This is a genomic window from Nocardia sp. GTS18 (genome assembly GCF_013839555.1).
Taxonomy (GTDB): domain Bacteria; phylum Actinomycetota; class Actinomycetes; order Mycobacteriales; family Mycobacteriaceae; genus Nocardia; species Nocardia rosealba.
On the sequence record NZ_JACBIU010000023.1, the window covers coordinates 1 to 57,671 of the forward strand.

The 57,671-nt window shown below is 69.5% G+C and carries 50 protein-coding genes and 1 riboswitch (1 of these 51 running past the window's edge); of the genes, 27 read left to right on the top strand and 23 right to left on the bottom strand.

Features of this window, described 5'->3' with window-relative positions; translation table 11 throughout:
- The first annotated feature begins 145 nt into the window (after window positions 1-145).
- The 3 genes from HYG95_RS17850 to HYG95_RS17860 all read left to right on the top strand — a co-directional run bounded on the left by HYG95_RS17850 (window position 146) and on the right by HYG95_RS17860 (window position 2,914).
- On the top strand, window positions 146-1,945 hold the full coding sequence (locus tag HYG95_RS17850) for a DEDD exonuclease domain-containing protein (protein WP_220139556.1): 1,800 nt from the start codon (window positions 146-148) through the stop codon (window positions 1,943-1,945).
- 158 nt (window positions 1,946-2,103) lie between these two features.
- Window positions 2,104-2,634 (top strand): hypothetical protein, encoded by a 531-nt coding sequence (locus tag HYG95_RS17855; RefSeq protein WP_181699183.1) that lies wholly within the window; start codon window positions 2,104-2,106, stop codon window positions 2,632-2,634.
- A 4-nt stretch (window positions 2,635-2,638) separates the two neighbouring features.
- Window positions 2,639-2,914, top strand: coding sequence for an Lrp/AsnC family transcriptional regulator (locus HYG95_RS17860; protein ID WP_181699185.1), 276 nt, complete (start codon window positions 2,639-2,641; stop codon window positions 2,912-2,914).
- Window positions 2,915-2,919: 5 nt separating this feature from the next.
- Here HYG95_RS17860 and trpD read toward each other — a convergent pair whose 3' ends face one another.
- Window positions 2,920-3,981 (bottom strand): anthranilate phosphoribosyltransferase, encoded by a 1,062-nt coding sequence (trpD, locus tag HYG95_RS17865; protein ID WP_181699188.1) that lies wholly within the window; start codon window positions 3,979-3,981, stop codon window positions 2,920-2,922.
- 77 nt (window positions 3,982-4,058) lie between these two features.
- The gene (locus HYG95_RS17870) at window positions 4,059-4,478 is read right to left on the bottom strand and encodes a hypothetical protein (RefSeq protein ID WP_181699190.1); all 420 of its coding nucleotides are present in this window, start codon (window positions 4,476-4,478) and stop codon (window positions 4,059-4,061) included.
- A 180-nt stretch (window positions 4,479-4,658) separates the two neighbouring features.
- Here HYG95_RS17870 and HYG95_RS17875 point away from each other — a divergent pair, with 180 nt between their 5' ends.
- From HYG95_RS17875 to HYG95_RS17890, 4 genes are read left to right on the top strand one after another with little or no spacing between them, the layout of a single operon-like run.
- Window positions 4,659-5,270: a heme-copper oxidase subunit III gene (locus HYG95_RS17875; RefSeq protein ID WP_067497399.1), complete on the top strand. Its 612-nt coding sequence runs from the start codon at window positions 4,659-4,661 to the stop codon at window positions 5,268-5,270.
- Between the two features lie 58 nt (window positions 5,271-5,328).
- Window positions 5,329-6,186, top strand: coding sequence for a c-type cytochrome (locus HYG95_RS17880; RefSeq protein WP_084476949.1), 858 nt, complete (start codon window positions 5,329-5,331; stop codon window positions 6,184-6,186).
- Window positions 6,187-6,226: 40 nt separating this feature from the next.
- On the top strand, window positions 6,227-7,366 hold the full coding sequence (locus HYG95_RS17885) for a ubiquinol-cytochrome c reductase iron-sulfur subunit (RefSeq protein WP_181699193.1): 1,140 nt from the start codon (window positions 6,227-6,229) through the stop codon (window positions 7,364-7,366).
- On the top strand, window positions 7,363-8,994 hold the full coding sequence (locus tag HYG95_RS17890; protein ID WP_305082201.1) for a cytochrome bc complex cytochrome b subunit: 1,632 nt from the start codon (window positions 7,363-7,365) through the stop codon (window positions 8,992-8,994). The genes HYG95_RS17885 and HYG95_RS17890 overlap by 4 nt, the downstream gene beginning before the upstream one ends.
- 55 nt (window positions 8,995-9,049) lie before the next feature.
- Here the strand turns inward: HYG95_RS17890 and HYG95_RS17895 are convergent, their stop codons facing one another.
- Window positions 9,050-9,547, bottom strand: a complete 498-nt coding sequence (locus HYG95_RS17895) for a polyadenylate-specific 3'-exoribonuclease AS (RefSeq protein WP_181699283.1) — start codon at window positions 9,545-9,547, stop codon at window positions 9,050-9,052.
- Between the two features lie 193 nt (window positions 9,548-9,740).
- On the opposite strand from HYG95_RS17895, the gene HYG95_RS17900 reads away from it, so the two are divergent.
- Entirely contained in the window at window positions 9,741-11,126 is a 1,386-nt protein-coding gene (locus tag HYG95_RS17900; protein ID WP_067497414.1) for a class II 3-deoxy-7-phosphoheptulonate synthase, read from the top strand.
- A gap of 603 nt (window positions 11,127-11,729) precedes the next feature.
- On the opposite strand, the gene pknB is transcribed toward HYG95_RS17900, so the two are convergent.
- Window positions 11,730-13,649, bottom strand: coding sequence for a Stk1 family PASTA domain-containing Ser/Thr kinase (pknB, locus tag HYG95_RS17905; protein ID WP_181699285.1), 1,920 nt, complete (start codon window positions 13,647-13,649; stop codon window positions 11,730-11,732).
- 127 nt (window positions 13,650-13,776) lie between these two features.
- Between pknB and HYG95_RS17910 the strand changes: the two genes are divergently transcribed.
- Window positions 13,777-14,145 (top strand): Rv2175c family DNA-binding protein, encoded by a 369-nt coding sequence (locus HYG95_RS17910; RefSeq protein WP_356986136.1) that lies wholly within the window; start codon window positions 13,777-13,779, stop codon window positions 14,143-14,145.
- Between the two features lie 101 nt (window positions 14,146-14,246).
- Here the strand turns inward: HYG95_RS17910 and HYG95_RS17915 are convergent, their stop codons facing one another.
- The 4 genes from HYG95_RS17915 to HYG95_RS17930 all read right to left on the bottom strand — a co-directional run bounded on the left by HYG95_RS17915 (window position 14,247) and on the right by HYG95_RS17930 (window position 19,810).
- Window positions 14,247-15,302: a phytoene/squalene synthase family protein gene (locus HYG95_RS17915; protein ID WP_181699197.1), complete on the bottom strand. Its 1,056-nt coding sequence runs from the start codon at window positions 15,300-15,302 to the stop codon at window positions 14,247-14,249.
- Entirely contained in the window at window positions 15,299-16,960 is a 1,662-nt protein-coding gene (locus tag HYG95_RS17920) for an alpha-(1->6)-mannopyranosyltransferase A (RefSeq protein WP_181699199.1), read from the bottom strand. The genes HYG95_RS17915 and HYG95_RS17920 overlap by 4 nt, the downstream gene beginning before the upstream one ends.
- A gap of 101 nt (window positions 16,961-17,061) precedes the next feature.
- On the bottom strand, window positions 17,062-18,648 hold the full coding sequence (gene crtI / locus HYG95_RS17925; RefSeq protein ID WP_181699201.1) for a phytoene desaturase family protein: 1,587 nt from the start codon (window positions 18,646-18,648) through the stop codon (window positions 17,062-17,064).
- Window positions 18,649-18,655: 7 nt separating this feature from the next.
- Window positions 18,656-19,810 (bottom strand): polyprenyl synthetase family protein, encoded by a 1,155-nt coding sequence (locus HYG95_RS17930; protein ID WP_181699203.1) that lies wholly within the window; start codon window positions 19,808-19,810, stop codon window positions 18,656-18,658.
- A 314-nt stretch (window positions 19,811-20,124) separates the two neighbouring features.
- Between HYG95_RS17930 and HYG95_RS17935 the strand changes: the two genes are divergently transcribed.
- Window positions 20,125-21,126: a methylenetetrahydrofolate reductase gene (locus HYG95_RS17935; RefSeq protein WP_370465836.1), complete on the top strand. Its 1,002-nt coding sequence runs from the start codon at window positions 20,125-20,127 to the stop codon at window positions 21,124-21,126.
- A 40-nt stretch (window positions 21,127-21,166) separates the two neighbouring features.
- On the opposite strand, the gene HYG95_RS17940 is transcribed toward HYG95_RS17935, so the two are convergent.
- The 10 genes from HYG95_RS17940 to HYG95_RS17985 all read right to left on the bottom strand — a co-directional run bounded on the left by HYG95_RS17940 (window position 21,167) and on the right by HYG95_RS17985 (window position 32,716).
- Window positions 21,167-21,751, bottom strand: coding sequence for a DUF2867 domain-containing protein (locus HYG95_RS17940; protein ID WP_181699205.1), 585 nt, complete (start codon window positions 21,749-21,751; stop codon window positions 21,167-21,169).
- A gap of 99 nt (window positions 21,752-21,850) precedes the next feature.
- Window positions 21,851-23,002, bottom strand: a complete 1,152-nt coding sequence (locus HYG95_RS17945; RefSeq protein ID WP_181699207.1) for an LLM class flavin-dependent oxidoreductase — start codon at window positions 23,000-23,002, stop codon at window positions 21,851-21,853.
- A complete protein-coding gene (locus HYG95_RS17950; RefSeq protein WP_181699208.1) occupies window positions 22,999-23,808 on the bottom strand; it encodes a DUF1684 domain-containing protein in 810 nt (269 codons plus the stop codon). The genes HYG95_RS17945 and HYG95_RS17950 overlap by 4 nt, the downstream gene beginning before the upstream one ends.
- The gene (locus HYG95_RS17955) at window positions 23,805-25,172 is read right to left on the bottom strand and encodes an NtaA/DmoA family FMN-dependent monooxygenase (protein ID WP_181699211.1); all 1,368 of its coding nucleotides are present in this window, start codon (window positions 25,170-25,172) and stop codon (window positions 23,805-23,807) included. Before HYG95_RS17955 ends, HYG95_RS17950 begins: the two co-directional genes overlap by 4 nt.
- On the bottom strand, window positions 25,169-26,341 hold the full coding sequence (locus HYG95_RS17960; protein ID WP_181699214.1) for an LLM class flavin-dependent oxidoreductase: 1,173 nt from the start codon (window positions 26,339-26,341) through the stop codon (window positions 25,169-25,171). The genes HYG95_RS17955 and HYG95_RS17960 overlap by 4 nt, the downstream gene beginning before the upstream one ends.
- The gene (locus tag HYG95_RS17965) at window positions 26,338-28,011 is read right to left on the bottom strand and encodes an ABC transporter ATP-binding protein (RefSeq protein WP_181699216.1); all 1,674 of its coding nucleotides are present in this window, start codon (window positions 28,009-28,011) and stop codon (window positions 26,338-26,340) included. Before HYG95_RS17965 ends, HYG95_RS17960 begins: the two co-directional genes overlap by 4 nt.
- Window positions 28,008-28,961: an ABC transporter permease gene (locus HYG95_RS17970; RefSeq protein ID WP_181699218.1), complete on the bottom strand. Its 954-nt coding sequence runs from the start codon at window positions 28,959-28,961 to the stop codon at window positions 28,008-28,010. Before HYG95_RS17970 ends, HYG95_RS17965 begins: the two co-directional genes overlap by 4 nt.
- 2 nt (window positions 28,962-28,963) lie before the next feature.
- Window positions 28,964-30,010 carry an ABC transporter permease gene (locus tag HYG95_RS17975; protein ID WP_370465838.1) on the bottom strand — a complete coding sequence of 349 codons (1,047 nt, stop codon included), beginning with the start codon at window positions 30,008-30,010 and terminating at the stop codon, window positions 28,964-28,966.
- A 16-nt stretch (window positions 30,011-30,026) separates the two neighbouring features.
- Window positions 30,027-31,649: an ABC transporter substrate-binding protein gene (locus HYG95_RS17980; RefSeq protein ID WP_181699220.1), complete on the bottom strand. Its 1,623-nt coding sequence runs from the start codon at window positions 31,647-31,649 to the stop codon at window positions 30,027-30,029.
- Window positions 31,646-32,716 (bottom strand): LLM class flavin-dependent oxidoreductase, encoded by a 1,071-nt coding sequence (locus tag HYG95_RS17985; RefSeq protein WP_181699222.1) that lies wholly within the window; start codon window positions 32,714-32,716, stop codon window positions 31,646-31,648. The genes HYG95_RS17980 and HYG95_RS17985 overlap by 4 nt, the downstream gene beginning before the upstream one ends.
- A gap of 6 nt (window positions 32,717-32,722) precedes the next feature.
- Window positions 32,723-32,819, bottom strand: a riboswitch (SAM riboswitch).
- 258 nt (window positions 32,820-33,077) lie between these two features.
- On the opposite strand from HYG95_RS17985, the gene HYG95_RS17990 reads away from it, so the two are divergent.
- The gene (locus tag HYG95_RS17990; protein ID WP_181699224.1) at window positions 33,078-33,785 is read left to right on the top strand and encodes a hypothetical protein; all 708 of its coding nucleotides are present in this window, start codon (window positions 33,078-33,080) and stop codon (window positions 33,783-33,785) included.
- 95 nt (window positions 33,786-33,880) lie between these two features.
- Here the strand turns inward: HYG95_RS17990 and HYG95_RS17995 are convergent, their stop codons facing one another.
- The 5 genes from HYG95_RS17995 to HYG95_RS18015 all read right to left on the bottom strand — a co-directional run bounded on the left by HYG95_RS17995 (window position 33,881) and on the right by HYG95_RS18015 (window position 39,090).
- Window positions 33,881-35,053 carry a glycosyltransferase family 2 protein gene (locus HYG95_RS17995; RefSeq protein ID WP_181699226.1) on the bottom strand — a complete coding sequence of 391 codons (1,173 nt, stop codon included), beginning with the start codon at window positions 35,051-35,053 and terminating at the stop codon, window positions 33,881-33,883.
- A gap of 1 nt (window position 35,054) precedes the next feature.
- On the bottom strand, window positions 35,055-35,798 hold the full coding sequence (locus HYG95_RS18000; protein WP_181699289.1) for a DUF3153 domain-containing protein: 744 nt from the start codon (window positions 35,796-35,798) through the stop codon (window positions 35,055-35,057).
- 97 nt (window positions 35,799-35,895) lie between these two features.
- Window positions 35,896-36,717, bottom strand: a complete 822-nt coding sequence (locus HYG95_RS18005) for a carotenoid biosynthesis protein (protein ID WP_181699228.1) — start codon at window positions 36,715-36,717, stop codon at window positions 35,896-35,898.
- Between the two features lie 163 nt (window positions 36,718-36,880).
- Window positions 36,881-38,458, bottom strand: coding sequence for an NAD(P)/FAD-dependent oxidoreductase (locus HYG95_RS18010; protein ID WP_181699230.1), 1,578 nt, complete (start codon window positions 38,456-38,458; stop codon window positions 36,881-36,883).
- On the bottom strand, window positions 38,455-39,090 hold the full coding sequence (locus HYG95_RS18015) for an N-acetyltransferase (protein WP_181699233.1): 636 nt from the start codon (window positions 39,088-39,090) through the stop codon (window positions 38,455-38,457). The genes HYG95_RS18010 and HYG95_RS18015 overlap by 4 nt, the downstream gene beginning before the upstream one ends.
- A gap of 100 nt (window positions 39,091-39,190) precedes the next feature.
- Between HYG95_RS18015 and HYG95_RS18020 the strand changes: the two genes are divergently transcribed.
- The 16 genes from HYG95_RS18020 to pgeF all read left to right on the top strand — a co-directional run.
- Window positions 39,191-39,640: an SAV_6107 family HEPN domain-containing protein gene (locus tag HYG95_RS18020; protein ID WP_067497449.1), complete on the top strand. Its 450-nt coding sequence runs from the start codon at window positions 39,191-39,193 to the stop codon at window positions 39,638-39,640.
- A gap of 125 nt (window positions 39,641-39,765) precedes the next feature.
- Window positions 39,766-40,188 carry a DUF3040 domain-containing protein gene (locus tag HYG95_RS18025; protein ID WP_181699235.1) on the top strand — a complete coding sequence of 141 codons (423 nt, stop codon included), beginning with the start codon at window positions 39,766-39,768 and terminating at the stop codon, window positions 40,186-40,188.
- Window positions 40,189-40,617: 429 nt separating this feature from the next.
- The gene (gene mraZ, locus HYG95_RS18030) at window positions 40,618-41,049 is read left to right on the top strand and encodes a division/cell wall cluster transcriptional repressor MraZ (RefSeq protein ID WP_067497455.1); all 432 of its coding nucleotides are present in this window, start codon (window positions 40,618-40,620) and stop codon (window positions 41,047-41,049) included.
- 192 nt (window positions 41,050-41,241) lie between these two features.
- The gene (rsmH, locus tag HYG95_RS18035) at window positions 41,242-42,240 is read left to right on the top strand and encodes a 16S rRNA (cytosine(1402)-N(4))-methyltransferase RsmH (protein ID WP_181699237.1); all 999 of its coding nucleotides are present in this window, start codon (window positions 41,242-41,244) and stop codon (window positions 42,238-42,240) included.
- Window positions 42,237-43,166: a hypothetical protein gene (locus HYG95_RS18040; protein WP_255495478.1), complete on the top strand. Its 930-nt coding sequence runs from the start codon at window positions 42,237-42,239 to the stop codon at window positions 43,164-43,166. Before rsmH ends, HYG95_RS18040 begins: the two co-directional genes overlap by 4 nt.
- Window positions 43,163-45,046, top strand: a complete 1,884-nt coding sequence (locus tag HYG95_RS18045) for a peptidoglycan D,D-transpeptidase FtsI family protein (RefSeq protein WP_370465837.1) — start codon at window positions 43,163-43,165, stop codon at window positions 45,044-45,046. The genes HYG95_RS18040 and HYG95_RS18045 overlap by 4 nt, the downstream gene beginning before the upstream one ends.
- A 57-nt stretch (window positions 45,047-45,103) precedes the next feature.
- Window positions 45,104-46,738, top strand: a complete 1,635-nt coding sequence (locus HYG95_RS18050) for a UDP-N-acetylmuramoyl-L-alanyl-D-glutamate--2,6-diaminopimelate ligase (RefSeq protein WP_181699239.1) — start codon at window positions 45,104-45,106, stop codon at window positions 46,736-46,738.
- A complete protein-coding gene (murF, locus tag HYG95_RS18055) occupies window positions 46,735-48,234 on the top strand; it encodes a UDP-N-acetylmuramoyl-tripeptide--D-alanyl-D-alanine ligase (protein WP_181699241.1) in 1,500 nt (499 codons plus the stop codon). The genes HYG95_RS18050 and murF overlap by 4 nt, the downstream gene beginning before the upstream one ends.
- Window positions 48,231-49,307 carry a phospho-N-acetylmuramoyl-pentapeptide-transferase gene (mraY, locus tag HYG95_RS18060; protein WP_067497468.1) on the top strand — a complete coding sequence of 359 codons (1,077 nt, stop codon included), beginning with the start codon at window positions 48,231-48,233 and terminating at the stop codon, window positions 49,305-49,307. The genes murF and mraY overlap by 4 nt, the downstream gene beginning before the upstream one ends.
- Before the next feature lie 50 nt (window positions 49,308-49,357).
- A complete protein-coding gene (murD, locus tag HYG95_RS18065) occupies window positions 49,358-50,794 on the top strand; it encodes a UDP-N-acetylmuramoyl-L-alanine--D-glutamate ligase (RefSeq protein WP_181699293.1) in 1,437 nt (478 codons plus the stop codon).
- A complete protein-coding gene (gene ftsW, locus HYG95_RS18070; protein ID WP_255495480.1) occupies window positions 50,791-52,239 on the top strand; it encodes a putative lipid II flippase FtsW in 1,449 nt (482 codons plus the stop codon). Before murD ends, ftsW begins: the two co-directional genes overlap by 4 nt.
- Entirely contained in the window at window positions 52,236-53,345 is a 1,110-nt protein-coding gene (gene murG, locus HYG95_RS18075; RefSeq protein ID WP_181699243.1) for an undecaprenyldiphospho-muramoylpentapeptide beta-N-acetylglucosaminyltransferase, read from the top strand. Before ftsW ends, murG begins: the two co-directional genes overlap by 4 nt.
- 125 nt (window positions 53,346-53,470) lie before the next feature.
- Entirely contained in the window at window positions 53,471-54,913 is a 1,443-nt protein-coding gene (murC, locus tag HYG95_RS18080; protein WP_220139568.1) for a UDP-N-acetylmuramate--L-alanine ligase, read from the top strand.
- Between the two features lie 8 nt (window positions 54,914-54,921).
- Window positions 54,922-55,599: a cell division protein FtsQ/DivIB gene (locus HYG95_RS18085; protein ID WP_181699298.1), complete on the top strand. Its 678-nt coding sequence runs from the start codon at window positions 54,922-54,924 to the stop codon at window positions 55,597-55,599.
- A 131-nt stretch (window positions 55,600-55,730) separates the two neighbouring features.
- Window positions 55,731-56,990, top strand: coding sequence for a cell division protein FtsZ (gene ftsZ, locus HYG95_RS18090; protein ID WP_067497477.1), 1,260 nt, complete (start codon window positions 55,731-55,733; stop codon window positions 56,988-56,990).
- Window positions 56,991-57,138: 148 nt separating this feature from the next.
- Window positions 57,139-57,671, top strand: partial view of a peptidoglycan editing factor PgeF gene (gene pgeF / locus HYG95_RS18095; RefSeq protein WP_181699245.1) — the 5' portion only. The gene runs 199 nt beyond the window's last position; only the first 533 of its 732 coding nucleotides appear in the window; the start codon lies at window positions 57,139-57,141; its stop codon lies off the right edge, out of view.

Sequence of the window (57,671 nt, forward strand, 5' to 3'; positions counted from 1 at the left end):
ACCCCTCCCCACCTGGCCACAGCACATGCCCCGCTGAACCCGCCACCCTTCACCGAGGCAACCTCCTGGCAAGGCGGAGGGATCGCCGCGCCGCGTCGGGACCGCAGGCGCTCCAACAATCCTGTCGGACCCCTTCCTTACTCTGCTGTCCGTGCCCGACCCTGTACTCCCGGCCGCGCGGCAGCTGGCCTTCGACGAGCTCGATACGCCGTTGTATGCCACCACTTTCGTCGTCGTCGACTTGGAGACCACCGGGACCAGCCCCGACGGTGATGCGATCACCGAGATCGGGGCGGTGAAGGTGCGTGGGGGAGAGGTGTTGGGGGAGTTCGCGACCCTGGTGAATCCGGGGTACGAGATTCCGCCCGCGATCGTGCAGATCACCGGGATCACCACGGCCATGGTGTATGCCGCGCCGCGGATCGAGGCGGTGTTGCCGGGGTTTCTCGAGTTCGCGGCGGGGGCGGTGCTGGTGGCGCACAATGCCAGGTTCGACACGGCTTTTCTGAAAGCCGCTGCCGCGCGCCAGGACATCCCGTGGCCGAACCCGCAGGTGTTGTGCACGGTGAAGCTGGCGCGTCGGGTGCTCACCCGCGACGAGGCGCCGTCGGCGCGGCTGGGGGTGCTGGCACAGATCCTCGGTGCGTCGACCACGCCGACGCACCGAGCTCTCGACGATGCCCGCGCCACCGTCGATGTGTTGCACGCGCTGATCGCCCGGGTCGGTAATCAGGGTGTGCAGAGTCTGACGGAACTGCTCGACTACCTGCCCGGTGTCACCGGAACTCAGCGCGCCAAAAGGACATTCGCCAACGATCTCCCTGCCGCGCCGGGTGTTTATCTGTTCCGCGGCCCGTCCGACGAAGTCCTCTATATAGGGACGGCGGTGAATCTGCGCCGCCGCGTGCGCAACTACTTCACCGGTTCGGAGACGCGTGGCCGCATGAAAGAGATGGTCGCGCTGGCGCAACGGGTCGACCACGTGGTGTGCGCGCACGGACTCGAAGCCGGTGTTCGCGAGCTGCGACTGCTCGCCGCCCATGCCCCGCCTTACAACCGCCGTTCGAAGTTCCCCAAGCGTGGCTGGTGGCTCACTCTCACCGATGAACCCTTCCCACGCCTGGTAGCCGTTCGCACGCCGACCCGAATTGCTCTCGGCCCGTTCAACTCTCGCGCCGACGCCGTAGACGTCGGCCTGACCATCGCCGAGTTCGCGGGTCTGCGCACGTGTGCCACCCGGCTCACCCGCGCCGCGAAACACCTGTGCCAACCAGCGATCGTCGGCGGATGCCCGGCCGCCAGCGCCGACGGCTCGGACGCCGACGCCTACGCACCCGCCGCCCATTCGGTTCGCGATCTGCTCACGGGTCGCTCCGACACGCTCCTGCGCGCCATGCTCGAACGCATCGAAACCTATTCCACGGCAGAGCATTTCGAGGCAGCAGCCCGCCTGCGCGACCGCACCGCCGCTGTGGTCACCAAGCTGGCTCGCACGCAACGACTCGCTGCCTTGGCCCGCCTCGCCGAACTGATCATCGCCCTTCCCGACAGTGCGGGCGGCTGGGAATTCTCCGTCATCCGCCACGGCCGCCTCGCCGCCGCAGGCGTAGCCCGCCGTGGCACCCCACCCATGGCGGTCGTCGATCAAATCGTGGCGGCCGCGGAAACAGTCGTGCCCGACCTCGGCGACGCACCACCGACCGCGGACAGCGCGGATCGGCCGCTCGTGTTCGCCGACGACGTACCCCCACTCCTCGGTGCGCCGCCGGAGGAGGTCGGGGTCATCGCGCGCTGGCTCGCCAAACCGGGCGCCCGGATCGTCCGGACCAGCGACGGGTACTGCGAACCGCTGCACGGCGCCGCCCGCTGGGTCGCCTGGGCGCAGCTGGCCCGGGAGGCGGCGGAAGTGCGGTCCGAGCAGGAGCAGTATCTGGCGGAGCGGTGATCGCCCGCCGGGTCGAGGGGAACCCGCAGCAGGGGAGGGCTGGGGTAAACAGTGGTGTTCGGCCGACCTGTCCGAGACACACCGGTCCCGTCCTGGATCATGGTTGGTGGTGTTGTCGGTGGAAAGGACTGGTGGCGGTGTTCGTGAAGGTGTGTGGGTTGACCACCGAGGAGCAGATCGACTGGGCGGTCGAGCTGGGCTATTCGGCGATCGGTGTCATGGTCACACCCAAGAGCAAGCGGTACCGCAAGCCTGACCAGGCTCGTGCCCTCGCCGACTACGCGCGCGGTCGCATCACCACCTTCGCGGTCGCCCTGGAACACGCGGAAGTCGCCGAGGTCGCCGACGCCTTCGACATCATCCAGCTCTACCGCTGGGCCGACCTGCCGAACCTGGCCTTCTGCTCCTCGACCCCGCCCGCACCCGAGCAGACCAGCGAATACTTCTTCTACGACGCCAGCGCGGGCAGCGGCGTCTTCGAGGAGTTCCCCGACTGGGTGCGCGCCCAGCCGGGACGGGTGGTGCTGGCCGGTGGCCTCGACCCGGACAATGTCGCCGACGTCATCGCCCGCCACCGTCCCTACGGCGTCGACGTGTCGAGTTCGCTGGAAACGGCACCGGGTGTGAAGAGCTACGACCTCATGCGACGGTTCAAAGCGGCCACCGAGCGGCCCGAAGTTCTAGGCTGATCCCATGATTACCGCGATCGTGCTGATCCAGGCCGAGAACTCTCGCATTCCCGAGACCGCACAGGCGCTCGCCGATACCGCAGGAGTCGCCGAGGTGTACTCCTGTGCAGGCGATGTGGACCTGATCGCGATCGTGCGGGTGCGCGATCACGAGCGCATCGCCGAGGTCGTCACCGAGGGCATCGACAAGGTCGAAGGGGTGGTACGCACCACCACCCACATCGCCTTCAAGTCGTATTCCAGTGCCGACGTGGAAGCCGGATTCTCGCTGGGAGAGTAGGGCTTTCAGTTGTCGTCGAGGACCTGGGTGAGTTCGGCCCAGGTCTGCAGCAGCTTCGCCGACGCGCCGCTGTCCACCGCGGCAGCGGCGCGTTCCATCGCTGCCGAGAGCGCGGCATCCAGGTCGAGATCGACATCGCCCACGCCACGTGACAGGTCGTAGGCGACGATCGCCGCGGCCGAATTCAGCAGCACCGCGTCCCGCACCGGGCCGGGCGTCCCGGCGAAGACCTCCCGCGCGATCCGCGCGTTCTCGGCCGCATCGCCGCCACGCAACTCGTCGAGATCGACGCGGGGAATGCCGAGCGCGGTCGGGTCGAGCACCGTCTGCTTGACGCGCCCACCGCTGACCACCCACACATCGGTCAGATCCGAGGTGGTGATCTCGTCGAGCCCGTCGCGCCCGCGCACCACCAGCGCACTGGCCCCACGCTGGGCGAACACGCCCGCGATCGCCGGCACCAGATCAGCGAACGCGCACCCGATCAGCCCCGCGCGCGGCTGCGCCGGATTGGTCAGCGGGCCGAGCACGTTGAACACGGTCGGGATGCCGATCTCCTTGCGCGCCGCACCGGCGAAACGCAGCCCCGAATGGAACAGCGGCGCGAAGCAGAACCCGATGCCCGCCTCCCGCACCGACCGCGCCACCGATTGCGGACCGAGCGCCAGCTTCACCCCGAGCGCCTCGAGCACGTCGGCGCCACCGGCCTTCGACGAAGCGGCCCGGTTGCCGTGCTTGACCACCGGCACACCCGCCGAGGCGACGACCACCGACGACATCGTCGAGATGTTCACCGAGCCCGATCGGTCGCCGCCGGTGCCGACGATGTCGACCGCGTCCCCGTCGACGTGCACCAGCCGCGCGTGCCCGAGCATCCCCGACACCATGCCCGCCAGCTCGCTGGGCGTGGGGCCCTTGATCTTCATGGCGACGCCGAAGGCCGCGATCTGGGCGGCGGTCGCGTTGTCGGTGAAGATCTCGTCGATCACCCAGGTGGTGTCGTCGGCGGCCAGATCGCCCCCGTCGGCGAGGGTCCCGAGCACCTGGGCCCAACTGCGCACGCTCATCTGCTCTGCATCTCCGTTTCGACGACGGGCGCAACGTGGTTGCGCTTGCGCAACCACTGTGCGCTCGATCGGCAAGTTTAGGCGGCCGGACGTGGCGGCTGCAGCGCGTCCCACCCGTCGGCGACCCCGTCGTGGCGTTGCGCGAGGCCCGCCATCCGCGAGCGTTCCTGCGAGATCGTCAGCGGGTCGAGCAGCTGTACCCGCTGCAGCAGCACGGGCACGAGATCGTCGGAGACCCCGCGCACCGCCTCGGCGCGCTCGTATCCGTCGTATCCGGCTATCTCACAGGCCTCGTCGATGCGATCGGCGGGCAGCCGCAGATGGTGCCGCAACACCGCCTGCGCGCCGCGATCGAGATCGACGGCCCGGTCCAGCGCCACCGAGGACGCCTCGGCATCGTCGAAACTCGACGCGACGACGACCAGATCCTCGCGCGTGGGATCGAGCCCACCGGGTTGCCCACCGAAGAGCCGCCGCCACATCCGCACTACGACCATCGTCGCCTCCTCGTCTCAGCCTATCCACATCCAACGCTGTCACAATGGGTTGTCACGCGACGAGTCGCCAACACGCCGACGGTTGCTTCGGACCCCCTCTGTACGTGGGTTTTCCGGTCCGCGCGACAAACTTTCGTACCCGGGTACAGCTGTCGTACTACGAAGAGTCATACTTACCCCGTGACGACCGCAGTAGGCACCCCAGGATCGGCCATTACTCAGCGTGTGCATTCGCTGAACCGGCCCAACATGGTCAGCGTCGGAACCATCATCTGGCTGTCGAGCGAGCTGATGTTCTTCGCCGGCCTCTTCGCCATGTACTTCGTTGCGCGCGCGCAAGCGCACGGCAACTGGCCCCCGGAGCCCACCGAGCTGAACCTCGCGCTGGCTGTTCCGGTGACGGCCGTGCTGATCGCATCGTCGTTCACCTGCCAGATGGGCGTGTTCGCCGCGGAGAAGGGCGACGTGTTCGGCCTGCGCCGCTGGTACACGATCACCCTGCTGATGGGTGCCTTCTTCGTCGCCGGTCAGGCGTACGAGTACTACCACCTGGCGCACGAGGGCACGACCATCGCGGGCAGCTCCTACGGCTCGGTCTTCTACATCACCACCGGCTTCCACGGTCTGCACGTGATCGGCGGTCTGATCGCGTTCGTGTTCCTGCTCATCCGCACCACGCTGAGCAAGTTCACCCCCGCTCAGGCCACCGCCGCCATCGTGGTGTCCTACTACTGGCATTTCGTCGACATCGTCTGGATCGGGCTGTTCGCCACGATCTACTTCGTCAGCTAGCCCGCGGGCACACAAGCTTTTGCACAAGTCGGTTCCGTCTACTCCAAAGGGACTACAGATGAGTTCATCTCCCCCGTCGGCCCCCGAGCCCGCAGGCGCCGGTCAGGCTGCCAAGACGCGCAAGCAGCGTCGTGCCCGCCGTCGTATCGCGGGTGCGCTCGCGCTGATGGTCGGCCTCGTCGGAGCCGGCTTCCTGGCGAGCGCGCTCACCCCCGAGCCGCAGATCGCCACCGCGAACGAGGACCAGTCCGCGCTGATCCGTGAGGGCAAGCAGCTCTACGAGACCTCGTGCATCACCTGCCACGGTGCGAACCTGCAGGGTGTGCCCGATCGCGGTCCGAGCCTGATCGGTGTCGGTGAGGCCGCGGTCTACTTCCAGGTTTCCTCCGGCCGTATGCCGATGGTGCGCAACGAGGCCCAGGCCATGCGCAAGCCGGAGAAGTTCGACGCGCATCAGACCGACGCGCTCGGCGCCTACGTCGCCGCCAACGGCGGTGGCCCCTCGGTGATCCGTGACGCCAACGGTGAGATCGCCCAGGAATCGCTGCGCGGCGACGACATCGGTCGCGGTTCGGAGCTGTTCCGTATGAACTGCGCGTCCTGCCACAACTTCACCGGTCGTGGTGGCGCGCTGTCGGGCGGTAAGTTCGCTCCGCCGCTCGAGCCGGCCAACGAGCAGCAGATCTACGACGCGATGCTCACCGGCCCGCAGAACATGCCCAAGTTCTCCGACCGGCAGCTGACGCCGGAAGAGAAGCGCGACATCGTCGCCTACGTCAAGAATTCCGCCGAGGAGAAGTCGCCCGGCGGCTGGGATCTCGGCGGTTTCGGTCCGGCGACCGAAGGTCTTGCCATCTGGGTCATCGGCATCACCGCCACCGTCGGTGCGGCCATGTGGATCGGTTCCCGCACGTGATCGGGCAGGTCGCGCTCGGCGCGTCGGATAGGACACAGTCATGAGTGGACAGGAGCGAAGCGACATGGGTCGCGAACCCACCGAAGACGAACTGGACGCGATGTCGCGTGACGAGCTCGTCGAACTCGGTACCGCGCGAGACGACGTCGAGGTCGTGTACCGCAGCGAGCGCTGGCCGGTGCCAGGCACCCGGGCCGAGAAGCGTGCCGAGCGTGCCGTCACGTTCTGGTTCGCCATCTCCGGTCTCGCGGCCGCCGCGCTGATCGGTGTCTTCCTGTTCTGGCCGTGGGAGTGGAAGGGCAAGGGCGACGAGGGCCACGAGGCCTACTCACTGTTCACCCCGCTCATCGGACTGACCTTCGGCATCTCGGTGCTGGTCATCGGTATCGCCGTGGTGCTGATCCGCAAGCGGTTCATCCCCGCCGAGATCTCGATCCAGCAGCGCCACGACGGCCCGTCCGACGAGGTCGAGCGCCGTACCCTGGCCGCCGAGCTGCAGGACGCGCTCGAGACCTCCACCCTCGGTCGCCGCAAGATGATGCTCGGCACCGCCGGTGCCGGTGTCGGTGTGCTCGGCCTCGGTGCCGCGATGGTGTTCATCGGCGGCATGATCAAGAACCCGTGGGCGAAGAAGGACAAGTCGCCGCTGTGGGTGTCGGGCTGGACCCCGGACTACCCGGGCGAGACCATCTACATCCGCCGCGACACCGGCCGCCCCGACGACATCGTCCTGGTGCGCCCGGAGGATCTCGACGCCGGTGCGATGGAAACCGTCTTCCCGTGGAAAGAGAAGTGGCGCGGGGATTCCCACGCGACGCTGCAGTCGCTGCGCGGCATCCGTAACTCCGTGATGCTGATCCGGCTGCGCACCGAGGACGCCGAGAAGGCGATCAAGCGCAAGGGCCAGGAGAGCTTCAACTACGGCGACTACTTCGCCTACTCGAAGATCTGCACCCACCTCGGCTGCCCGACCTCGCTGTTCGAGCAGCAGACCAACCGGATCCTGTGCCCGTGCCACCAGTCGCAGTTCTCGGCGACCGAGTGGGGTAAGCCGGTCTTCGGTCCGGCCGCCCGCGCGCTGCCTCAGCTGCCGATCACCGTCAACTCCGAGGGCTTCCTGGTCGCCGCGGGCGACTTCATCGAGCCGCTCGGCCCGGCCTTCTGGGAGCGTCGTTCATGAGTGCTGGAGATATGGCCGCTAACCAGGCCAACGAGATGGACGAGCGGTATCGCGCCGCCGCGTTCGTGAAGCGGTCGATCAACAAGGTCTTCCCGACCCACTGGTCGTTCCTGCTGGGTGAGATCGCGCTCTACGCGTTCATCATCCTGCTGCTGTCGGGTATCTACCTGACGCTGTACTTCGACCCGTCGATGGCGCACGTCGTGTACGACGGTGCCTACCAGCCGCTGCGCGGTGTCGGCATGTCGCGGGCCTACGAGACGACGCTGAACATCTCCTTCGAGGTGCGCGGTGGTCTGTTCGTCCGCCAGATCCACCACTGGGCAGCGCTGCTGTTCGCGGCGTCGATCATCATCCACCTGTTCCGCATCTTCTTCACCGGCGCGTTCCGCAAGCCGCGTGAGGCGAACTGGGTGATCGGCTCGCTGCTGCTGATCCTGGCGATGTTCGAAGGCTTCTTCGGCTACTCGCTGCCCGACGACCTCCTCTCGGGCACCGGTCTTCGCGCCGCGTTCTCCGGCATCACCATCGGTGTCCCGGTGGTCGGTACCTGGCTGCACTGGCTGATGTTCGGCGGCGACTTCCCCGGCGACATCATCATCCCGCGCCTCTACATCGCGCACGTGCTGCTGCTGCCCGGCATCATCCTGGCGCTGATCGGTGCCCACGTGGCGCTGGTCTGGTACCAGAAGCACACCCAGTTCCCCGGCCCGGCCCGCACGGAGACGAACGTGGTCGGTGCCCGCATCGTCCCGGTGTTCGCCGCCGACCAGGGCGCGTTCTTCGCCTTCACCCTCGGCATCGTCGGCATCATGGGCGGTGTCCTGCAGATCAACCCGGTGTGGAACCTCGGTCCGTACAACCCGTCGCAGGTGTCGGCGGGTTCGCAGCCCGACTTCTACATGATGTGGACCGACGGTATGGCGCGTCTGATGCCTGCCTGGGAGCTCTACCTCGGCCGGTACACGATCCCGGCGGCGTTCTGGGTCGCGCTGGTCATGGGCCTGGTGTTCACGCTGCTGATCGCCTACCCGTGGATCGAGAAGCGCCTCACCAACGACCACACCGCGCATCACAACCTGCTGCAGCGTCCGCGCGACGTGCCTGTGCGCACGGCGATCGGCGCGATGGCCATCGCGTTCTACGTGGTGCTCACGCTGTCGTGCGTCAACGACATCATCGCGCTGAAGTTCGACATCTCGCTGAACGCGACCACCTGGATCGGTCGTATCGGCCTGCTGCTGCTGCCGCCGCTGGCGTACTTCATCACCTACCGGTTCTGCATCGGCCTGCAGCGCAGCGACCGCGCGGTACTCGAGCACGGCATCGAGACCGGTGTGATCAAGCGGCTGCCGCACGGTGAGTACATCGAGGTGCACCAGCCGCTGGGTGGGGTCGACGCACACGGCCACGCCATCCCGCTGGAGTACCAGGGCGCCCCGGTGCCCAAGAAGATGAACCGCCTCGGTTCGGCGGGCAAGCCGGGTACGGGCAGCTTCCTTCGCCCCGACCCGCGCGCCGAGGGCCAGGCCTGGGCCGAGATCGATGAGGCCGAGGAGCACAAGATGCTCGGCGCCCTCGCCGAGCACCAGGCTCGCACCGGCAACGGTGACCACAGCGGTCACTGATCCCGCGAACAACGAAGGCCCCGAGTCGGTTTCGACTCGGGGCCTTCGTCGTATCTCAGAGGCGCGGTGTGCGGCGGTGGGATTCGATGGCCTCGAACTTGGCCAGGTTGTGACGGGCGTCGGCCAGGGCGTCGTGCGCGTCGTCGGGGATGGGCGGCAGTTCGGGGCTGCCGTGGGCCACCCAGTGCTGACGCAGTTCGTTGGTATAGCGGGGCATGTTCTTGGGCAGCGCGGTCATGTCACCCCACAGCTGGCACAGCGCCACATGGTCGTAGGCGCCGACCCAGGCCCACAGCTCCGGATACACACCGGGCCGGGGCAGGAAGAACTTGAACAGGTCGTCGCGGATCTGGGCGCGGCTGCGATACAGCGGCGAACCGGCCGGTGGCAGCTTCGGCAGCACATTGCGGCGCACCCACGGCCCGGCCCGTCCGGCGTCGAATTCGGTGGAGACGGCGTAGTACTCGCGTCCGTCCTCGCAGACGACACCGATCGAGATCAGGTCGATCGTGACGCCGTCCTCGACGAATTCCGAATCGTAGAAATATCGCAGGGAGATCGCCTCTTCGTGCCGGTGGGCGCCCGTCCCGTCCGGCGCGACGAGGCGGGCGGACCCACGATGAATTGAGTGAAACCCTATGCGGGCACTTCGCGCGCAGTGCGCAGGGGTAGCCGCTGGGGTCCGGTCGGCCCGTCGCAGGTACGCCGGATATTCGCCGGCTTCGGTGAGTCCGTATTCTGATCTGGTGACCTGGACCGTCGACGTACCGATTGACCGCCTGCCGGAACTGCCGCCGCTGCCTGACGATCTGCGCAGGCGACTGGACGCCGCTCTGGCTCGCCCCGCCCTGCAGCAGCCGTCCTGGGACGCCGACGAGGCCACCACGATGCGCACCGTGCTCGAGAGCGTGCCGCCGATCTGCCTGCCCGCCGAGGTCGAGGACCTCAAGGCGCAGCTGGCGCAGGTGGCGCGCGGCGAGGCCTTCCTGATGCAGGGCGGTGACTGCGCGGAAACCTTCGCCGACAACACCGAACCCCACATCAGGGGCAATATCCGCACCCTGCTGCAGATGGCTGTCGTGCTCACCTACGGCGCGAGCATGCCGGTGGTGAAGGTGGCCCGCATCGCCGGTCAGTACGCCAAGCCGCGCTCGGCCGACATCGACGCGCTCGGCCTGAAGTCCTACCGCGGCGACATGGTCAACTCCCTGGTCGCCGACGAACAGCTGCGCCGCCACGACCCGTCACGCCTGGTCCGCGCCTACGCCAACGCGAGCGCCGCGATGAACCTGGTCCGCGCCCTCACCAGCGCCGGCACCGCCGACCTGCACCGCCTGCACGACTGGAACCGTGACTTCGTCGCGCAGTCGCCCGCCGGTGCACGCTACGAGACCCTCGCCGAGGAGATCGACAAGGGTTTGCGATTCATGGCGGCGTGTCAGGTCAACGACCCGAGCCTCAAGACCGCGCGCATCTACGCCTCGCACGAGGCGCTCGTGCTCGACTACGAGCGCGCGATGCTTCGCCTCAGCGAGAGCGAGACGGGTGAACCGCTGCTCTACGACCTGTCGGCGCACTTCCTGTGGATCGGTGAGCGCACCCGTCAGCTCGACGGTGCCCACATCGCTTTCGCCGAGTTGCTTGCCAACCCCATCGGCCTGAAGATCGGCCCGACCACCACCCCCGACCAGGCGGTGGAATACGTCGAGCGGCTCGACCCGAACAACGAACCCGGCCGGCTCACCCTGGTGGCGCGCATGGGCAACGGCAAGGTGCGCGACGTGTTGCCGCCGATCATCGAGAAGGTGCAGGCCACCGGCCACCAGGTGATCTGGCAGTGCGACCCGATGCACGGCAACACCCACGAGTCGTCCACCGGGTTCAAGACCCGTCACTTCGACCGGATCGTTGACGAGGTGCAGGGGTTCTTCGAGGTCCACCATGCGCTCGGCACGCATCCTGGCGGCATGCATATCGAGCTGACCGGTGAGAACGTCACCGAATGCCTCGGTGGTGCGCAGGACATCTCCGATCTGGATCTCGGTGGACGGTACGAGACTGCGTGCGATCCTCGGCTCAATACTCAGCAGTCGCTGGAGTTGTCGTTCCTGGTGGCGGAGATGCTGCGGTGAAGATTTAGGGGTTTTGCGCCCAAACGGTATTGGGCTGTGTTTATTGGAGCGCTGGCGCGCTCGAGCGCGGCCCCTGGAGGGCCGCGAGTTAGCCACCGTTGCTCGCGCTTCGCGCATGCGCAACGGCGGCTAACTCGCGGCCGGGCCGCTTCGCCGCTTCGCGGCGGACCCTCCTCGAGGTCGGGTCGTGCGGGGCTGGGAATGCGGTCATGGCGGACTCGAGTGGTGCTGTGTGGCTGGGGGTGCGGTAGGTGGTGCACTCGAGTGGTGCTGTGTGGCTGGGGGTGCGGTAGGTGGTGCACTCGAGTGGTGCTGTGTGGCCTGGGGGTGCGGTAGGTGGTGCACTCGAGTGGTGCTGTGTGGCCTGGGGTTGCGGTAGGTGGTGCACTCGGGTCGTGCTGTGTGGCTGGGGGGTGCGGTAGGTGGCGCACTCGGGTCGTGCTGTGTGGCTGGGGGTGCGGTAGGTGCCGGACTCGAGTGGTGTCGTGTGGCTGGGGGTGCGGTCATCGCGGACTCAGGTGGATCTTGGGGCGGTCAGCGGTTGCCGCGGCCGGGCTTTTCCTTGTCGTCGTCCTTGTCGGGCTTGTCCGGGGCGCGATCTCTTCAAGGTAGGGCGGTGAGCGATACGACGCTGCCCGCCTCCACGTTCGTGTTGATGCCGGGGACCTGGCCGATGACCAGGGAGCTGTCGGAGTCGGTGAGGGATTTGACCTCTACCCGGAGGCCTAGTTGTTGCAGTTTGGCGCGGGCGTTGCCGACGTTCTGACCCATTACGTTGGGGACCTTGATCGCGTTGGAGACGAGCAAGGTGACGCTGTCGCCGGACTGCAGGGTGGTGCCGACGGCGGGGTCGGTGCCGATGGCCTTGTCGCCCTCGATGCTCTTGTCGAACTGCACCTTCACCTCGCGGACGGTGAGTCCGGCCTTGGTGAGTGCCTGGGTGGCTTCCTCGGTGGTCTTGCCGCGCACATCGGGCACGTTCACGGGCTGGGAGCCCTTGCTGCGGTACACCTTCACCTGCGCGCCCATCGGCAGCACGGTGCCGGGGGCAGGCTCGACCCTGGCCAGTGAGCCCTTCGGGGCGGTGCTGGCCGCTTCGCCGCTGTCGATGGGTTGCAGGCCCATATCGCGGATGGCGGCGTTCACGGCGCTGATCTGGTCGCCGGCCTTGATGTCCTCGGGGACGCGCGGTTTGCCGTTGGAGATCAGCACGGCGATGGTGGAGCTCTTGGTGACCCGTGAGCCCGCCGACGGGTCGGTGCCGACCACGCCGCCCACGGGGATCGTGTCGGATGCCTTCTGCCGCAGTACCGTCTCGAATCCGGCCTGTTCCAGCACGGCAACGGCCCGCTCGCTGTCCATGCCGGCGATCGGCGGCACCGCCGTGTAGCGGCCGACGCCGAGCCACCAGCCGCCGATGCCGACCAGCAGCGTCAACGCGGTGACGATACCCACCCACACCAGGCCGGTGCGGCGGGTATGGGTCTCCGCCGGGACGAACGGATTGTGCACGGGGGCGGGCGGATTGGCGTGCTCGTCGAGTCGCGGCCGTTGCGCGGTGACCACGCGGGTGTGCTGTGGCTGGGCGACCGGACGCGGCGGTGCGGGTTCATGCGGGGCCGCAACGGGATTCGCCGCGGCCACGGGTGCGCGAAAGGCCTCGCTGAGATGCTCGGCCGAATCACGGGGTGCCGGAACGCGATACGGCGGCAGGCTCAAGGTCATCGCGACGGCTTGCAGATTGGCCGCCATCTGGTTGGCGTCGGCGAAGCGCTTCGCGGGGTCGCGGGAGGTGGCCTCGGCGACGAGGGCGTCGAATTCGGCGGGCACACCGTCGATGAACTGACTCGGCGCCGGTACGTCGTTCTCCACGCGCTGATACGCCACCGACAGCGAATTGTCGCCGGTGAACGGCACGCGGCCGGTGAGCAGTTCGAAGATCAGGATGCCGAAGGAGTACACGTCCGAGCGCGCGTCGGCGGTGCCGGTGGTGACCTGCTCCGGCGACAGGTAGGCGGCGGTGCCGAGGATCACGCTGGCGGAGGTGGTGTTGGCGGCGGCCACGGCGCGGACCAGGCCGAAGTCGGCGATCTTCACCTCGCCCGCGTCGGAGATCAGCACGTTCTCCGGCTTGATGTCGCGGTGCACCAGACCCGCGTCGTGCGCGGTGCCGATGGCGCGCAGCACCGGTTCGGCGACGGCCCGCACGGCGTGCGGTGGCATCGGGCCGCGTTCGCGCAGCAGCTCGCGAAGGGTGCCGCCCTCGACCAATTCCATGATGAGGAAGGGGTATTCGCCGTCGACGCCCTGGTCGTAGACCGCGACGAGCGATGGGTGCTTGAGTTTGGCCACCGCGCGCGCCTCGAACTCGAAGCGGCTCAGGAACTGGGGGTCGCTCGCGAACTTGGGGTCCATCACCTTGATGGCGACGGGACGGTCGAGCCGGGTGTCGGTTCCGCGGAACACCATCGACATTCCGCCGCGCGCGATCGGCGCGTCGATGCGATAGCGCCCTTCCAGCATCTGGCCGATCACAGGTTCCTCCGGCGTACGACAAACTGGCCACGGTGGTGCGGCCCCCACGATCGTAACCGGGTGCGAGGGCATGCCCGCCGATGGATGCGCCGCGTCACGTACTACCGTTGTGCGGGTGAGTGCCTTCCCCTGCAGCGACGACGTGCTGCCCGACACCGAAACCCTCGTCTCCCTGCCCGAGGCCGCCGACATACTCGGCGTCCCGGTGACCGCGGTGCACCAGATGCTGCGCGATCGCCAGCTCCTCGCGGTGCGCCGGGGCGGTGTCGCGGGCATTCCGTCCCGCTTCTTCGACGACAACGACGAGATCGTCCGCATGCTGCCCGGCCTGATCACGGTGATGCGCGACGGCAAGTACAGCGACGAGGACATCCTGCGCTGGATCTACACCGAAGACGACTCCCTGCCCGGCCGCCCGGTCGACGCCCTGCACGGCCCGCTGGCCCGCGAAGTCGTCCGCCGCGCCGCCGCCGAACCCTTCTGAGGACTTGCCGCCGACGGTGCGCGCGCCGCTGAGCAGCGCACCGAGCGGAGCGCGTGCCCGGGGGGACGCACCGTGCCGGACCAGTTTGTCCTGCAGGGTTTTCAGGTCGAGCGGAATGCCGCGACCGAGTGGCGGCGTGTGGTGGTGAAACCCTTGGCGGCGACCATGATTCGGCGGCGGCTCGGGACGGTCGCGCGGGTGGCGAAGACCTGGAAATCGGCCGCTTCGATCTGATCGAGGATCTCGGCGTAGAGGATGGCGGCGGTCCGGATGGCCGGACGCACCCGGGGGGTCAGCAGGTCGATGCCGGGGACCGCGCGGCGGTAGATGTCGCGGTTGACGGCGATCAGGTGCGCCAGAGCGCGGCGCGTCGGCGGATCCGTGCGCCCGGTGGCCCGGCAGGCACGCAGTCGCGTCTCGTCGACGCCGAAGGCGGCCAGTTCGTCGGCGGGCAGGTAGATACGGTCGCGATCGAGGTCTTCGGCCACATCACGCAGGAAATTGGTGACCTGGAACGCCTCGCCCAACGCGGCGGCAGCGGGTTCGGCCTCCGCCACCGGAACCACGGTGCCGAGCACCGGCAGCAACTGCAGACCGATGGCGGCGGCCGACCCACGCATGTACTCGCCCAACTCGGCCATGCTCGCGTAGCGCCTGCGGTGAACGGTCGTACCGGGGACGTCCATGCGCATGGCATCGAGGAACGTCCAGATGTGGTCGTGCGCGATGTCGTAGCGGGCGATGGTGTCGGCCGTCGCGGTGATGATCTGGCGGCGCCGCAGGTCGGCGGTGTCGATGTCGCCCTGCTCGATGGCCAGCCGGAGCTGCTTCTCGACCAGATCGAGGTGCTGAGCGGGGGAGATGCCACCGCTGACAGGGGCGAGGCGGCGATCAGGATCGTGTACGCCTGGGGCGAGGCTCGACGGGAGGGTTCGCGGCCTCGCCGGAGTCCGGTCGGCCGGGTCCAGGATCCACGCGGGGTCGTCGGCGTGGTCGACGATGTCGTCCACCATCCGCGCGAACGCGTACAGCGCGTGCACGGCCCGGCGCCGCTCCGGGCTCAGCAGGGCCGTGGCCAGGTAATACGTGCGTCCGTGCTCGGCGGCGATGCGGCGACAGGTCGCGTAGGCGTCGTCCAGCGCGGTGGGCACACTCATGCCGCGACGGGCGGTGCGTGTTCCTTGGCTATCGCGCGGGAACTGGCCGAACGCAGGTGCAGCGGGTCGACATGGCGCAGCGACACCGCGGCCACCACGGCGGCGAACGTCGCCAGCGCCACGTGCCAGAAGTTGTAGAGGCCGATCGAGCCATCCGGCTGGAACACCAGCATCAGCCAGGTGCAGATGCCGACCAGCCACTGCAGGGTCACCGTCGACAGCGCGAAACCGGCGGCCAGTGCGAGCGGCCACGAGTAGTACCAGGGCAGGGCGGCGGGGGAGAGCAGCACGATCGCCACGAACGCGACGATGATGCCCATCACGGCCTCACGCTCGCTGTGGCGGAACCGCCACCAGGTCGCCACGAGCAGGACCACCAGCGCGACCTTGCACAGTTCGCGGGTGATGGACAGGACCGAATCCAGCGACCACGGCGTCACCCAGGTGACCATGTGCGCGAGGATGGTCGGCAGCGACAGCCAGTTGATGATCTTGTTCGAGCCCTGCAGCGCGGTCACCCAGCCGAAGCCGACCCCGGCGATCACCGATGCCGCACCGAAGACCAGGGCGAACACGCCGATGCCGATGCCGGCGATCTTGGTGAACACGAGCAGTGGATGCGGCATATCGGCCGACGGCCGGGCCGCGTCGGGATGCTTCAGTTCCTCGGCGAGACCGGCGTCGGAGTCGGCGCGGGCCCGGCGTTCGGCCGCCCGCCGCTCCTTCTCGTGCAGGATCCAGATCCACACCAGGAACGGCAACGCCACGCCTGCCGTCGCCTTGATCGCTACGCCGATGGCGACCACGACGATGCCCGCCACATGATGACGTTCGAGCACGAGGGCGATACCCGCGCACATCAGCCCGACCATCAGCATCTCGTTGTGCACACCGCCGATGAGGTGCACGAGCACCAGCGGATTGAGTACCGCCAGCCACAGCGCCACGGTCGGTTTTCCGCCGAGGTGCTTGGTCAGATAGGGCACCGCCCACACCATCAGCGCCAGGCCGGGCAGCATGACGAAGCGCAGCGCGATGGTTCCGGCGATCACATTGTCACCGGTGAGCGTGGTGATCGCGCGGCCCATCAGCAGGAACACCGGCCCGTACGGCGCGGTGGTCGTGGTCCACACGGGGCTCACATTGTCCAGCAGCACACCGGGATTGGCGACGGGACCCACCTGGTAGGGGTCGAAACCGTCGCGCAGGAGTGCACCCTGGGCGAGATAGGAGTAGGCGTCGCGACTGAACATCGGGGCCGCGAAAAGCAGTGGGGTGATCCAGATTCCGACGATCACCCGCAGCTCGTTGAGCGTGACCTTCGGCTCACCGTTGCCGATGAGCGTGCGGCCCAGGCGCACCCATGCGGTGATCATCAGCAGCACACCGGCCCAGATGACGATCATCGAGAGGGCGTAGCCGTGGCCGAATCGCAGCCACGACAGGTGCAGCGCCTCGAGCAGTGGATCGCGTTTGCGGACGGCGCCCGCGCCGAAACCGCCGAAGGTGATCATGATGGCGCCGAAGAATCCCATGAAGGCCGCGTGGCCTTCGGGGCTCCGGGCGAAATCGCCGACAGTGCGCAGCCGCGACCGGACGCCGGGATCGGTCCCGGCGGGCAGATGGCGCTGCGGTTCGAGGGTGCGCGTGGTGTCCATGGGGCCTACGGTCGTCTCGGGGGGCGGCATCTTCGGTCGGTCCCCCCGGATGGTCGGCGGTCGCAACCGCGAGCTGATAAGTCGGCCGTCAGTTTACGGCTTCAGTTCCGAACACTAACCCGGTGGTCGCTACCGGTGTGCGCCCGGCTGCCGGTGATTCGCGCCGCCGCGAGTTCGCCCGACAGCAGCGTGGTGGGCACCCCGACCCCCGGAGTAGTGCCGCAACCTGCGAGAACGACATTGTCTACGCCCCTTGGCAGGTTGCGTGGACGCAGCGGTCCGGTCTGCCGGAAAAGGTGTGCCACCGAGAACGGTGTGCCCGCGATCATGCCCTGGGCCGCCCAGGTCGCCGGTGTGTCGAGGTGATCGACGCGGAAGTACTCACCGATACCGGTGTAACCGCGCTGCTCGAGCGTCGCGAGCAGTTCCCGCAGGTAGGCCGGGCCGATGCGGTCCCAGTCCAGCGGTGCCGAGGTCAGGTTGGGGCACGGCGCGAGCAGCGACAGCGGCTCCCAGCGGCCGTCGGTACGGTCGACGAACTGGCCCGGGTCGCTGAGCGCGGGCCGCGTGAGCAGCAGCGACGGGTCGCTCATCAGTTTGCCCCGGCCCTTGCCCGCGGCGATCTCGCGGAAGGTCTGTTCCCAGGCGGCCCCGAATTCGATCGTGTGATGGGCCTGCACCGGCCACCGTGCGGCGACCTCGGCGGGCACGGTGCCGTGCGCGACGACGGCCGACGGCGAGGCCCGCAGTCCACGCCGGTTGCGCAGCCCGAAGCGGCGGATCGAGCCGAGGTCGGCGGTGATGACCACCGCGTCGCAGGCGAAGCTCCGCCCGTCGACGGTGCGGACGGCCTCGGCGTGGCGGGCACCCGGTGACGCGGTGCCCTTGGCGGTCGCGTACTCGATGCCGGTGACCTCGGTGCCGAGCTCGAGGCGCCCGCCCGCGGTGGTGAAGGCCTCGGCCAGCGCAGTGGTGATGGCCCGCATTCCGCCCTCGGGGAAGTACACCCCGAGACAGGTGTCCATGTTCGGGATGGCGCCGTAGACGGCGAGGGCTTGGTCAGGCGCCGTTCCCGCGTAGAGCGCCTGGAAGGTGAAAAGCCTGGTGAGGCGCTCGTCGCGGAGGTACGAACGCACCCGCGGCCCGAGTTTGCCGAGCCCGCCGAGGCGCACCACCCGGGCCAGTGCCGACCGGGCGGCCGGTGTGCGGACCATGTCGAGGGGCGAATCGAAATCGGCGTTCATGAATTCGTCGAACTCGGCCTCGTACATCCGGCCGAGCCAGTCGCGCAGACGCCGGTACCCGCGTGCCTCGCGGGGCCCGCACGCGCGGGTCACCTCGGCCGCCATCTGCTCGGCGTCGTCGAAGACCCGGATGTCGCTGCCGTCGGCGAAGCGCGCGTGATAGGCCGGAGTCAGGCGATGGATACGCAACCCGACGTCCTCCCGGGTCTGCCCGACCGCCGCGAGGGCGTTGTCGATGGTTTCGGGCAGCGTGAGAACCGTTGCACCGCTGTCGATCTCGTAGTCGGCGAAGCGGTAGCGGCCCACCCGGCCGCCGGGGTGATCGGCGCGCTCGAGCACTGTCACCTCGAGCCCGGCACCCCGCAGATGCAGCGCGGCGCCGAGCCCAGCCAGACCGGCCCCCACGACGACGACATGATTCGTTTGTCCCACAACAGTTTTCACAACGTCCTCAGGCGGTACGGCGAGTGGCGGCCAACGCCATATCGTGCAGCAGATGCTTGGCGGCGGGGGTGGCGGCGCTGTGCGCGATGGCGGCCAGACCCGTTTCGGTGAGCTCGGTGATACGGCGCTCCACGTCGTCGACGGCGCCCAGGTCGATCAGTACCGCGCGCAACCGGTCGACGGCCTCGTCGTCGAGGTCGGTGCCGAGGCCGGTGCGGATCAGCGCGGCCGATTCCGGGTCGGCGCGACGCAGCGCCTCGGCGATGAGCACGGTGCGCTTGCCCTCGCGCAGATCGTCGCCCGACGGTTTGCCGGTGACGGCCGGATCGCCGAACACCCCGAGCAGGTCGTCGCGCAGCTGGAACGCGATACCCACATCGGTTCCATAGGTGCGCAAGGCCGCGACTAGGGCGTCGTCGGCGCCTGCCAGTGCGGCACCCAGGTGCAGCGGTCGTTCGATGGTGTAGGCGGCGGTCTTGTAGCGGTTGATGCGCAGCGCGGCCTCGACCGACTCGTCGCCACCGGCCTCGCCGTTGATGTCGAGCAGTTGCCCGCCGAGCACTTCGGTGCGCATGCGCGCCCACACCGGCGCGAACCGGGCGAAGGACGCGGTGTCGAGTCCGGCCGCGTTCACCAGGTCGTCGGCCCAGGCCAGGGCCAGATCGCCGATCAGAATGGCGACCGCCGACCCGTACGCCTCGCCGTCACCGGACCACCCGGCCGCGCGGTGCCGATCGGTGAAGTCGATGTGCACCGTCGGGAAGCCACGCCGGGTGCGTGAGGAGTCGATGATGTCGTCGTGCACCAGTGCGCAGGCCTGCACGAGTTCCAGCGATGCGCAGGCCGTGAGTACCGAGGCCGCCTCGGGGGCGGACGGGTCGCCACCGGCGCCGAGCCAGCCGGTCCAGGCGAAGCCCGGCCTGGTGCGTTTGCCGCCGCGCACCACGAACTGTTCCAGCGCCTCGGCCGCGTCGACGAACACCGGACCGAGCGGTTCGACGATCTCGCGCCTGCTCGCGAAGAATTCCGTGAGCACCTGTTCGACCGCCGCGACGAAGGCCGGTGTGCCGGGGGTGAGCGCGACGAGGTCGACCGAGGTCAGCACGTCGGCGGCGGACCGGGAGAGCGGGGTACCGATTCCGGCGGACAGGGCGGCCTCCAAATGGCGAGCGTCAGGATCCGATGACGCACCCTCGCGGTGCGTGCACAGCGTCGTCTCGACGATACGCGGGCCGCTCGGAGGATCAGCGGGCGCACAGGGCCGCTGCGACCGATCCCACACCCGGCGTTTCCTCGGGTCCGGGGCTCCTCGGTCCGTGTGTCCATCCGGCTTGACATTCTCCGCTCCGAACAGGGGATTTCCCCTCGGCGGGTGCCGCGGCCTGCGCGGTTGTGCCCGGCGGGGACGTGTCGTGACCGGTATCGGAGTTCCCCGGTCGGCGCCGTAGGCCCGGAACGTCCCACTAGACTGAGCCGGTGACTTTCGACAGTGGACGGGGACGTTCGACCCCCGATCGGCCCGCCAAGCAGCAGTCGATCGTCTCGAACACGCCCTCGGTGGTGCAGAGTCTGCGCACCCATTCGGGCACGGGCGTGCCGTTTTCGGTCGAGTTCAACCCGCCCCGCGACGCGGCCGGCGAGGCCAGGCTGTGGCGCGCGGTGCGCGAGTTCGAACGCATGCACCCCGCCTTCGTGTCGATGACCTACGGCGCGGGCGGCTCCACCCGCGACCGCACGGTCCGCATCACCGGTGCCCTGGCGCAGGAGACCACCCTGCTGCCGGTCGCCCACCTGACCGCCGTCGGCCACAGCATCGCCGAACTACGCTCGCTGGTCGGTTCCTACGCCGACTCCGGCATCTGCAACGTCCTCGTGCTGCGCGGCGACCCGCCCGGCGACCCGCTGGGTGAGTGGCGCAAGCATCCCGAGGGGGTCGAGTACGCCGAGGAGCTCGTGCGCATCGTCCGCGATCTCGGCGACTTCCACGTCGGTGTCGCGTCGTTCCCGCAGGGTCACCACCGCTCACCCGACCTGGACCACGACACCCGCCACCTGTGCGCGAAACTGCGTGCGGGCGCGGAGTATTCGATCACCCAGATGTTCTTCGACGTCGAGCACTACCTGCGCCTGCGCGACCGTGTGATCGCCATGGACCCCGTCGAGGGCGCCAAGCCGATCGTCCCCGAGCTGATGCCCATCACCTCCCTGCGCACCGTCGCCCGCGCCGAGGAGCTGTCCGGCCGCCCGGTGCCCGCCGACATCGTCGCCCGCCTCACCCGCGCCGCGGGGACTGGCCCGGAGGAGGACCGCGCCGCCGTGCGCGCCGAAGGCATCCAGATCGCCACCGAAATGGCCCAGCGCCTCATCGACGAAGACGCCCCCTGCCTGCACTTCATCACCCTCAACTTCGCCAAGGCCACCAGCGAGGTCCTCACCAACCTCGGCTACGGCGTCACCGCCGCCCCTCTCAGCGCCTGACCGGCAGCTGGACGAGGCGGCTTCTCGCTTCGGCGCTTCGTCAGCGCCTCGCAGCGGCGAGGGTCTGCCAGGTTCGTTCCCAGTTGCGGGTCATGGCCGGGTAGACGATGAGGTAGCGGAAGGGCTTGATCAGGGCCATGTAGAGGCGCCCGAGGCGGCCGTTGGGTTCGACCAGGACGGCCATCTGCAGGTGGTAGCCGGTGTCGTCGGGGACCCAGCCCAGGTGCATGACGCCGTGCATGGTGCCGTTGGCGATTTCGGCGGCGTACTCGTTGTCGAGGACGTAGAGGCTGGTCAGCGGGCTGTCGCTGTCGTCGGGGGTCGGAGTGTCGCGCAGGTCGGCGGGGAGGCGGTCGCGCAGGGAGCCGACGCGGGTGCCGGTGCCCGCCGATTCGTCGTCCCAGCCGAAGATCTCGCCCAGTTTCCAGCGGATCTTGAACAGCACGCCGCTGATGCCCGAGCTCTCGGATGCCTTCTCCGCCTGGAGTGCCGCGAGGAAGGCGGGGAAATCGTCGGGGCCCGCGCCGGGGGTGCGGAACTGCCAGACGTCTTCGGTGTCGAAACCGCGCGCGATCTCGTGGATGCGCCACGGCCTGGTGGTGTGTGCGGAGGCGGGGAGTCGCATGGGATGACCTCGATCTGTACGGGGGCGTATAGCGATTGAGACTACCGCTGTTGTACGCCCCCGTATAGGTCTGTTCGCCAGTGCCGTCGCACACTCCGGCTACGCGGCCAGTGACCCCCGCAAACCCCACGCCCCGGCCAGCAACCGATGCGATTCGAGCCGGTCGGCGTGTGCGTGGGTGATGGTGGTGACCAGCAGTTCGTCGGCGTCGCTCACCCGGCGCAGGGCGTCGAGCCGTTCGACCACGGTGCCCGGTGAGCCGACGATCTGGGCGGCCAACCGGTCTTCGACCAGGCGGAACTGGTCGTCGGTGAGCGGGGCGGCGGTGGCGGGATCGAGGTACTCGCCCGCACCCGCTCCGCTGCGCACACTGTGCACCCAGTGCCCGTAGGTGCTGGCGTGCCTGCGGGCGGTGTCGTCGTCGGCGGCCACGACCACGTCGGCCGACACGATGACGTACGGCGCGGCGAGCACCCGCGACGGCCGGAACGCCGCCCGATACGCCGCCACCGCGTCCAGCGCTGTCCCGGGCGCCACGTGGTAGGCCGCCGCGAACGGCAACCCCAACCGACCTGCCAGTTCCGCGCTCTCCCCGGCGGAACTGCCGAAGATCCACAGCTCGGTATCGATACCCTCACCCGGAACCGCGTGCAGCGCGACACCGTCGGAGGTGGTGTAGGTGCCGTCGAGCAGGGCGCTGATCTCGGCGACCTGGTCCGCGAAGTCCAGTGATCGCGCGCCGGGCTGCTGCAACGCCTCCAGGGAGGCGAGGAACTTGGACCGATCGAGGACCCGTCGCGGGTCGAACGGTGGTGGCACGACCACTCCGTCACGCACCTGGGTGCGTCCGACGACCGCGTCGAGCACCGGCCGTCCGCCCTTCGCGGTGGTGGTCGCGGCGCCGTACTGGGTGCGTCGGTGTCCGGAGCGGCCGAGGCCGAGATCGAGCCGGCCCGGGTGCAGCGCGTCGACAGTGCCGAACGCCTCGACGATCGACGCCGAGGTGTGCTGACCCACCTGCACCGCGCCCGTGCCGACCCGAATCCGGTCGGTGGCCGCCGCGACCAGTCCCAGCAGCGTGAGCGAGGCGGAACTGGCCACCGACGCGAAATGGTGCTCCGCCAACCAGAACCGGTGATAACCCCACTGCTCGGCATGCCTGGCCAGATCGATGCTGTTGCGCACCGCCGCCGCGGCACTCGAACCCTCGCTGATCGGTGCCAGATCGAGGACCGAGAGCGGCACACTCATGATCTCGGATCCTGTTCTCCCGCTTCCACCGCCACCCGCAGCCGGTTCTCCCGCGGGGCCACCGGGCAGGTGGCGTAGTCGGTGAAGGCGCACGGCAGGTTCACCGCCCGGTTGAAGTCGAGGGTGACAGTGCCGTCGGCGGCCACCGCGCCGATCGCGAGCGAGCGTGCCGCCGGGTAGGTGGTGATTCCGCTGGTGGCGTCGGTGAACAGCACCTTCAGGTCGTCCGGGGTGCCGAAGGCCAGCAACGCTTCATGGCTGTCGCCGAGGCGGAACTCGATGATGCCCGCCGCCGGGTGGTGGTGCTCGAGCCCTTCGACCACCGCGCCGGTGGTGACGGTGCGTGGCTGTTCGAACGGGGTGAAGCGGCCGCTCACCACCCAGCGCGGGTCGGCGGGATAGGCGGGCACGCCGGTGAACGCGACCAGGGTCGGTGCGGCCGGATCGTGTACGCGAACCGCGAATTGCCCGGAGCGCCGGATCACTTCGAGGACGCGCTCCTCGTTGAACACGCTGATTCCGGGCGCGCCCTCGCCGGGTTCGAGGATGCGGACCCCGGCGATCCGATCGCCCTCCACATCGAGCCGGTCGGCGGGCTGGGCGGTGACGAACACCTTCTCGTCGGTGACCCACCAGGTGCCTGGCACGCCGTCGAGGCGTTCGGGACGATCGGTGAGCCAGTGCAGCCCGGCGAGGCTGAGCCAGCCGAGCGGGTCGCGCAGCCCGTCCTCGCGGGCGTGGTGCCAGCGCGCCCAGTCGTCGGCGAAAGTGGTTGTGGTGTCGAGGTTGTCGATGGTGACGGTCATGACGCGCGGGCTCCTTCGGTGACGGTGCGGTGACGGGGGTGGCGCAGACCGAGGTGGTCGCGCAGGGTCGTGCCGGTGTAGGTGGTGCGGAAACTGCCTCTGTTCTGCAGTTCCGGCACCACGGAGTCGACGAACTCGTCGAGTCCGCCGGGAGTGAGGTGGGGGACGAGGATGAATCCGTCGGCCGCGTCGGACTGCACGTAGTGGTCGATCTGCTCGGCCACCTGGGCGGCAGTGCCGACGAACTGCTGACGGGCGGTGACCTCGATCACGAGTTCTCGGATGCTGAGGTTGTCCGCCTCGGCACGTTCACGCCACGCCTCGGCCACGGCGAGTGGGTCTTTCGCGTGCCTGACCCGGCCACGGGTGATCTCGGTTGCCGGGTCTGGTTCCACGTCGGGCAGCGGGCCGTCGGGGTCGTATTCGGAAAGCTCTCGGCCCCAGACCTGTTCGAGGAAGGCGATGGCGGTGGCCGGGCTCACCTGCTGATAACGGATGTGGCGGGCCCGCTCGTGTGCGTCGTCGGCGGTGTCGCCGAGGACGAAGGTCGCGGCGGGGAAGACCAGCAGCTCATCGGGTGTCCGTCCGTATTTCGCGAGGCGCCCCTTGATGTCGGCGTAGAACCGCTGGCCCGCCTCGAGGGTGCCGTGCGCGGTGAAGATGGCATCGGCGGTCTTCGCACCGAACTCACGTCCTTCGTCGGAATCGCCCGCCTGCAGCAACACCGGGTGACCCTGCGGTGCGGGTGGGACGACGAACGGCGCCCGGATGTCGAATTGCGAGCTTCGGTACGAGGTTTCGGGGATCTCGCGAGCGAACACACCACGTTCACGGTCGACCACCAGGCTGTCGGTGGGCCAGCTGTCCCACAGCGCCCGGGTCGCCTCGACCACTTCGGCGGCGCGCTGATACCGGGCATGGTGCTCGAGATAGCCGCCGCGCCGGAAGTTCTCGCCGGTGAACGCGTCGGAGGAGGTGACCACATTCCAGGCCGCCCGGCCGCCGGACAGGTGATCCAGGGCGGCGAACTGCTTGGCCAGTTCGAACGGTTCGTTGTAGGTGCTGTTGATGGTGCCGGCCAAGCCGAGGCGTTCGGTGACCGCCGCCACCGCGTTGAGCACGGTGAACGTGTCGGGACGGCCGACCACGTCCAGATCGTGGATCCGGCCGCGATGCTCACGCAGCCGCAGCCCTTCGGCCAGGAAGAAGAAGTCGAACAGGCCGCGCTCGGCGGTGCGGGCCAGATGCTCGAACGAGTCGAACTCGACCTGCGATTTCGAGGTCGGGTCGGTCCAGACGGTGGTGTTGTTCACGCCGGGAAAGTGCGCGGCGAGGTGGATCTGCTTGCGCGGTTTCGAGGTCACAGCGCTGCTCCTGCGGCGTATCGGCTGACGGGTCGGGCGAGACCGAGGCGGTCACGGAGGGTGCGTGAGTGCTGCGCCGCGGCGGTGGGGGTGCGTTGGGCGGTCAAAGCCGCCAAGGCGGCGTGCAGGGCCAGCGGTCGCAGCACCACGCCGTCGATCCCTGACCGCGCGATCTCGGCGAGGAGGTCGTCGAGCGCGGCGACGGTGCCCACATGACGCAGGCCTACACCCGGTAGATCCGGACCGGAGGACTCCCGCTGATCGCCTGCGGCCGACGGACCCGGGCGCTGTGGCGACTCGGCCCAGCGGTCGAGCTCAGCCACGTCGGCGTGTGCGTTCTCGGCCGAATCCGCCAGGTGCACAGGCAGGTCGAGCAGGACCTGCACCGCGTCCGGGTCACGCCCCGCCTCCGCGATCGCGGCGCGCAGGGCGAGCCGGTGTGCGGCGGCGGTGGCGAGATCGGGTGAGGTGATGCGGATGAGGTCGGCGCGGTGCACGGCGATCTCGATCGAGGACGGGTCGTCGGCGCGCACCGTGACGATCGGCTGACCCTGGGGTGAGCGCGGGGTGATCGCCGGGCCCTTCACGGAGAAGTTGTCACCCTCGAAGTCGATGTAGTGCAGGCGGTCGCGGTCGATGAACCGGCCGGTCGGCACATCGCGGATCTCGGCGTCGTCCTCCCAGCTGTCCCACAGCCGGGTAACCACCTCCACCGCTTCGTCTGCCTCGTGCCAGAGCGAGGCGGCGTCCTGAATCTTCTTGCGGCCGAACGCGGCTGCCTCCGTCGCCCCGGTGGACACGGTGACTTCCCAGCCCGCGCGACCGAGACTCGCGAAGTCGAGGGCGGCGATCGCCTTGGACACGTGGAAAGGCTCGGTGTGGGTCACCGGGACCTGCGGAACCAGGCCGATGCGGCGGGTCAGCGGGGCGGTGCGGGCGGCGACGGCGACGGCATCGAGCCGCCCCCGCACCACTTCGGGTCCGCCTTCCTGGAGGGCGAACGAGTCCGGCAGGAACACCGCGTCGAACCCGAGTGTCTCGGCGGTGGTGACCACCTCGGTCCAGTAGTTCGCCGTGAACAAGTCTTCGGCGCGGGAATCGGGACGCCGCCAGGACGCGGGATGGGTTCCGGTGCCTGGTGTCTCGATGCCGAGGAACAGCGCGCTCATCGGGTCTCCTTTCCGTCGATGTCGAAGGCCGGTGCGGGGATGGCCGCGAGCAGTTCCCGCGTGTAGGGGTGCTGAGGGGCGGTGAACAGCGACGCGGTCGGTCCGGTCTCGACGATGCGCCCGTGCCGCATCACCGCCACCCGGTCGCTGATGCGGCACACCACGGCCAGGTCGTGGGAGATGAACAGGTAGCCCAGGTCCAGTTCGGATTGCAGGCCGTCGAGCAGGTCGAGGATCTGGGCCTGCACCGAGGCGTCGAGCGCGGAGACCGGTTCGTCGAGGACGAGCAGGTCGGGTCGCAGGGCCAGCGCGCGGGCGATCGCGACCCGTTGCCGTTGTCCGCCGGACAGTTCGGCCGGTTTGCGCCGGGTGAAATCCGTGGGCAGCGCCACCTGGTCGAGCAACTCGCGCACCCGCTGGGGACGGTCCTCGATGCCGAAGGCGCGCAACGGCTCGGCGATGATGTCACCCACGTCCCAGCGCGGGTCGAGGGAGGAATACGGGTTCTGGTACACCACCTGGAACCGTCTGCGCAACGCGCGCAAGCGTTTCCGGCGCGCACCCGTGAGATCGTGACCGTCGAAGGTCACCGTTCCGCTGTCGGCGTCGGTGAGCCGCAGCGCGATGCGCGCGGTGGTCGACTTGCCGGAACCGGATTCGCCGACCAGCGCGAGGGTTTCGCCTCGGTCCAGGGAGAATTCGACATTGTCGACCGCGGTGATACCCCCTTCGTGAAAGCGTTTGTGCAGCGCGTGCACCGACAGCAACGGTGTGGCCGCCCTGGCCCGGGCCGGCCGGAAAGGGGTGGGGGCCAGCGCGGGAGAGGCCGCGAGCAGACGCCGGGTGTAGGGGTGCGCCGGGTGGGCGAGAACCTGGGCGATCGGCCCCGACTCGACGACCTCACCACCTTCCAGCACCACCAGCCGGTCGGCCCGTTCGGCGGCCACGGCCAGATCGTGGGTGATGAGCAGCACCGCCGTTCCTCGCGCGGCGATCCGCTCGGCCAACCGGTCGAGCACCTGCCGGGCGACGGTGGCGTCCAGTGCGCTGGTCGGCTCGTCGGCGATGATCAGGTCCGGCCCGCAGGCCAGCGCGATCGCGATCAGCACTCGCTGGCGCTGCCCACCGGACAGTTCGTGCGGGTACTGGTGTGCTCGTTGTTCGGGCCGGTCCAGCCCCACTTCCTCGAGCAGATCCAGCGCCCGCAGACGTGCGGTACGCCGGTCGGCGAGGCGGTGGACGAGCAGTGCCTCGGCCACCTGGTCACCCACGCGGAGAACGGGATTCAGCGACAGGCCCGGATCCTGGGGAACGAACCCCACCCGCAGCCCGCGCAGCCGTCGCAACGACTTCTCGTCCTCGGGGTCCACGTGCTCACCGGCGAATTCGATACGCCCGGAATTGATCCGCGCGCTGTCACCGAGCAGGCCGATCACCGCGTGCGCCAAGGTGGACTTCCCCGAACCGGATTCGCCGACGAGGGCGACGACTTCGCCCGGCGCCACCTCGATCGACGCACCGCGCAGCGCCGCGACGGGCCCTGCGCCCGACTGGTAGGTGATGCGCAGGCCCTCGACCCGCAGCAACGGCCGTTCTGTTCGCCCGGCACCGATCGGCTCCGCCGTCGACGAAGCCGCCGACTCCGAGGCCGACGCGACAGGGTCGCTCATCGCTGATCAGTCCTTCCCGCGAATCGGCCGACCCGCTGAGCCGCCAGCACCACCGCGACGATCACCAGGCCGGGCAGGGTGGTGAGCCACCAGGCGGTGGCGAGAAAATTGCGGCCCTCCGAAATCAGCGAACCCCATTCGGGGGTAGGCGGTTTGGTGCCGTAACCGAGGAAGCTCAGCGACGAGACCGCCAGCACCGCCATCCCGAATTCGACGGCGGCCAAGGCCAGCACCGGCTGGAACGAGTTGGGCAGCACATGCCGGGTCAGGACCGCGTACCAGCGCACTCCCGAGGCGTGCGCCGCCTCGACGTAGGGCGCGTGCCGCACCCGCAACACCTCCGAGCGCATCACCCGCGCGAAGTTCGCGATCAGCGAGATGCCGACGGCGACGGCGACATTGCGGGTGCCGAAGCCCAGCGCGGTCACCAGTGCCAGCGCGAGCAGCAGCGACGGGATGGAGAGCAGCACGTCGACCACCCGCATGATCGCGGTGTCGACGATCCCGCCCGCCGCCCCCGACAGCAGCCCGAGCAGCGAACCGACCACCAGCGCGATCCCGACCGCGGTGAGGGTGGCGGTGAGCGACAGCCCCGCACCGTGCACCATTCGCGTGTACAGGTCGCGCCCGAGATTGTCGGTGCCGAACCAGTGCGCCGCGCTCGGCCCCTGGAACTTCTCGCCCGGCACGCCGGTCAACGGGTCTCCCGGCGCGAACAGCGACGGCACCACCGCCCACCCGACCGCGATCACCAGCACAACGCCGGACACGACGAGCCCGAGATGCCTTCGGGTCCGGCCGATGAGCTGGGCGCCCCGGTGGTGGCGCGCGATCGCGGAGGCAGGCTTCGCCGCTCCCGCTGTGTCACGGTCGCGGCTCGGTGCGGGCGCCTCGGGCTCGACCGAACCGCCTGCGCGACGCCGATCCGTGCGGTGCAGTACGTCGACCATCGTCACTCCCTTCGCCCGCGGTGCGGGACAGACCGGGTCGAACCGCCCGAGTTCGCGAGGCGACGGATTCGCCGCGCGGCATCGCCTTCCTTCGCCCGGGCGACCCGGCCACCGCCGACGCCGGTGATCCGCGGATCGAGCAGCGGGTACAGCAGGTCGACGGCCAGGTTCACGGCGACGAAGATCAGCGCCGACAACAGCACCACCCCCTGTACGACGGGGATGTCCTGGTTGAGCACCGAGATCTGGGTGAGCCGTCCGACGCCTGCCCGGGCGAACACCGACTCCACCACCACCGAACCGGCCAGCATGGTGCCCACCAGCACTCCGGCGATGGTGAACGCGGGCACGCTCGCCAACCGCGCCACGTGCCTGCGCTGCACCCACCAGCGTGAAGCGCCCTTGGCCAGCGCCACCTCGGTGAACGGCTGGCGCCACGTCTGGGTGAGCCCGGCGGCGAGCACCTGCGCGATCACCGCCCCGATCGGGAGGGCCAGGGTCAGCGCGGGCAGGATCGTGCCGCGCAACCCCGTCCCGCCGAAGGCCGGGAACCAGCGCAGCTGAAACGAGAACAGCTGCAACAGCAACAGCCCGGTCCAGAAGGTGGGCACCGAAACACCCAGCGGCGGTAGCGCACTCAAGGTGTTGCGCAGCCACGGCCGACGCGTATAGGTGGCGGCGAACGCCAGGACCGTTCCACCGATCACGGCGAAGAACAATGCGAGCGAGGCCAATCCGAGTGTGGCGGGCAGGGCGTCACCGAGCGCTTCGATGACCGGCTGTCCGGTGTTGACCGAACGGCCGAGATCACCGGTGAGGGCATTGCCGAGCGCGGTGACGTACTGCTCCCACAGCGGCTTGTCCAGCCCGTAGCGGGCCTGCAGCTCCGCGATCGCCGCCTTGTCGACGGGCGTGCCGGAGCCGGAACTGTCGGCCGCCATCGAGACCGGGTCGGCGGGCAGCAGGTACAGCACGACGAACGACACCGTGAACGCTGCCCACAGCACCCAGATCGCTTGCAGTACTCGCGAACCCACGTACCGCACGATGGGTCGCCGGATCAGCTCAGTCATCGCCGTGACCGCTCAGCCAGGTGTCGAAGAACTGCAGCCGCGCGGAGGCCTCGAACTTCAGGTCCTTGGTGTGGGCGGCGGCACCGATGGCCTGCGACAACTCGATCGTCGGCACGTAGAGGCCGTTGTCGAGGATCTCCCGCTGCGCGGTCGCGATGAGTGCCGCCCGGGCCGCCGGATCGTTGGTGGCCAGCTGCTGTTCGAGGGCGGTGTCGAGAGCCGGAACCGGCCCGCGCACCGACAGATTGCGGCCGGTCAGGGCGAACGAGGTGCGCAGGATGTCACCGTCGGCGCGGGTGGAGTTGCCGTAGACGGCGTCGTAATCCTTGCTGTTCTGTCGGGCCGTCTGCTCCGAGAACGACACCAGGTCGAGCCGCAGATCCACCCCGACCTGCCGCAACTGCTGCTGCACCAGCTCCAGAATCGCCTGGTTGCCCGCGAACACCTGACTGAAGGTGACCCCGAAGCTGAGGCGCTCACCGCCCTTCACCCGGATACCGTCGGCGCCGGGCAGCCAGCCCGCCTGATCCAGGATCGTCTTCGCCTTCGCCGGGTCGTAGCCCAGCCGGGCCGAGAGGTCGGTATAGGCGGGGGTCGACGCGGCCAGCACCGAGGTGGCGGGTTTGAACTGCGGGCTCAGGACCGTGTCGATCAGCTGACGCCGATCCAGCGCGGGCAGCAAGGCCTGCCGCACCGCCGGATCACGCAACGGCCCACGCGTCACATTGGGGTGGAAACCGAAGACCAGGCCCGGGTTCGACGTCGAGAGCACTCGTCCGCCGACCGCCTCGATCTGCGGCGCGTCCTGGGGCAGGGCATCGCTGATCGCGTCGAGCTGACCGGATGCCAGACTGCCCGTGCGCACCCCCGACTCGGGCACGACGGTGAACTCGATCCGGTCGAGGTAGGCCTCGCCCTCGTGGGCGAAAACCTCCGAACCCCAGTGGTATCCGGCGCGTTTGGCCAACGTCACCGAGACGTCCTGCTTGTACTCGGCGTAGGTGAACGGTCCGCTGCCGATGTTGTCGCCCGCGCAGCGCGCCTCCGCCGGCTTCGCGTTGGTCGACGGGGCGAGAATACCCAGCTGTGAGGTCGAGGACGCCTGCAGGAACTGCGCGTTCGGCGCGCTGAATTCGACCCGGGCCGTGAGCTTGTCGACCACGGTGGTGCCGACATAGTTGGCCAGGTAGCTCACGCCGAGCGGCGCTTTGGCCCCGCCGAGCCGGACCACGGCGTCGAAGGTGTCGCGCACCGATTCGGCGGTGAGCGGCGTGCCGTCGCTGAAGGTCACTCCGTCGGAGAGGGTGAAGGTGAAGACCTTCGCATCGGGGCTCACCTCCCAACTGCGCGCCAGCCACGGCGTGATCGCTCCGGTCGCCGGATCCTGATCGGTGAGCGAGTCCACGATCTGCCGGGTCACGTAGATGGTCTGATTGCTCCCGGCCTGGGCGGGATCCGAGCACGACGGTGCCTGCGAGAGCCCGTAGCGCAGGGTGCCACCGGGTTGTGGGGGACCGGCTTGTCCGCCGCCGACGGTGTCACCGCCGCCGCAGGCGACCACCGTCGTGGTGGCGGCGAGAACACCGGCGAACGCGGCGATGCGATGTCGAATCACGAAACAACTCCAGCGAATTCACGGCCTGCGGCCAGGGGACGGCTCGGGATGCGGCGGCGCAACTCCGGCGCCACCTCGGCCTGAAACAGTTCGAGACTGTCCAGATAGTCGGACTCGGCTCGGCCCTCACGATCGGCGGACAGGTGGATCACCTCGTGCCCGAACTGCTCGTGGTACCGGCCGACCTTGTCGATCACCTGTTCCGGACTGCCGACCAGGGCGGAGGAACGGGCGACGAAATCCTCGACGGTCTCGAAGACCACCGGATTGCCCACCTGCCGCTGCAACGCGGTCCGCGCCTCGTAGAGCGGGCGATACACCTCGACGGCCTCCTGGGAGGTCCGCGCCACGTGCAGACCGGCCGTGCCCGCGCCGACCAGAGCGTCGGCGGGGTCGCGCCCGTAGTCCACCCAGCGCTGCCGGTAGTGGTGGATCAGTTCGGCGTACGGCTCGATCGGGTGCGTGACGTTCGCCGAGAACACCGGGTCACCGTGACGCGCGGCCAGTTCCACCGATTCCCGGCTCGTCGCGCTGCCGTGCCAGATCCGCAACTTCGGCTGCAACGGGCGCGGCAATGCTCGTGCGTCGGTGAGCGGCGGCCGGAAACGGCCCGACCACGTCACTTCGTCGCGGTCCCACAGTGCCCGCAGCAGTTCGTATCCTTCGCGGTTACGGTCCCACTGATCCTCGGTCGTCACGTGATAGAGCTGCGCCTGGGCGGTGCCGTTGCCCTTGCCGATGATCAGCTCGAGCCGCCCGCCGGACAGGTTGTCGAGCGTGGCGTAGTCCTCGAAGGCGCGCACCGGGTCGAGCAGGCTCAAAGTGGTGACCGCGGTGAACAGGGCGATCCGCGAGGTGACCGCCGCCAGGTGGCTGAGCACCACTGGGGGAGCAGCGGACAGGAACGGGTCTTCGTGCCGTTCGCCGACCGCGAACCCGTCGAAACCCAATTCCTCGGCGCGCCTGGCCTGTTCGACCACCTCGCGGAAACGGTCACGGGTGCTCGGCACGACACCGGTCACCGGATCCGGGACCCGGGTGATCAGCGTCATGAGCAAGAATTTCATCGATCTCCTCCATCGAACCCGGCAGAAGCACCCACACCCGGACAGACCGGGCGGGTTGCTGCGACGTCGTAGAGCCAGGTCTCTCAGTCGCTCTGGATGGTGTGCCCGCTGCCGAAGCGTCGAGCCGGATCAGCATGTGGCACAGCTGTGATGGCGCACAACGGTAGAAATCAGCGTGAGCGCAGCGGTTGGAATCGGGTGCTGGTGCGGGCACAATCGCCGACGTCGGGCCCGGTCGACCCACCCCTGGCCCCCGCTGTGGCGGTACGCGACGCGCCGAATACTCGGTCACTTCACCTGCGGTGATTCACCGGGTTCCGGGAGTAATCTCGGCCTTCTCAGCGTCGATGAGGAGTTCGCCGTGACTGTTGCGCGTCGTCTGACCACACTGACCTCGCTGACGGCCTGCGCCGCCGCCGTGCTGCTGGCCGCCCCCGCCGCCGCCGATCCACCAGTGCGGCCGGCCGTCACCCGCGACGCCCCGGCCACACCCACCGCGGGCCCCGGAGATCTCCTCGCCGCCTACCAGACGGTCGTCGAAACCCTCGAGGCCCTCGGCATCCAGCCATTCCTGTACCCGACGGTCGCCGCGAACTGTTCCGGCGACGGTTTCGGCCTGGTCCCGGCCGTCGCGGGTGCCGTTCCCGGCCCGTGGCCGACGAACACCCTCCCGATCCCCGGACTCGACCTCACGGCCGTGAAATCAGGCCAGACGCTGTTCACCTTCCTCCCGTACGGCCTGGAACCGGACACGGCCGCCACCAAGACTTCCGGTATGCAGGTGGCCTGGCTCAACCTCAGCACCGGCCGGGGCGGGATGGCCTCGATGGGGACGATCGCCGACATTGTCCGGGCGATGGTGCCGCCCGAGGTTCCCGCCGAACTCCGGCCGCTCGCCGAGAACGTCATCCGCGATTTCCTGCGCACCGCCATCCCCGTCGGTGGTGTGCGGGCCGTCCCCGTCGACACCGGAAAGGGCACTGTCCTCGCCGCCGTCTTCGGTACCACCGACAACGCGGGCCGCTCGTGCTTCTTCTTCCCGACCGTCGGGATCACCGAGGTCGCCTGATCCGGTTTCCGCGAGGGCGGACCCTTCGGCAGCGCACGGCTTTTCCGTTGTCCGGTGGACGCACCGAGCGGTGTGGAATACCTGGGCCGCGCGGGTCAGCCGTGACGAGCGAGCGGTGTTTCCGGTGCGACAAGAGGACGCTGCTTCCAGCGCAGCCGCCCGGTGCGATGCAGGCGGTGCGAGCGGGCCCACAGGGTGAGGTAGTAGCCGACGGACACCGGATGGGCCAGTGCCGAGCCGAGGTCGGCGCCGGTGGGTGGGCGCCGGGTTTCGACGGCTCGGGCCATGAGCCGACCGGTGACGGCGGCGAGGTAGCCGAGCAGACCCGCCCGGCGCACCCCACCACGACCGGCAAGAACCGCCAGCGGCGGAATCCAATAGGCAAGGGCGGCAAGGACGCCGATGGCCGCGCCGGTGTCGACCCGGCCGCCGTAGGCCGACCACAACCAGCGGGTATAGCCGCCGGCGAGGTCGTCGGCGCCGGTGTACATGCGGGTGTGGGCGGCCGGCCCGGCGGTGACGAGCGCGGTCCGATGACCCGCCCGCCGCAGCGCCCGCGCGAGATCGAGATCCTCGGTGGCACTGGCCGCCACACCGGCGTGACCCCCACCCGCCCGGTACGCCGCGGCGTCGACGGCGAGGAACTGCCCGCACGCCACCGCCGTCGACGGCCGCAAGCTGTGATTGGCCGGGCCCACCGGAAGCGTCGACGCCCACGACCAGGCCAGCAGCGGCTGAACCAGCTGCTCGGCGACCGAACCCGAATCCTGTGTCGGCCACGCCGACACCAAACCCGCGCCGCGCTTGCGCAATTCGGTCACCGCGGCGGCGATCGCCTGCGGTTGGAGGCGCACATCGGCGTCGACGAAGACCAGTGCCGCCGCATCGGTCCTGGCGGCCAGCCGCGCACAGGCGGCGGCCTTCCCGGTCCATCCCGGGGCGGGGTGCGCGGCCGAGCGGAGCACGGTGAATCGTTCGTCGCCGCCGATCGCGGCGAGTGCGGCCTCGTAGGTGCCGTCGGTGGAGGCATCGTCGAGGATCAGCACTCGCAGCCGCGGTACCCCGGTCTGGGCGCGCAGATCGGCGATGAGGTCGGGCAGCCGCAGGGCTTCGTCACGGGCGGGCACGCACACGGTGACCGGTTCGATCACTCCCGACACCTGCCGGGGCAGGGTGCGCAGGGTGGCGAGGTTGTAGGCGGCGGTGCCGGCGCCGAGCACGGCGAGACCGGTGCCCGCCCAGGTCAGGTAGCGTCCCGCCGCGCCCATGTCAGCGGCCTAGCCTGCGCTGGGTGATCTCGCGCCACATCTCCGAGGGCGAGAAGTTGGGCCGCGGCGCGTTCGGCGGGCGCGGGTTGCGGTCGCGGTAGGCGAGACCGGCGATCATCGCGGCCACGGCCAGGGTGATACCGCCCATGATGCCCGCCCAGCCGGCGAACGAGCGGGTGTTGGGGTCGGCGTATTTGACCTCGGCCCGCAGGGTCGAGGACTCACCGGCGGGCAGCTTCCACGACACGGTGTTGTCGCCCTCACGGGTGCCGTTGGTCTTGGCGACACGCGACGGGAACGCGATGGAGAACTGCACGTCCGACCCGTGCGGCGGCACCGACTCGAGGTCGACGCGGCCGGTGAGGCTCACCAGGTCGCCGTTGCGCTTGAACTCGAGGGTGAACATGCCCTGGGTCTGATCCGACAGGCTGCCGAGCTGGCCGACCTCGCCGAAGGTCAGATCGTCGAAGAACACCTGCGTGCCGACGTAACCGTCCTGGTTGTACGGGTCGACGCGCACCTTGGCGGCCAGCGATTCGGGCGCCTTCAGCTGCGGGCCCTTGTCGTCGGGGCCCTGCGGGGCCACGGCGGCGACGATCCGTCCAGATACCCGGTCGTTGGACGACACCCCCATCGACACCTGCACCCGCAGGCATCCGGTCAGCGCGGGCACCAGCAGTGCCAGCAGAACGGCGACCGCCGCGACGCGCCGGGCGGGCCCGGAACGGCGCGAGGGGGAAGGCATGTCGGCGACGAGACTCGGCTGCACGGTTGACATCGTGCCAGGCTCGGGCCGCAGAACCCACACGACGGGCCCAACCGCCTCCCACCACCCGTTGCGATCAGGGGTTTCGCCACCGTGCGGCAGCCTGGCGGGCCAACGGGATTCCGAGCAGTCCCATCCCGGCGAAGCCCCAGGCCGCCGAGGCGGGAAGGCCGAGGAACACCGCGTGCGCGAGGGCCGAGCCGAGCCAGGTCCACGCGAACACCGCGAGCGGCACCGCCACCGACGGGTCGTGGGCACGGGGGAGCAGCCTGTCGAGTGCGGTGAGCAGCGCCGCCATCAGCGACGCGACGAGCATCCAGCCCAGATAATTGGTGTAGGGGATCTGCGCCAGCCCCGGCAGACCGGCGTCGGTGACCGACCACGTCCACTGCCCGTCGGCAACCATCTGCGGATCGAGAAACAGGTCCCATCCCACCGCCCCGACAACAAGCAGTGCGGCACGTTTGACGCGGGCTCGCGCGGTGACCCTGTCCGTCCTGGCACCTCCCGCGCCGTGGCCACCGGTGCTTGCCGCATCGATCCCGGCGAGCAGGCCCGCGACGACCCAGATCGGATACAGCCCACCGGTCCATGCCAGCGGCACCACCAGCGGTACATCCGCGAGCGCGGGCCCGAGCCGATCCGCCGCGTACACGTAGGCACCGTAGGGCACCCCCGTCGCCGTCCCCACGATCTCGGACCCGAGTCCTGTCCCGGAGACGATGACGAAAAACCCTGCCGCCCACCGCCACCCACGAGTAGTTACCGCATGCAGCAGCGCGGTCGACACCGACAACACCACCACGGCCACCGTGACCCGATCCCGCGCCACGCCCGCACTCAACGGATAGGCGATCTGTACGAGCACCAGCGCCACCGCCGCGAACGCTGGGATCATCCGCTGACGACGGACACCAACCCATTCCTGGGCGGTGGCTGCGATTCGGCCGAGCGTGCGGCTGGTAGTCACGACCTCTGCCGATCGGTCTCGGTGTCACACGGCGGCGATTCGCGGGCGTCCCGGGGACGGCTGCTCCACGGGGCACGCGGATCGGGCGCTGTCATCGCCTGCGCGACAAGGGGAATCGGCGGGTGCGTCGGTCGCCGAGTACCAGGCGGGCGGCACTGCGTCCGCTGGCTCCTGACACCCCGCCACCCGGGTGGGTGGACGCGCCCGTGAGGTACAGACCAGGCGCACCGGGCACCCGTTGACCCGACAGCTCCGGCAGCGGCCGCCACAGCATCATCTGGTCCAGCGACATCTCCACGTGCATCACATTGCCGCCGCGCAGGCCCATCTCCCGTTCCAGGTCGACCGGGGTCTGCACGAAACGACGCAACACCGAATCGGCGAATCCCGGTGCGTACCTGTCGACTTCGGCGATGATCCGGTCGGCCTCGCGATCGGCGTGCGCCGACCAATCGCTCCCGTCGGCCAGCTCGTAGGGATGCCACTGCGCCCACAGCGACAGCTGGTGTTCACCGGGTGGGGCGATGGTCGGGTCGAGTGCGCTGAAACTCATCGCCAGCACCACCGGCCGTGGCGGCAGTTCACCCGCCGAGGCCGCACCGTGCGCCGCCCGCAGTTGCCTGCGATCCGACACTAGGAATTGCAGGCCGTGCGCGGACTCCGCGGGCGATGCGCCGGGGTAGCTCGGTAGGCGATCGGTGGCCAGGCGGACCACCATGCCGATACCGGGCCCGACCCGGATGCGGCGCTGCCAGTCGTCGAGCACCGCCTCGTCGAAACCGCCCGCGCGCAACAGGTCGAGGGTGGCGAGGATGTGCGAGCCCGCGACCACGGTGTCGGCGCTCAGCTCACGCCCCGATTCCGTGCGCACCTGCCACCCGCGCCCCGACCGCCGCAGCTCCGTGACGGCATCACCGGTGTGGACTTCACCGCCGTCGGCACGCAACCGCGCGATCAGCGCCGCGCTGAGTGCCCCACTTCCCCCCACGGCCCGCCCGGGCGGCAAAGTGTGCATGAGCGCGGCGAAGCCGGCCATCGGCGCGGTCCCCGGTTCCGACATCGGTGGACCCGACTGCGCACCGAACCACGCCAGCGACGCCTTGAGCCGTTCGTCGTCGAACCGGTAGTCGAGCAGCGCGTCACCGGTCTGCAGAAACTCCCGCGACAGCGCCGACCCGCCGTCGCGCGCGTCCAGCCCCCAGAACGCGCGAACCAGCCTCCCCGGCGTCGGGGGACCACCGAACGCCCGCATCACCCGCGCGCTTCGCTCACCCCACACCTCGACGAAACGGCGATAGGCCTCGGCATCCTTCGTGCCACAAGCCGCCGCGATCGACGCGCACGTGGCGTCGAGATCGCGGTGGAAGACGATCGGTGGGCGTACACCGTCGGACGGCGTGAATCCCCACGGATCACAGTCGAGATAGCGCAACCCGAACCGCTCGAGCTCGAGTTCCTCGATGATCCCGGTGTGCCGGACCATGATGTGCGCCGAGGAACCGCGATCCACAAGGTGGCCAGGGAACCGTTCGACCGTCGACACCGCACCGCCTGGCACCGTGTCTCGTTCGAGCACCTGGACCCGCTGCCCGGCCCGCGCCAGATAGCAGGCGGCGACCAGCGCGTTGTGCCCCGATCCGACGACGACCGTTGTTTCGCTACGGCTCACGCCCGTTCGCCCGCCGGTGGCATCGGCAGCCTACGGCCGAGGATCGCGAACGGCCGGGTATCACCCGCGAAGACGAAATTGCGGATCACATCGGTGAATCCCGCGCGCCGGTACAACCGCCACGCCCGGTTGTCCTCCTCGGGAACTTCCGGCGTCGACAGTAGTACCGCCGCCTCGGGGCGGCCGGCGAGCAACCGTTCGAGCAGGGTCGCCCCGATCCCGCGACCCTGCGCGGCCGGGTGCACGTGCAGTTCGGTGAGTTCGAAATAGTCGGCGAGCAACTCGCGCGCGGCGGCCTCCGGCCAGCCGCACCGGCGCATCCCGGTGTGTACCTGCTGATGCCACCACTGCCGCGGCGCGCCGCTGTATCCGTAGGCGATGGCGAGCAGCGGGGCGGTGCGCAGGTCGACCGCGCCCGCGTCGTCGGGCAGCACGGCGGCCACCGCCCGCCAGCCCGCCCGGGTGGTGTGCTCGTTCCACATCGGGGCCCGGTGATGTTCGGTGCCGCGCGGATAGTCCATCGCGGCCACATACACCGAGAGGGCGTCGTGCAGGCGGGCCCGCAGGGCGGCGACGCTCAGGTCGACGACCACAGGTGCTGGAGTGTGGTGATTGGGCTTGACGGCTGTCATCGCTCTCGTCGGAACTTGTCGGTGGGTGTCCCTATATTCAATCTCAATTCAAACGTTCGAATGGTTGTTCGATCTGTGCGAGGGGCGAAAGGGGCAGTAGATGCCTGGTCACAACGATGGTCGAGCGCACGCGGGCCACGACGGCCGCGCCGGCGGACTGCTACGACAGGCCGATGCGCTGCTCACCGACTCGGCCTGGGAGCACGAGCCGGGGGAGCGGTTCCGCACCGCCTATCTGGCCGCGCTGCGTGGCGCCGGTGCGATGATCGCGCTCACCGGCGCCGATCGCGCGCCGCGGGCTCGATCGCGCAGCGCCTGGGTATTACTGAGACGCGCCACGCCGGAGTTCGCGATGTGGGCCGACTACTTCGAGGCGCACTCGCCGCTGCGGGCCGCCCTCGAGGCCGGATTGGACCGCACGATCACCGACACACAAGCCGACGAGTTCTGTTCGCGGGTGGGCGCGTTCCTCTACGACGTCGACGATGCGCTGGTCGCCGCCGCCAAGACACGCCCGCAGCCGAGTCGCGACCGGGACATGACCGCTTAGTTATCACCGAGTAGGTGGTACGGCCTCGATCGAACTCGTATCATGGGGAGCAGATAGCCGCCAAGGTCGGCTACCCGTCGCCTACCCGGAGGCGACCAGCCACGCCTAGTGCCGGGGGAGGTACCGTGCCACTCTCCGAGCACGAGCAGCGCATGCTCGAACAGATCGAGAGCGCTCTCTATGCTGAGGACCCGAAGTTCGCCTCGTCCGTCCGCGGCGGACGACTTCGCTCCACGTCGAGTCGACGTAGGCTCCAAGCTGCGGCGTTGTTCGCCGTCGGCCTGTTCCTGCTCGTCGCCGGCATCGCCGCCCCGTTCAAGCCGGGCGGGTTCCCGATCATCAGTCTCGTGGGCTTCATCGCCATGTTCGGCGCGGGTGTCCTGTTGATGATCGGCAGCTCGCGTCGGCCGGGTGCGGCAGACGCCCCCGGTGAACCGCCGGCGGGCGCGAACCCGTCGGGCGGGCGCGGTGGCCAGCGGCCGCGCAAGTCGGGCGGCTTCTCGGAGCGGATGGAAGACCGATTCCGCCGCAGATTCGAGCAGGAGTAGCCCTGCTCCGACCGTGAGGTCGAGCACAACGGCATAGCAAGCGGTGTCGCACCCGGTCGCGGGTGCGGCACCGCTTTCGCATGCCCTCGTCCGGGTCGGCTCGGATCGCGCTCGCAGGGCGGTTCCCCCACCTTCCCCACCATCCCCCACCTGGGCGGTCTCGTACGCCGTCGAACGACAGGTCCGCCGATGGCACCTGGGAAGTTTGCTGAACGTTGTCGGAACGGGGGATTGCCGACCCGCGCGGGTTGTCCTAACACGCGATAATCCCGAATCTCATTGATAGCTGACATGACCTGCGGAATTGTGTTGGCGGGGAGCAGGATCACCCAGGGTTTCGATTGAAAGTGGGGGAAAGTGGGGTAATGTGGGTCGCGCACTACAGGAGAGGCCGTATGGCCAGGTGATCCAGTAGGGAGGTGGCCGGGAATGTTTCTCGGTACCTACACCCCCCGATTGGACGACAAAGGGCGACTGACGTTGCCTGCGAAGTTCCGAGACGATCTGGCGGGAGGGTTGATGGTCACGAAGGGTCAAGACCACAGCCTTGCCGTGTATCCGAAAGAAGAGTTCACCGCGCTCGCCCGGCGGGCCGCGGCGGCGTCTCGAAGCAACCCGCAGGCAAGGGCTTTCGTCCGGGCACTTGCGGCCGGAACCGACGAACAGCGTCCGGACGCACAGGGCCGGATCACGTTGTCGCCGGACCACAAACGCTATGCCGGACTCACCCGGGATTGCGTGGTGATCGGTTCGGTCGACTTCCTCGAGATATGGGACAAGCAGGCGTGGGAGTCCTACCTCGCCGAGCACGAGGAGGACTACGCGCAAGCCAGAGACGAGTCGCTGGGCGGGATCTTCTGACCCCGCAGCACGCGAGTGCTGCGAGGCCTCTGCCCGGGCGTGGACCCTGACGTACTTCCCCGACGCCAGGTGCCGCGCCCCGGTCAGAGACCTCGACGCATTCGCACTCATCCGAGTAAGCAACTCATTCCAAAAGCACTGTGTGGCAAGGCGACCCGTCTGCGACGCGAGGCAGTATCCCGGGAGGTCGAGGTGAACCATGACGCCGAGAACCCCCGTCATGTGCCGGTGCTGCTCGAGCGTGCCGACGACCTGCTCGGTCCGGCACTCCACGAGCCGGGCGCGGTCTACCTCGACGCGACCCTCGGCCTCGGCGGGCACGCCGAACACTTCCTGCGCACCTACCCGAACGCGCGGCTGGTCGGACTCGACCGCGACACCAACGCGCTGAAACTGGCCGGCGAGCGCCTGGCGCCCTACGCCGACCGGATCACGCTGGTGCACACGCGTTACGACGGCATTCCCGAGGCGCTCGCCGAGGCGGGCCTGGCCGAAACCGGTTCGGTGTCAGCGATTCTCATGGATCTCGGTGTGTCCTCGATGCAGTTGGACGAGGCCGAACGCGGCTTCGCCTACTCCGTCGACGCGCCGCTGGACATGCGGATGGACCCGACCACCGGCATCACCGCCGCCGACGTGCTCAACACCTACAGCCACGGCGACCTGGCCCGGGTGCTGAAAACCTATGGCGACGAACGGTTCGCGGGCAAGATCGCCTCGGAGGTGTTGCGCCGCCGCGCCGTCAAACCGTTCAGCACCAGCGCCGAACTGGTCGAGGTGCTGTACGCCACCATTCCGGCCGCCGCGCGGCGCACCGGCGGGCATCCCGCCAAGCGCACGTTCCAGGCGCTGCGGGTGGAGGTCAACGGAGAGCTCGACTCGCTGCGGGCCGCGCTGCCCGCGGCGCTCGACGCGCTGCGCGTGGGCGGGCGGATCTGCGTGATGTCGTACCAGTCGCTCGAAGACCGGCTGGTGAAGCAGGAATTCGCGCCACGGATCGTGTCCCGGTCCCCGATGGACCTGCCGGTCGAACTGCCCGGCATGGGACCGGAGTTCAGGATGCTCACCCGCGGCGCGGAAAAGGCGACCGAGTCCGAGATCGAGGCCAACCCGAGGTCCGCTCCGGTGCGGATGCGTGCGGCCGAACGGATCACGGAGAGGTCAGGGAGGACACAGGAGGGGACACGATGAGCGTGCGGACGAGCACCGTTGCCGTGCCGGGGCGTACCGCCCGGCGCGTGCAGGCGGCCGAACGAGTGAAGTCCGGTGCCGCGCAGCGGGCCTACGCGCGCAAACGCACCCGCCAGCAGTTGCTCGACGGGATATCGCTGCCCGATCGTTCCTCGACCATGGCCGGGCGCATCCCGTTCGTCACCGCGATCATCGGTCTGCTCGGTTGCGGTCTCGCGCTCACCCTGCTGCTCACCACCCGCGCGGCCGAGGACAGCTACCTGCTCGGCGACATGCGCGCGGACAACCGGACGCTCGCCGACGAGCGGGCCGCGCTGCAGCGCGAGGTCGCGGCCGCCGACTCGGCTCCCGAACTGGCCGCGCGCGCACGCGAACTCGGCATGATCCCCGCCAAGGACCCGGCGCGTCTGGTGATCGGTCCCGGCGGGGAGGTGACCGTGATCGGCACACCCACGCCCGCCCAGGGCGCCCCCGCGCCGCCGTTGAACGGGCCGCCGACGACCACCCAGAACCCGGCGCCGGGTCAGCAGGCGCAGGGCGAGCGGGTGGTTCCGGTGCAGCCGGGCACCCCGGCCACCGACCCCGCCGCGCCGAACAGCACCCCGCCCGCCCTGCTCGCGGCACCGGGCGGCCAGGCCGGAGCGCCGAGTGCGCCGGTCGTGAATCCGGCTCAGGCGCAACCGGACTCGCCGCAGGGCCTGCCCGGACCCCAGACCCAGGTCGAACCGCCTGCGGGCGAGGGCGTTCCCCCGGCGCCCTCGGAGTCGCCGGTCCAGGCACCGGCCCCACAGCTCGTCCCCGATCGGGTGGAGGTGGCCGCGGCACCGGCCGACACGCCGCCCCCGGCACCGGATGTCGCGCCGTTACCGGACGCGGGCCCGCCGAGCGAGACGCCGCAGATCGTCGCTCCCGAGGCAGGCCGATGAGGCAGAGCGGGCCCGCGTCGCAACAGCGACGCGGGCCGGTCTCGTCGAGGGCCCGGCGCAGCGGGTCGCTCTCGCCGGACCGGCCGATCCGGCTGCGCCTCGGCGTCGGCCGGGTCACCATGCTGGCCACCCTCGCCGTGGTCGCGCTGCAACTGCTCTACATCCAGAGCATCGCCGCACCGGGACTCTCCGCGCAGGCCGCCTCGCAGCGTACAACCAAGGAGACCGAGGCCGCCGTGCGCGGCCCGATCACCGACCGCTACGGCAACCCGCTGGCCTTCACCATCACCGCGAAAGCGCTGACGTTCCAACCGGTCCGGGTGCGCCAGCAGCTCGCCGACGCGAAGAAGACCAAGGAGAACGCGCCCGACCCCGAGCAGCGCCTGAAGGACATCGCGAAGTTCGTGCACGACAAGCTCGGCGCGAGCGGCCCGAAAGAGGAAGAGCTGCTCGACAAACTCCGCAGCGACAAACCCTTCCACTATCTGGCCCGCAATGTCGATCCCCGGATCGCCACCGAGATCACCACCAAGTACCCGGAGGTCGGTTCCGAACGGCAGGACCTGCGCGAATACCCCGGCGGGGCGCTGGCGGCCAATGTGGTCGGTGCCACCGGCTGGGACGGGCACGGTCAGATCGGCCTCGAATCGGCACTCGACTCGGTACTCGCGGGCACCGACGGTTCCCGCACCTACGACCGTGGCTCCGACGGCGCGGTGATTCCCGGCAGCTACCGCGACCAGCAGCCCGCGGTGAACGGGCACGGCGTGGAACTCACCCTCGACGAGGACATGCAGTACTTCGTGCAGCAGCAGGTGCAGCAGGCCAAACAGCTCTCCGGCGCGGCTTCGGCCTCGGCGGTCGTGCTCGACGCCAAGACCGGCCAGGTGCTGGCCATGGCCAACGACAACACCTTCAATCCCGCACTGGGACCCCAGCACTGGGCCTCGGCGAACATGAGCAACCCGTCGGTGTCGGAGCCCTTCGAACCCGGTTCGGTGAACAAGATCGTCACCGCCGCCGCCGCGCTCGAATACGGGCTGACCAACCCCGACGAAGTGCTGCAGGTACCCGGTTCGATCCGGATGTCGGGCGTCACCGTCAACGACGCCTGGCAGCACGACGTGGCGCCCTACACCACTACGGGCATCTTCGGTAAGTCGTCCAATGTCGGCACCCTCATGCTCGCGCAACGGGTGGGGGAGGACCGCTTCGCCGACATGATCGACCGCTTCGGTCTCGGCAAGCGCACCGGCATCGGCCTGCCCGGCGAGAGCCCGGGGCAGGTGCCCGCCCGCGACCAGTGGTCCGGCGGCACCTTCGCCAATCTGCCCATCGGCCAGGGCCTTTCGATGACCACGCTGCAGATGACCAGCATGTACCAGGCCATCGCCAACGACGGCCTGCGCATCCCGCCGCGCATCGTGAAGGCCAGGATCGCCCCCGACAACACCCGCACCGAGGAACTGCAGCCCGAGCCCGTGCGAGTGGTGAGCCCGCAGACCGCCGCCACCTTGCGCACGGTCTTCCAGGCGACCGTGCAGAAGGACCCGATGGGTGTGCAGATGGGCACCGGGCCGCAGGCCGCGGTGGAGGGCTACCAGGTGGCGGGCAAGACCGGCACCGCGCAGAAGGTCGACCCGGCCTGCCGCTGCTATTCGACCTCGTCGTTCTACATCACCTTCGCCGGGATGGCGCCCGCCGACAACCCGCGCTACGTGATCGGCATGATGCTCGACGCGCCGGTACGCAGCTCCGACGGGTCCGGTGGTGGGTCGGCCGCGCCGCTGTTCCACACCATCGCCTCCTGGGCGTTGCAGCGCGACCGGGTGCCACCGTCGCCGGAGCCTAGGCCGCTGGTGCTGGAGGCCGGGCTCTGACGGTAACCTGACTCGTCGTCTTGCCCACGCGCTCGATCACTCTCAGAGAGGAGCCTTGTGCCCGCGCAGTCCAGCCCGCACGCGCTCCGGCCGAACACCCCGCCGTCGACGCCGCTGCAGGCCCTGCTTGAGCTCACCGGCGCCACCACGCTCACCCCGGTTCCGGCCGAGGTGACCGTCACCGGCATCGAGCAACGATCCAACGCCGTCCGGCCCGGTGACCTGTTCGCCGGCCTGCCCGGCGCCACCTCGCACGGCGCCCGTTTCGCCGCCGACGCCGTCGCGCGCGGCGCGGTCGCGGTGTTCACCGACGCGGCCGGTGCCGAACTGATCGGCGAGGTGGCGGTGCCCGTGCTGGTGCGCGAGGACCCGCGTGCCGTGCTCGGCGAGCTGTCCGCCGAGATCTACGGTCACCCCAGCGATCGCCTGCGCATCGTCGGCATCACCGGCACCTCCGGCAAGACCACCACGTCGTACCTGGTGGAGGCGGGTCTGGTCGCGGCGGGCCTGTCGACCGGGCTGATCGGCACCATCGAAACCCGTATCGGCGGGCAGCGGGTGCCGAGCGCGCTCACCACTCCCGAGGCCCCGCAGCTGCACGCGATGTTCGCGGCCATGGTCGAGCAGGGTGTGCAGGCGGTGGTGATGGAGGTGTCGAGCCACGCGCTGGCCCTCGGCCGGGTCGACGGTGTGCGCTTCGCCGTCGGCGCGTTCACCAACCTCTCCCAGGACCACCTCGACTTCCACAAGGACTTCGAGGACTACTTCGCCGCGAAACGCCGCCTGTTCGAACCGGACTCGCCGATCGCCGCGCGCACCTCGGTGATCTGCGTGGACGATGAGTGGGGACGCCGCCTCGCCGCGGATCTGGTCGGCCCGGTCACCGTCTCCACCACCGAGGTCGCTGCCGCGGACGATGCCGCCGCAGCCCCGGCGCCCGATGCCGCTACCTGGCAGGTCGTGGGTGAGGTGAAAGCCGCTGGTGGCGAGCAGGAATTCACCGCGAGCGGTCCGGACGGCGAGCTGACCGTCCGTCTGCGCCTGCCCGGCCGCTACAACGTCGCCAACGCCCTGCTCGCCGTCGCCACCTGCGCGGCCGCCGGGGTGGATCCGGCGGTCGCCGCGCCCGCGCTGGCCACCGTCGACGTGCCCGGGCGCATGCAGCGCGTCGAACGCGGACAGGACTTCCTCGCCGTCGTCGACTACGCGCACAAGCCCGCGGCGATCGAATCGGTGGTCGCCACCCTGCGCGCGCACCTCATCGACGCGGGCCGCGGCAGGCTCGCGGTGGTCGTCGGCGCGGGCGGCGACCGGGACGCGGCCAAACGCCCGCTCATGGGCGCGGCGGCCGCACGTGGTGCCGACCTGGTGATCGTCACCGACGACAATCCACGCACCGAGGACCCGGCGGCCATCCGTGCCGCGGTGGTCGCCGGTGCGCACGAACTCCCGGCCACCGACCGCGGCGAGATCCGCGAGATCGGTGACCGCGCGGCGGCCATCGCCGCCGCACTCGCCTGGGCGCGTTCCGGCGACGTGGTGCTCATCGCGGGCAAGGGCCACGAGGCGGGTCAGGAGATCCAGGGCGTCAAGCATCCCTTCGACGACCGTGAGGTCCTCGCCGCGGAGCTGGATTCTCTACTGGCACAACACAGTCCGCACACGGACTCGGAGGACTTGACGGTTTCATGATCGAGATGACACTGCGGGAGATCGCGGACGTCGTCGGCGGCGAGCTGCACGACGTACCCGACCCCCAGGCACTGGTGACCGGGTCGGTCGAATTCGATTCGCGCCGAATCGGTCCCGGTGATCTGTTCCTCGCACTACCCGGCGCCAACTCCGACGGACACGACTACGCGGCGAACGCGGTCGAGGCCGGAGCTGTCGCCGTGCTCGCGGCGCGCCCGGTCGGCGTGCCTGCCATCGTCGTCGCGCCGGACGCGGGCACCGTGCCCGCCACCTCGGTGGCCCTGAGCCACGACGGCGACGGCTCCGGTGCCGCCGTGCTCGCGGCCCTGGCCGACCTGGCCCGCGTGAGCACCGAGCGGCTGGCCGAGCGCACCGGTCTCACCGTCGTCGGTGTCACCGGGTCGTCGGGCAAGACCTCGACCAAGGACCTGCTGGCCGCCGTGCTCGCACCGCTTGGTCCCGTGGTCGCCCCGCCCGGTTCGTTCAACAACGAACTCGGCCACCCGTGGACGGCCCTGCGCGCCGACGCCGACACCAAGTTCCTCGCCCTCGAGATGTCGGCGCGCGGCGTCGGCCACATCGCCGCCCTGGCCCGCATCGCGCCGCCGCGCATCGGTGTGGTGCTCAATGTCGGCACCGCCCACCTCGGTGAGTTCGGCAGCCGCGAGGCCATCGCGCAGGCCAAGGGCGAACTGGTCGAGGCACTTCCGGCCGAGGGCCTGGCCGTGCTCAACGCCGACGACCCGAACGTCGCCGCCATGGCCTCGCGCACGAAAGCCCGCGTCGTCATGGTCGGCCTGTCCGGCGAGGCCGACATCCGTGCCACCGACGTGACCACCGACGACCAGGCCCGCGCCCGCTTCACCCTGCACGCGGGTGGCGAATCGGTGCCGGTGCAGCTGGCCGTGCACGGCGAGCACCAGGTGGGCAACGCGCTCTCGGCCGCCGCCGTCGCCCTGGAATGTGGCGCCGACCTGGCGACCGTCGCTCAGGCGCTGTCCGGGGCAACGGCCGCGTCGGTGCGCCGGATGGACGTGCGGACCACGCCCGACGGCATCACCGTCATCAACGACTCCTACAACGCCAACCCCGACTCGGTGCGGGCCGCGCTCAAGGCGCTGGTCACCCTCGCCAAGTCGGGCCCCGAACCGCGCCGCAGCTGGGCCGTGCTCGGGGAGATGGGCGAACTCGGCGACACCTCGGTCATCGAACACGACGCGATCGGACGGCTCGCCGTGCGCCTCGACGTCGACCGATTGATCGTGGTCGGCACCGGACGACCCTCCCGGGGAATGCACCAGGGAGCGGTGATGGAAGGCTCATGGGGCGAGGAGTCGATCCTCGTACCCGATATCTCGGCGGCCATCGCGCTGCTCGACGACGAAATCGCCGCCGGCGATGTGGTACTGGTCAAGGCATCGAAAGCGGTCGGTCTGTGGGCCGTCGCCGAACACCTGACCAGGGCAGGGGAAGGTAGCTCGGAGGCAGCTCGATGAGGCAGATTTTGTTCGCGGCGGGGATCGCGCTCGCGGTGTCGATCCTGTTGACGCCGTTCCTGATCCGGGTCTTCGCCAAACAGGGCTTCGGCCAGGAGATCCGGGTCGACGGCCCGGCCAGCCATCAGGCCAAACGCGGCACCCCGACGATGGGTGGCGTCGCCATCCTGATCGGTATGTGGGCCGGGTATCTCGGTTCGCACCTGATCGGCCTCGGCTACGACGCCGAGGGGCCGACGGCCTCGGGCCTGCTCGTGCTCGGGCTCACCACCGCACTCGGTGTGGTCGGCTTCCTCGACGACTTCATCAAGCTGCGCAAACAGCGCAACCTCGGGTTGTCGGCGGCCGGTAAGTACATCGGCCAGATCAGTGCCGCGGTGATCTTCGCGGTGCTGGTGCTGCAGTTCCGGGCCGACAACGGGCTCACCCCCGGCAGCAAGCACATCTCGTACGTGCGTGACTGGTCGACGGTGTCGATGGGCGCGCTGGTGTTCGTGATCATGGTGTGTCTGCTGGTCGTGGCCTGGTCGAACGCGGTCAACCTGACCGACGGTCTCGACGGTCTCGCCGCCGGCTCGATGAGCCTGGTGCTCGGTGCCTACGTCATCATCACCTTCTGGCAGTACCGCAACGCCTGCGCCACCAGCCCCGGACCCGGGTGCTACAACGTGCGCGACCCCCTCGACCTCGCCCTGGTCTGCGCGGCCGCCGCCGCCGCCTGCATCGGCTTCCTGTGGTGGAACGCCGCGCCCGCCAAGATCTTCATGGGCGACACCGGCTCGCTGGCGCTGGGCGGCATGCTGGCCGGTCTGTCCATCACCACCCGCACCGAGCTGCTGATGGTCGTCATCGGCGCGCTGTTCGTCGCCGAGGCGGCGTCGGTGGTGCTGCAGGTGGCGGTGTACCGCACCACCCGCAACCGATTGTTCAAGATGGCGCCGTTCCACCACCACTTCGAATTGAGCAAGTGGGCGGAGACTACGGTGATCATCCGGTTCTGGATCCTGGCAGGCATCGCGGCCGCCGTGGGTCTCGGACTGTTCTACAGCGAATACCTGTCCCAGGTCGGGTGAGAGCGGAAATGGTAGAACACTCGCCCCGTGCCCTGCGTTCCCCGGGCCCCATGCTCGAATTCCTGCGTGGCCGTGACGTTCTCGTCGCCGGCTGGGGCGTCTCCGGACGCTCCCTGATCGAACCGCTGCGCGATATCGGCGCGCATCCCGTCGTCACCGACGGCGGCGCCAAGGCCCTGGCCGAGGCCGCCGAACTCGGGCTCGAGATCGCCACCACGGTGGAACTCGAGCACGCCGACCTCACGCGGTTCGCCCTCGTCATCACCAGCCCCGGCTGGCGGCCCGATTCGCCGGTGCTCGTCTCGGCGGTCACCGAGGGCATCCCGGTCTGGGGCGACGTCGAATTCGCCTGGTGGGTCGATCAGGCCCGCATCTACGGCCCGGTCCGCAAGTGGCTGGTGGTCACCGGAACCAACGGCAAGACCACGACCACCCAGATGACGCACTCGATCCTGCGCGCCGCGGGCATCGCCAGCGTGGCCTGCGGCAATATCGGCCTGCCCATCCTCGACGCCCTGCGCCGCAATCCCGGACCGCAGGTGCTCGCGGTCGAGTTGTCGTCGTTCCAGCTGCACTGGGCGCCGTCGGTGCGGCCCGAGGCGGGCGTGGTGCTCAATGTCGCCGAGGACCACCTCGACTGGCACGGCGGGCTCGACGCCTACGCCGCCGCCAAGGCGCGTGCCCTCACCGGCCGCATCGGCGTGGTCGGCCTCGACGATCCGGTCGCCGGTGCGCTGGCGCGCAAGTCCAAGGCGCGGCGCACGGTTGGCTTCCGCGTGGGCGTGCCCGCCGACGGCGAACTCGGCGTGGTCGACGGCAAACTCCTCGACCGCGCCTTCACCAAGGCCGCGATCCTCGCCGAGACCTCCGACATCAGTCCGCAGGGGCCCGCAGGCATCGCCGACGCGCTCGCCGCCTCGGCGCTGACCAGGGCCATCGACGTGGCACCACAGTTCGTGAAAGAGGGCCTGGCCGAACACAAAGTCGGCCCGCACCGCACCGCCTTCGTGCGGGAACTGGGTGGCGTCGACTTCATCGACGACTCCAAGGCGACCAACCCGCACGCCGCGCGCGCATCGATCCTCGCGCACCCGCACGTGGTGTGGGTCGCCGGTGGTCTGCTCAAGGGCGCCACCATCGACGACCTCGTCGAAGAGGTCGCCGACCGGCTCGTCGGCGCGGTCCTGTTCGGAGCCGACGCGCCGGTGATCGCCGCCGCATTGGCGCGACACGCGCCCGAAGTCCCGGTCATCGCACTGGACGCGGGAGACGATGCAGACATGGAGTCGTCGAGATCGCAGCGTGCCGAAGCGGTGATGGGCCGCGCCGTGCGCGCCGCGGCGGGCATGGCCCGGGCGGGAGACACCGTGCTGCTGGCACCCGCGGCCGCGTCCCTGGACATGTACGACGACTACACCCACCGCGGACGCTGCTTCGTCGACGCGGTCACGGCACTGGAAGACGGTGACATCGGGCGGGCGCTATGACATCGACGGGCCAGACCACCCAGACCGGGGGGCGCCGGAAACGGATCGCCCCGCAGCCGGGATGGGCGGGGGAGCGTTTCGGCGCATGGCTGGCCCGTCCGCTCGCCTCGTTCCACCTCATCGTCACCATCGCCACCCTGCTGACGGTGCTCGGCCTGGTGATGGTGCTCTCGGCGTCGAGCGTCGAAGCCTATGCCGGTGGTGGATCGGCGTATTCGCTGTTCATCCAGCAGGCCATGTTCGCCGGGCTGGGCGCCGTCGCGTTCTACATCGCGTTGCGGTTGCCGTTGCGGGTTCTGCGGCAGTGGTCTTTCCCGGCGTTCAGCATCTCGGTGATCGCGCTGGTGCTCGTGCTCATTCCGGGCATCGGTGCGGTGCACGGTGGCGCGCGGCGCTGGTTCGACATCGGACCCATCTCGATCCAGCCGTCCGAGGTCGTCAAGGTGACGCTGGTGGTGTGGGGCGCGCATCTGCTCGCGTCGCGACGCGGGGCACACCTCAAGGACATCCTGGTACCGCTGGTGCCCGCCGGCCTGCTGGTGTGTCTTCTCGTGGTGCTCGAGCCGAACCTGTCGACGACAATCGCGCTGGGCATCGTGCTGATGGCGCTGCTGTGGTTCGGTGGGCTGCCGGTGCGGTTGTTCGTCGGGATCATGGTCAGCGGCTTGGTCGTCGCGTCGGTGCTCGCGCTGTCGGCCGGGTACCGGTCCGACCGGGTGCGCGCGTTCTTCAATCCCGGTGACGATCCCCAGGGCGCCAATTACCAGGCCCGCCAGGCCAAGTACTCGCTGGCCGACGGCGGCATCCTCGGCCGCGGACTCGGGCAGAGCCGCGCCAAGTGGAGCTATCTGCCCAACTCGCACAACGACTTCATCTTCGCCATCATCGGCGAGGAACTCGGCTTCCTCGGCTGCATGGCGGTGCTCGCCCTGCTCGCGATGTTCGTCTACACCGGCATCCGCATCGCGCTGCGCTCGGTCGACCCCTTCCTGCGGCTGCTCACCGCCACCGCGACCACCTGGATCACCGCGCAGGCCCTGATCAATATCGGCTACGTCGTCGGCCTGCTGCCGGTGACCGGTCTGCAGCTGCCGCTGGTGTCGGCCGGTGGTTCGTCGCTGGCGATCACGCTGTTCATGTTCGGCATCATCGCCAGCGCGGCCAGGCACGAGCCAGAGGCCGTCGCGGCGCTCAAAGCGGGCCAGGACGGCAGGCTCAGCAGGCTGTTGCGGCTTCCCGTGCCCGAGGTGTACACCCCGGCGCCGCGCAAGCCCGCGCCGCGCGCGAAAGCCGAACGCCCACGTCAGGCCCCACGCCGCCAACCCGATGCCCCGCGCAGACGACGCGCGCCGGAAAGCCGCGGCACCAGTTCGCTACGGTCGACCAGAGCATGGGAACCGACCTATCCGATGCCACACGCTAGAGAACGAGGTAGATCCAAGTGAGTAGCCCGCGATCCGGGTTGTCGGTGATCGTCGCAGGCGGGGGAACCGCAGGCCACATCGAACCCGCGCTGGCGGTGGCCGACGCCTTGCGCAGACTCGACGATTCGATCCGGGTGACCGCACTCGGCACCGAGCGCGGACTCGAGACGAATCTGGTGCCCGACCGTGGGTACCCGCTCGAGCTGATCCCGCCGGTCCCGTTGCCCCGCAAGCCGTCGGCCGACCTGCTCCGCCTGCCCGGGCGGGTGTTCTCCTCGGTGCGCGCCACCCGCGCGGTGATCGACCGGGTGCAGGCCGATGTCGTCATCGGCTTCGGCGGCTATGTCGCCCTGCCCGCCTACCTCGCCGCGCGCGGTATCGGCAGGCAGCGCCGGATTCCGGTCGTCGTGCACGAGGCCAATGCCAAGGCGGGCATCGCGAACAAGGTCGGCGCCAAGCTGGCCACCAAAGTGCTTGCCGCCGTTCCCGACTCCGGCCTGGCCGGGGCCGAGGTCGTCGGCATCCCGGTGCGCGCCGCCATCACCGAACTCGACCGGCCCGCGCTGCGCGCGCAGGCCCGTGCGCACTTCGGTCTGCCGGCCGAGGGCCCGGTTCTGCTGGTGTTCGGCGGTTCACAGGGCGCGCGCAGCCTCAACGAGGCGATCTCCGGCGCCGCACCGCAATTGGCGGCCGCCGGGATCTCGGTGCTGCACGCGCACGGCCCCAAGAACAGCGTCGAGGTGAGTACCGCCGACGCGCCCGCACCGTACGTGGCGGTGCCGTACCTGTCGCGGATGGACCTGGCCTACGCCGCCGCCGACGCGGTGGTCTGCCGCTCCGGCGCCATGACCGTCGCCGAGGTCTCGGCCGTCGGGCTGCCCGCGTTCTACGTGCCCCTGCCGCACGGCAACGGCGAGCAGGAGTTCAACGCGCGCCCCGTGGTGACCAAGGGGGGTGGCAGAATTGTCCCCGACGCCGAGCTGACCCCGAAATTCGTGATGGACGAGGTGATTCCGCTGCTGCTCGACCCCGCCCGACTCGCCGAGATGAGCCGCGCCGCCGCAGGCGCCGGTCACCGCGACGCCGCCGACACCGTGGCACGCATCGTCGCCGGGCTCGCCCGATGAGCGATCAGCGGCCGGAGGCGGAAGCCGAGCGTGGCCAGCCGGACCGTCCGAGCACGGGCACCGCGGTGAATGCCGCGGGCGAGCCCGTGGGTTCGGCGTTGCCCGCCGAACTCGCGCGGGTGCACATGGTCGGGATCGGCGGTGCGGGCATGTCCGGTATCGCACGAATCCTGTTGGCGCGCGGCGGCGCGGTGTCGGGATCCGATGCCAGGGAGAGCCGCGGCGTGCTGTCGCTGCGGGCCCGCGGCGCGCAGGTGCGCATCGGGCACGACGCCGACGCGCTCGACCTGCTGCCCGGTGGCCCGACCGTCGTCGTCACCACCTACGCCGCCATTCCGAAGACGAATCCCGAACTGGTCGAAGCGAACCGGCGCGACATCCCCGTGCTGATGCGTCCCACCGTGCTCGCCGCCCTGATGCGCGGGCACAAGACCCTGCTCGTCTCGGGCACCCACGGCAAGACCTCGACCACCTCGATGCTGATCGTGTCGCTGCAGCACTGCGGCGCCGACCCCTCGTTCGCGGTCGGTGGCGAACTCAACGAGGCGGGCACCAACGCCCACCACGGCAGCGGTGACATCTTCGTCGCCGAGGCCGACGAATCCGACGGTTCGCTGCTGCAGTACGACCCAGACGTCGCCGTGGTCACCAATATCGAATCCGACCACCTCGACTACTTCGGCACCGACGAGGCCTACATCCAGGTCTTCGACGACTTCGCCGACCGGCTCGCCCCCGGCGGCCTGCTGGTGGTCTGCCTCGACGATCCCGGTTCGCTCGCCCTGGCCGAACGGGTCGCCCCCCGGCTCACCGAACGCGGTGTGCAGGTGCTCGGCTACGGCTCCGGCGACCTGGCCGCCGCGCCCGTGCCCGTCGGTGCCCGGCTGCTCGATTGGCAGCCGCGCGATGTCGGCGGCATCGTCGAATTCCAGCTCGGCGGTGAGACGACGCCACGCACGGTCCGCCTGTCGGTGCCCGGCAGGCACATGGCCCTCAATGCCCTCGCCGCGCTGCTCGCGGCCCGGGCGACCGGTGCCGACATCGACGAGATCGTGCAGGGCCTGGAAGGTTTCGGTGGCGTGCACCGCCGGTTCCAGTTCACCGGTCGCGAGAACGGTGTGCGCGTCTTCGACGACTACGCCCACCATCCCACCGAGGTGCGGGCCGTGCTCGAGGCCGCCGCGCAGCTCGTCGCGCAGGAGGCGCGCGACGGAGCGCGCATCGAACGCGGCCGGGTGATCGTGGTCTTCCAGCCGCATCTCTACAGCCGCACCGCCACTTTCGCGGCCGAGTTCGGCACCGCGCTGAGCCTGGCCGACGAAGTGGTCGTGCTCGACGTCTACGGCGCGCGCGAGGAACCGCTGCCCGGTGTGAACGGTGCGCTGGTGGCCCAGTCGGTGACCAAACCCGTGCACTATCAACCCGATATGTCGAAGGTCGGCCGTCAGGTCGCCGCGCTCGCGCAGCCCGGTGATGTCGTGATCACCATGGGCGCGGGCGATGTCACCATGCTGGGCAACCAGATCCTCGACGGATTGCGGGCCCGTCCGCAGCAGGGCGGCCGGTGAGATTGCCGATGCCCGCCGCGCGCGGGTGGCACGGCTACCGGCTCTGGACGGCGGTCGGGCTGGTCGTCGTCACCGTGCTCGCGGTGCTCGCGTGGTTCACCCCGGCGTTGTCGGTACGGACCGTGCGGATCGACGGCCTGACTGTCGTGCCCGAGGAACAGGTGCGCGAGCGGCTCGAGATCCCGGACGGGCGTTCGATGTTGCGCATCGACACCACCGAGATCGCCCGCCGCGTGGCGGCGATCCCCACGGTGCGCTCGGTCCGGGTGCAGCGGAATTTTCCGTCGACGGTGCTGGTGACGGTCGTGGAGCGAACTCCGGTGGTGTACATCGACGCTCCCGACGGCGCGCACCTGATCGACGCCGAGAGTGTGGAATTCGCGATCGAGCCCGCACCGCCGATCGGCGTGCCGAAATTGGTCACCGAGGGCTCGATGTCGGGGCCGGATGCGGCTCGCGCCGCCGTCGCCGTGCTGGTCACGCTGCCGCCCGCGTTGTCGGTGCAGGTGGGTGAGGTTGTCGCACGGTCCATTTCGGATGTCTCGCTCAACCTGCGCGACGGAAGAAAGGTAGTGTGGGGCGGCACGGGCGACGGGGAGCGCAAAGCTGCCGTCGTAATGCCGCTGCTCACCCGGGAAGGCACCGTGTTCGACGTTTCGAGTCCGAATCTGGTCACGGTAAAGTGAGCGAAACTTCGGCGCGCCTGCGCCGGGATCGCGGTGGCTGCGAATAGCGTTCCGCAGCAGTCGGATACTTGACATAACGCCAACCCTATGGTTGAGGTTGAGGGTTTTAGATCGAAGGAAGGCGAGAGCCCATGACGCCCCCGCACAACTACCTTGCCGTGATCAAGGTCGTCGGTATCGGCGGCGGCGGCGTGAACGCCGTCAACCGGATGATCGAACAGGGACTCAAGGGAGTCGAGTTCATCGCGGTCAATACCGACGCACAGGCCCTGCTGATGAGCGACGCCGATGTGAAGCTCGATGTCGGCCGTGAACTCACCCGAGGACTTGGCGCCGGAGCCGATCCGGAAGTCGGTCGCAAAGCGGCCGAAGACCACAAGGACGAGATCGAAGAGGTGCTCAAGGGCGCCGACATGGTCTTCGTCACCGCAGGCGAAGGCGGTGGTACCGGAACCGGTGGCGCCCCTGTCGTCGCCAGCATCGCCCGCAAGCTGGGCGCGCTGACTATAGGCGTCGTGACCCGGCCGTTCTCCTTCGAAGGAAAACGGCGTGGGAACCAGGCCGAAGTGGGCATCAACCTGCTTCGCGAGTCGTGCGACACCCTCATCGTCATTCCGAACGACCGGCTGCTGCAGCTGGGCGACGCGGCGGTGAGTCTGATGGATGCCTTCCGGTCGGCAGACGAAGTTCTGCTCAACGGTGTTCAGGGTATTACCGACCTGATCACCACCCCAGGCCTGATCAACGTCGACTTCGCCGACGTGAAGAGTGTGATGTCGGGTGCCGGTTCGGCGCTCATGGGCATCGGCTCGGCGCGCGGTGAGGGCCGGTCGGTGAAAGCTGCCGAGACGGCGATCAATTCGCCACTGCTCGAGGCATCGATGGACGGTGCGCACGGCGTGCTGCTCTCGATCGCGGGCGGTTCCGATCTCGGTCTGTTCGAGATCAACGAGGCCGCCTCGCTGGTGCAGGAGGCCGCCCACATCGAGGCCAACATCATCTTCGGTACGGTCATCGACGATTCGCTCGGCGACGAAGTGCGCGTCACCGTGATCGCCGCCGGTTTCGACGGCGGCGGCCCCTCGCGGCGCGCGGTCGAGAACACCATGCAGACCGGCCGGTCCTCGTCGAACCCGATCGGCTCCGGTCGTGCGGGCGAGGTGGGACAGAGCCGCAGCACGGAGGCCCCGGCCCGGCCCACCGAGCCCGCCACCGCGGGTATGTCGAGCGGACGGGCGGCGGCGCCCAACTACCGCGACACCGAGCGGTACCGGGAGTCGGAGCGTCAGCGGGTCACCGAGCAGGCGCTCAACCGCGTCAACAACCCCGAACCGCGCGACGACGGCGACGATGACGACGACATCGAGGTGCCGATCTTCATGCGCCGCTAGGCACGGACAACAGCGCCCGAACTCCCCGGTGAGTTCGGGCGCTTTCGCGTCTCCGGCTCAGCCCGGGGTCGCCGAGACCAGTGTCGGGTTGACCGATGTCACCCCACGCGCGCACCGATCGACCCGCCGACCGCACTACCCTCGAACCATGACTTCCGCACCCCCCACCGTGACCGTTCGCCGGGTGACCACCACCCGCGCCGGTGGCTTCTCCGTCGCCCCGTACGACTCGTTCAACCTGGGCGATCACGTCGGTGACGATCCGGAGGCCGTGCGCCGCAACAGGATCCGCCTGGCCGAGGGCATCGGGCTCACCCCCGACCGGCTGGTGTGGATGGAGCAGGTGCACGGCCGCAATGTCGAGATCGTCGACGGGCCACGCGCGGAGCCGGTCCCGGTGACCGACGCGCTCGTCACCACGGTGCCCGGCCTCGCCCTGGTCGTCCTCACCGCCGACTGCGTGCCGATCCTGCTGTCCGACGACGAGGCAGGCGTGATCGCGGCGGTGCACGCGGGCCGCATCGGCGCCAGAATCGGCATCGTGCCACGAGTACTCGAGGCGATGGTCTCCGTCGGCGCCCGGGTGGAGCGCATCGGCGCCTTCCTCGGGCCGGCCGCGTCGGGCCGTCAGTACGAGGTGCCGGCCGCCATGCGCGCCGACGTGGAGGCCCACCTGCCCGG

Bases quoted from the DNA above. Each gene is read 5' to 3' on its own strand.
- murF (WP_181699241.1), top strand. From the start codon at position 46,735: ATGATCGAGATGACACTGCGGGAGATCGCGGACGTCGTCGGCGGCGAG.
- HYG95_RS17965 (WP_181699216.1), bottom strand. From the start codon at position 28,011: ATGAGCGACCCTGTCGCGTCGGCCTCGGAGTCGGCGGCTTCGTCGACG.
- HYG95_RS18005 (WP_181699228.1), bottom strand. From the start codon at position 36,717: ATGATCCCAGCGTTCGCGGCGGTGGCGCTGGTGCTCGTACAGATCGCC.
- HYG95_RS17890 (WP_305082201.1), top strand. From the start codon at position 7,363: ATGAGTGCTGGAGATATGGCCGCTAACCAGGCCAACGAGATGGACGAG.
- HYG95_RS18045 (WP_370465837.1), top strand. From the start codon at position 43,163: ATGAGGCAGAGCGGGCCCGCGTCGCAACAGCGACGCGGGCCGGTCTCG.
- HYG95_RS17945 (WP_181699207.1), bottom strand. From the start codon at position 23,002: ATGAGTGTGCCGCTCTCGGTCCTCGATCTGGCACCGATCAGCGAGGGT.
- HYG95_RS17915 (WP_181699197.1), bottom strand. From the start codon at position 15,302: ATGAGTGTGCCCACCGCGCTGGACGACGCCTACGCGACCTGTCGCCGC.
- HYG95_RS17985 (WP_181699222.1), bottom strand. From the start codon at position 32,716: ATGAAATTCTTGCTCATGACGCTGATCACCCGGGTCCCGGATCCGGTG.
- HYG95_RS17995 (WP_181699226.1), bottom strand. From the start codon at position 35,053: ATGGGCGCGGCGGGACGCTACCTGACCTGGGCGGGCACCGGTCTCGCC.
- HYG95_RS18040 (WP_255495478.1), top strand. From the start codon at position 42,237: ATGAGCGTGCGGACGAGCACCGTTGCCGTGCCGGGGCGTACCGCCCGG.
- mraY (WP_067497468.1), top strand. From the start codon at position 48,231: ATGAGGCAGATTTTGTTCGCGGCGGGGATCGCGCTCGCGGTGTCGATC.
- HYG95_RS17960 (WP_181699214.1), bottom strand. From the start codon at position 26,341: ATGAGCGCGCTGTTCCTCGGCATCGAGACACCAGGCACCGGAACCCAT.
- HYG95_RS18020 (WP_067497449.1), top strand. From the start codon at position 39,191: ATGCCTGGTCACAACGATGGTCGAGCGCACGCGGGCCACGACGGCCGC.
- HYG95_RS18085 (WP_181699298.1), top strand. From the start codon at position 54,922: ATGCCCGCCGCGCGCGGGTGGCACGGCTACCGGCTCTGGACGGCGGTC.
- HYG95_RS18015 (WP_181699233.1), bottom strand. From the start codon at position 39,090: ATGACAGCCGTCAAGCCCAATCACCACACTCCAGCACCTGTGGTCGTC.
- HYG95_RS18000 (WP_181699289.1), bottom strand. From the start codon at position 35,798: ATGCCTTCCCCCTCGCGCCGTTCCGGGCCCGCCCGGCGCGTCGCGGCG.
- murD (WP_181699293.1), top strand. From the start codon at position 49,358: ATGCTCGAATTCCTGCGTGGCCGTGACGTTCTCGTCGCCGGCTGGGGC.
- HYG95_RS17970 (WP_181699218.1), bottom strand. From the start codon at position 28,961: ATGGTCGACGTACTGCACCGCACGGATCGGCGTCGCGCAGGCGGTTCG.
- ftsW (WP_255495480.1), top strand. From the start codon at position 50,791: ATGACATCGACGGGCCAGACCACCCAGACCGGGGGGCGCCGGAAACGG.
- HYG95_RS17880 (WP_084476949.1), top strand. From the start codon at position 5,329: ATGAGTTCATCTCCCCCGTCGGCCCCCGAGCCCGCAGGCGCCGGTCAG.
- ftsZ (WP_067497477.1), top strand. From the start codon at position 55,731: ATGACGCCCCCGCACAACTACCTTGCCGTGATCAAGGTCGTCGGTATC.
- HYG95_RS17870 (WP_181699190.1), bottom strand. From the start codon at position 4,478: ATGGTCGTAGTGCGGATGTGGCGGCGGCTCTTCGGTGGGCAACCCGGT.
- pknB (WP_181699285.1), bottom strand. From the start codon at position 13,649: ATGCTGGAAGGGCGCTATCGCATCGACGCGCCGATCGCGCGCGGCGGA.
- trpD (WP_181699188.1), bottom strand. From the start codon at position 3,981: ATGAGCGTGCGCAGTTGGGCCCAGGTGCTCGGGACCCTCGCCGACGGG.
- HYG95_RS17885 (WP_181699193.1), top strand. From the start codon at position 6,227: ATGAGTGGACAGGAGCGAAGCGACATGGGTCGCGAACCCACCGAAGAC.
- murC (WP_220139568.1), top strand. From the start codon at position 53,471: ATGGTCGGGATCGGCGGTGCGGGCATGTCCGGTATCGCACGAATCCTG.
- HYG95_RS17950 (WP_181699208.1), bottom strand. From the start codon at position 23,808: ATGACCGTCACCATCGACAACCTCGACACCACAACCACTTTCGCCGAC.
- HYG95_RS17860 (WP_181699185.1), top strand. From the start codon at position 2,639: ATGATTACCGCGATCGTGCTGATCCAGGCCGAGAACTCTCGCATTCCC.
- mraZ (WP_067497455.1), top strand. From the start codon at position 40,618: ATGTTTCTCGGTACCTACACCCCCCGATTGGACGACAAAGGGCGACTG.
- HYG95_RS17920 (WP_181699199.1), bottom strand. From the start codon at position 16,960: ATGGACACCACGCGCACCCTCGAACCGCAGCGCCATCTGCCCGCCGGG.
- HYG95_RS17940 (WP_181699205.1), bottom strand. From the start codon at position 21,751: ATGCGACTCCCCGCCTCCGCACACACCACCAGGCCGTGGCGCATCCAC.